Origin of the sequence: Streptomyces sp. NPDC006235 (genome assembly GCF_040613735.1) — a bacterium.
In the GTDB taxonomy this organism is placed as follows: Bacteria; Actinomycetota; Actinomycetes; order Streptomycetales; family Streptomycetaceae; genus Streptomyces.
Genome location: NZ_JBEXSR010000042.1, coordinates 1 through 55,946, shown reverse-complemented (window position 1 = coordinate 55,946; position 55,946 = coordinate 1). Strand labels below are relative to the sequence as shown.

Sequence of the window (55,946 nt, the reverse complement as noted above, 5' to 3'; positions counted from 1 at the left end):
CCGCGCGACGGCGACCTGGTCAACCACTACCTGGGCAAGCCGGAGCTGGGCCACTTCTTCCAGCCCGACTGGTTCGGTTACGACCAGCAGGGCCGTTCCATCTACGCCCGCGTCATCCACGGCACCCGCGCCTCGATCCTCGTCGGCGTGTGCGTCACCGCGGCCGTCACGCTGATCGGCGGTCTGCTCGGCATGCTGGCGGGCTACTTCGGCGGCTGGATCGACTCGGTGATCTCCCGGATCGTCGACATCTTCTTCGGCCTGCCGTTCCTGCTCGGCACCATGGTCGTCCTGAACGCCTTCACCGAGCGCAAGGTGTACGTGGTCATCCTGGCCCTGGCCTTCCTGGGCTGGACCTCGATCGCCCGCGTCACGCGCAGCTCCGTCATCACGGCCAAGCAGGCCGACTACGTGACGGCGGCCCGGGCGCTGGGCGCCGGCACCACGCGGATCCTGTTCCGCCACGTGATGCCGAACGCCGTCGCGCCGACCATCGTCGTGGCCACGATCGCCCTCGGCGGTTACATCTCGGCCGAGGCGACGCTGTCGTTCCTCGGCCTCGGCCTCAGCGACCCGACGATCTCGTGGGGCATCGACATCTCCGAGGGCAGCAAGGTGATCCGGGACAACCCGCACACGCTGCTGTTCCCGGCGGGCATGCTCAGCCTCACGGTCTTCGCGTTCATCATGCTCGGCGACGCGGTCCGCGACGCCCTTGACCCGAAGCTGCGCTGAGGAGGGCGTACGTGACCACCATCGACAAGACCAGGAACGTGCCCGAGCCGCGAGGCGCGGCCGAGGGCGATGTTCCCCTGCTCGAAGTGCGCGACCTGCACGTCGAGTTCCACACCCGTGACGGTGTGGCCAAGGCCGTCAACGGCGTCAACTACACCGTGAACTCCGGCGAGACGCTCGCCGTGCTCGGCGAGTCCGGCTCCGGCAAGTCCGTGACCGCCCAGGCGATCATGGGCATCCTCGACATGCCGCCCGGGCGGATCCCGCAGGGCCAGATCCTGTACCGGGGCGAGGACATGCTCACCATGTCGGGCGACGCCCGGCGCAAGATCCGGGGCAGGAAGATCGCCATGATCTTCCAGGACGCGCTGTCCGCGCTGAACCCGGTGCTGTCCGTCGGCTACCAGCTCGGCGAGATGTTCCGCGTCCACCAGGGCCTGAGCAAGAAGGACGCCAAGGCCAAGGCCATCGAGCTGATGGACCGCGTGAAGATCCCGGCCGCGAAGGAACGCGTCGGCGACTATCCGCACCAGTTCTCCGGCGGTATGCGCCAGCGCATCATGATCGCGATGGCGCTCGCCCTGGAGCCGGACCTGATCATCGCCGACGAGCCCACCACGGCCCTTGACGTGACGGTCCAGGCCCAGGTCATGGACCTGCTCTCGGACCTGCAGCGCGAGTACAACATGGGCCTGATCCTGATCACCCACGACCTCGGCGTGGTCGCCGACGTCGCGGACAAGATCGCGGTGATGTACGCGGGCCGGATCGTGGAGACCGCGCCCGTGCACGAGCTGTACAAGCGGCCCGCGCACCCCTACACCAAGGGTCTGCTCGAATCGATCCCGCGCCTGGACCAGAAGGGCCAGGACCTGTACGCCATCAAGGGTCTGCCGCCCAACCTGACGCGTATCCCGTCCGGTTGCGCCTTCAACCCGCGGTGCCCGCAGGCGCAGGACATCTGCCGTACGGACGTCCCGGCTCTGCACCCGGTCACCGAGCGGGACGGTGGCGAGCTGGTCGGCCGCGGCAGCGCGTGCCACTTCTGGAAGGAGACGATCCATGGCTGAGCAGGACAAGAAGGGCGAGTCCATGGACGCCACCCCCAACGTCACCGAGGTCGAGACGGTCGACGCGGCCACCGACGAGGAGGCCGTCGCGGCGATCGAGGCGCCGGTCGAGCGCGGCGAGCCGATCCTGCAGGTACGCAACCTGGTCAAGCACTTCCCGCTGACCCAGGGGATCCTGTTCAAGCGTCAGATCGGCGCGGTCAAGGCCGTGGACGGGGTCTCCTTCGACCTCTACCAGGGCGAGACGCTCGGCATCGTGGGCGAGTCCGGCTGTGGCAAGTCCACGGTCGCCAAGCTGCTGATGATGCTGGAGAAGGCGACCGCGGGCGAGATCTTCTACAAGGGCCAGGACATCACCAAGCTGTCCGGCCGCGCCCTGAAGGCCGTACGCCGCAACATCCAGATGGTCTTCCAGGACCCGTACACCTCGCTCAACCCCCGTATGACGGTGGGCGACATCATCGGGGAGACCTTCGAGATCCACTCGGAGGTGGCGCCGAAGGGCGACCGCCGCCGCAAGGTCCAGGACCTGCTGGACGTGGTCGGCCTCAACCCCGAGTACATCAACCGCTACCCGCACCAGTTCTCGGGCGGTCAGCGCCAGCGCATCGGCATCGCCCGCGGCCTGGCGCTCAACCCCGAGATCATCATCTGCGACGAGCCGGTCTCCGCGCTGGACGTGTCCGTCCAGGCGCAGGTCATCAACCTGATGGAGAAGCTCCAGGACGAGTTCAACCTGTCCTACCTCTTCATCGCGCACGACCTGTCGATCGTCCGGCACATCTCGGACCGGGTGGGTGTGATGTACCTGGGCAAGATGGCCGAGATCGGTACGGACACGGAGATCTACGAGCACCCGACCCACCCCTACACGCAGGCCCTGCTCTCAGCCGTCCCGGTCCCCGACCCGGAGTCCCGCGAGGGCCGCGAACGCATCATCCTCACCGGAGACGTCCCGTCCCCGGCCAACCCGCCCTCGGGCTGTCGCTTCCGCACCCGCTGCTGGAAGGCCCAGGACAAGTGCGCCCAGGAGACCCCCCTCCTGGCCATCCCCGAGCGTTTCAAGGGCGAGGACACTCCGGCGGCCCACGAGTCGGCCTGCCACTTCGCCGAGGAGAAGGACGTGGTCCACGCGGCCTGACGTCCCGATACGGCATCCCTTCCGGTTCCCGGCCCTGTCATCAGGGGCCGGGAATCGGCGCATTCGCCCGAGCTGCGGGCAGTCGTGCCTCCCCCAGTGCCTTAAGGGCCTGGGAGGTACCCCCAGGGCGGCACGGGTGGGCGCAGTGGCACCCCGCTACGCCGGGAGGTCGAGCCGGCGGTTGCCGGAGTGCGCACAAACCCCCGCGAACTGCGTTAACACGCAGGCAACTTCGCCGACCCGATTCCGATATACGGACGCGTCAGGCTGAACAGCGTACGGCCGTGCGGGTGCCGTAAACGGGCCGGGGCAGCGCCATGTCGCCCCGGCCCGTTGCCATGTTCAGGTGCCGGTGATGCCCAGGGACCGCTTCAGGAAGTCGACCTGGAGCAGGAGCAGGTTCTCCGCGACCTGTTCCTGTGGGGTGATGTGGGTGACCCCGGACAGCGGCAGCACCTCGTGCGGGCGGCCGGCGGCCAGGAGGGCCGAGGACAGGCGCAGGGCGTGGGCGACGACCACGTTGTCGTCGGCGAGGCCGTGCACGAGCATCAGCGGGCGGTGCGGCTCGGCGGGGGAGGACAGGCCGTCCGCCGTGACGAGGGAGCTCCGCGCGTACGCGTCCGGCTGGTCGGCCGGGTCTCCCAGGTAGCGCTCCGTGTAGTGCGTGTCGTACAGGCGCCAGTCCGTCACCGGGGCGCCCGCGATGCCCGCGTGGAAGACGTCCGGCCGGCGCAGCACCGCGAGGCCCGCCAGCCAGCCGCCGAAGGACCAGCCGCGGATCGCCACCCGGTTCAGATCCAGCGGAAACCTCTTCGCGAGGTCCTCCAGGGCCTCGACCTGGTCGTCCAGGGAGAGCGTGAAGTCGTGGTGGATCCCCTTCTCCCAGGCGGGGGAGCGGCCCGGGGTGCCCCGGCCGTCCGCGACGACCACCGCGAATCCCTGGTCCGCGAACCACTGAGAGGTGAGATGCGGGTTGTGGGCCGCGAGGACCCGCTGCCCGTGCGGCCCGCCGTACGGGTCCATGAGCACCGGAAGGGGGGTGTCACCGGCGTAGTCCCGAGGCATAAGCACGGCGCACGGGATGCGGCGTGCGCCCCCCTCGGTGAGCGTCACGCGGGGGGACATACCAGGATGTTCGGCGTATGAGGGGACAACAACCGTCGGTTTCCCGTCGCGCAGTACCTGCACCCGCGCACCCGGCCGATCCAGCGCCGCCGAGACCAGAACCGTCACGTCCCCGGCCCGCACCGCCGCGTGCACGCCCGGCTCCCGCGACACCCGCTCCACGCCCAGCTCGTTCACCCGGTACACATGCACCTGTCCGGTCTCCGCCTCGGCGGCCTCCTCGCCCGCCGACGCCGAGATCAGCACGTCGTCGTCGGAGACGTCCAGTACGGCCCGCACATGCAGCTGCGCCCCGGTGAGCGGCCGGTCCCCGACCGCCAGCAGCCGCGCACCGCCCTCGTCCGCGATCCGCACCAGCCGCCCGGCCGGACTCCAGCACGGCACCCCGGGGAAAAGATCAAGCCAAATCCGATCTTCGTCGGCGTGCACCATCCGGGTCGCGCCCGACTCCGGATCCACCGCGAGGATCAGCTGGCTGCGCTGATCGCGCGCCTGGACGAGCAGCAGCGGAGCGCCCGCCGCTGACCAGTGCACCCGCGCCAGATACGGGTACCGCGCCCGGTCCCAGGCGACCTCCGTGCGCGCCCCGTCCAGACCGACCACGAACAGCCGTACGTCCGCGTTGCCGGTTCCCGCCGCCGGATACGCCACCCGCTGCGGCTCGCGTTCCGGATGCGCCGGGTCGGAGATCCACCACCGGTCCACCGGCGTGTCGTCCGCGCGCGCCACGAGCAGCCGGTCCGACTCCGGCGCCCACCAGAAGCCGCGTGACCGCCCCATCTCCTCGGCCGCGATGAACTCGGCCAGCCCATATGAGACATTTTCCGAATCCGGCTCGGCGAGCGCCCGGTCGCCGTCCCCCTCCGCGCCCACGACGCGCAGCGCACCCTGCGCGACGTAGGCGACATAGCGCCCGTCGGGCGACGGACGCGGGTCGATCACCGGCCCGGGCGTGGGCAGTTCACGCGCCGTCCCGGCCCGCAGCTCGGCCGCGAAAAGCCGCCCTGACAAGGCGAAAGAGGCCAACTCGACGGCTGTGTCGGTGGCGTACCCGACGATGCCGGCGCCGCCCTCCCGGCTGCGCTCACGCCGCGCGCGCTCTTCGGGCGAGAGGTCCTCCGAGGCACCGCCCAGCAGGGCGCGCGGGTCGGCGGCCACGCGCTCCCCGCCCTCCTCCGTGTCGAGGACCCACAGAGAATTCGCCCGGTCCGTACCGGAACCGGAGCGCAGGAACACGACACGTGAACCGTCGGGCGCCACAGTGAACGAACGCGGCGCGCCGAGCGTGAAGCGCTGGGTACGGGCGTGCCGCCGGGGGAAGGAGTCAGGCTCGGTCGTCATGCCCTGACCATATTGGCCATGCGCCCCCTTGTGCGGCCGTGCGCCGATCGATGCGCACGGACGGATAGTTATGATCAATGTCGCATAGTGGGTATGAACCTGCTGGCTGCTGTACGGATTTGATGCCCCCATAGTCCGACCCCCCGCGCCCTCGTGGATCTTTGGAGGTGAGCCGCCGTGGCACTCTCGATTTCGGCGGTGGTGCTGCTGGCGATCATCGTCTTCCTGTTGATCAAGAAGTCGGGACTGAAGGCGGGGCATGCGATCGTCTGCATGCTGCTCGGCTTCTATCTCGCCTCCTCGACCGTGGCTCCCACGATCAACGAGCTGACGACCAACATCGCGGGCATGATCGGCAGCATCAAGTTCTGACCGCCGGACCTCGTAGTCTGGGTCCATGACGGAACTGCCCGACCGGCGTCTGCTGCTGGTGCACGCGCACCCGGACGACGAGTCGATCAACAACGGCGCGACCATGGCCAGGTACGCGGCCGAGGGTGCCCACGTCACCCTGGTCACCTGCACCCTCGGCGAACGCGGCGAGGTCATCCCGCCCGAGCTCGCGCACCTGAGCGGCCCGGCCCTGGGCCAGCACCGCCGCCGGGAGCTCAGCGTCGCCATGGCCGAGCTCGGCGTCGAGGACTTCCGCCTGCTCGGCGGCGCCGGACGCTACAGCGACTCCGGGATGATGGGCCTGCCCGACAACGACGACCCCGGCTGCTTCTGGCAGGCCGACGTCGACGAGGCCGCCGCACACCTCGTCGAGGTGATCCGCGAGGTACGCCCCCAGGTCCTCGTCACCTACGACGACAACGGCGGCTACGGCCACCCCGACCACATCCAGGCCCACCGCGTCGCCATGCGGGCCGTCGAGCTGGCCGCCGAGTCGGGCCGGCCGATCCCCAAGGTCTACTGGAACCGGGTTCCCCGGCCGGTTGTCGAGGAATCCTTCGCCCGGCTCCGCGAGGACCTGCCCGGCACGCCCTTCGCCAAGGCGGCCGACGTCGACGACGTCCCGGGTGTGGTGGCCGAGGAGCGGATCACCACCGTCGTCGACGGCACCGCGCACGCCGCCGCCAAAGCCGCCGCGATGCGCGCCCACGCCACCCAGATCAGCGTGTCCGGGCCGTACTTCGCACTGTCCAACGAACTCGCCCAGCCGATCCTCACGACCGAGTACTACGAGCTGGTGCGGGGCGAGCGGGCACCCGGCGAGCGGGAGACGGACCTGTTCGCCGGTGTCGAGGAGTCCTCATGAGCGACCGGAGTCCGATGCTCGCCCAGCCGTTGCGGCCGCCCTCCGCCGGACGGGCCGCCGCCTGTGCGGGGTTCTTCCTGCTCGGCGCCGTGATCGGCGCGGCCGGGGCGCTGGTGCAACCCGCGTGGTTCCCCGGCGGGCTGCTGCTCGCCCTCGCCGGTGAGGCCGGGCTCGTCCTCGGTGCCGCGCGGGTCACCCGCGGGCGGGCCGGGGGCGTCGCGGCCGCCGCCGGCTGGATGCTCTCCGTGGTCCTGCTCACCGCCAGCCGTCCGGAGGGCGACTTCCTCTTCGCAGCCGGCTCGGGCTCCTATCTCTTCCTGCTCGGCGGCATCGCTGTGGCTGTGATCTGCGCCACCCTCGCCCCGAGGCGGCAACCGGACGGCGACCCCGTCCGACTTGGGAAGTGACGTACCACTTCGCCAGGACGTGCCCGTGGGGGTCCGGTGTGAGTTTCCCCAGCGGTCCTGAGATACGGGTGAGAAGTGGCCAGTATGGTGGTGCGCGCCGCCGAGCTGCCCGCGTGAGGTTGTGTCGGGCGGCGGAGCCAACCGGGAGAACCTGCCTTGAGTCGTGAAACTGACACTCCGTCCTCCGGGCCCAACGGGCGCGGCGGAGCCGCCTACCCGTCGGGTACGCCGCCGTACGGGACCCCGACGGTGTCCGACGGCGGTACGGAAGCGGGCCGTTCGGCCACGCGGCCGGAGGAACGCAAGACCGAGACCACGCTGACGACCCGGATCCGGATCAACATCCCCGGGTCACGGCCCATTCCGCCGGTGGTGGTGCGCAAGCCCGTCGCGGACGCGGAGGCCTCCGGCGACACCAGTACCGGTTCCGGCGCGAGAGCGGGCAACGAAGCGAAGGCTCCGGGCGCCGCCACGCCCGGGGGTACCGGCACGGTCGAGCCCGCTGCCGAGTCCGGCCAGTCCGGTCCGTCGGGCCAGTCCGGCGAGGACAAGCCGACCAGTGACTGGTTCGCGCCGCGCAAGTCCGGCTCGGGCAAGCCCGGTCAGGGCGGCGGCTCCGCCAACGGGGCCGGTCTGCCGGGCGGTTCGGGTCCGGCCGCGGGCGGTTCCGGTGGCACCGGTTCGGGTGGCTCCGCAGCGGGCGGTTCCGGTGCGGGTGGTTCCGGTACCGGGCGGCCCGGTGGTGTGGTCGGTTCCATGAGCAGGCCGGGCGGCTCCCGGTCCGGCGGCACGAACGGCGCGGGGCTTCCCGGCGGGGCGACCGGCGGCCCCATCGCGCCCGGGCACGGCGGCGGCACGGGCTCCTTCGACGTCACCGAGGCACTGGCGGCGGGTCCCCTCGGCAACGGTTCACGTCCGGCCCCGGGCGGTGACGGCGGTGAGACGCGCCGCGACGACCTGCCGTACTTCTCGGAGAACGACCGCCTCGGCCAGAACGGCCAGGGCGGCTACGGCGGCCAGGGCACTCCCCACGGCTACGGCGACGCGGGCGGCCCCGGCACCCAGGGCCCGGCCGGCCCGACGGGCGGCCCGGTCACCGGCGACGGCCCGATGGCCCCACCGGCAGGCGGCCCCGGCGCCCAGGGCGGCTTCGACGAGCAGGGCGGCGGCCCCGGCGGGCCCGGCGCTTTCAACGAGCCGGGTCGCTCGGGTGGCCCTCGCGGCTTCAACGAGCCCGGTCGTTCGGGTGGCCCTGGCGGTTTCAACGAGCCGGGTGGCTCGGGTGGCCCTGGCGGCTTCACTGAGCCGGGTGGTCCAGGTGGTCCTGGTGGCTTCGACGATCCCGGCAGGCCTGGTGGTCCTGGCGGTTTCAACGAGCCTGGTCGCTCCGGTAGCCCCGGCGGCTTCGATGAGCCGGGCAGGCCCGGGGGCCCCGGCAGCTTCGGCGAGCCCGGCAGGCCCGGTGGCCCCGGCGCCTTCGACGAGCCCGGTCGCCCCGGCACGCACGGCGGCCCCGGCGCCCCCAGCGCCTTCAACGACCCCGGCCGACCGGGCGGCCCCGGCGCGCCTGCCGGTCCGGGCGCTCCTGCCGGTCGCGGCGCCATAGGCGGCCCCGCCGGCACGGGCGGACCCGGAGGACCTGCCGGTACGGCGGGGCCCGGAGGCCCTGGCCCCGGAAATCCCGGCGGCGCCCCCGGCCTCGCCGCTCCCACCGGCCACGGCCCCGGCGGCGGGATGAGCGACGACACCGCCATCCTCACCCCGCAGAAGCCGGCCCCCGAGCCGCCGGACGGCCAGGGCTACGGCCCCCGGCACGACAACGTCTCCGGGCACACCGTCACCAGCGGTATCCCGGTCGTACCGCCCGGCGCGGCCTCGTCGTTCGGTCCGGGCGCACCCGGTGACGGCCCGGTGCCCCACACGGCCCCGAAGCTGCCCGAGCCGGTCTCCCCGCCCCCGGCGAGCTCCACGAAGGCGCCGAAGAAGAAGGGGCGCAACAAGCTCGTGCTGCTCGCCGCAGGCCTGGTGGTCGTGGCCGGTGGCGTGTACGGCGCCGGACTGCTGATGAACCGCACCGACGTGCCCAAGGGCACCAGCGTGCTCGGCGTGGACATCGGCGGCACCACCCGCGACGGCGCGGTCAAGAAGCTCAACGACGCCTTCGACGGCCGGGTGGGCAAGCCGCTGAAGCTGTCGGTGGGCGGCAAGACCGTGTCCCTCGACCCGGACAAGGCGGGGCTCCAGTTCGACATGGACGCCACGGCCGACGCGGCGGCGAAGAGCGACTACAACCCGGTCTCCGTGATCGGCTCGCTCTTCGGCAACCACCGCGTCGTCAAGCCCGTCATGCCCGTCGACGAGGAGAAGCTGCACGCGTCCCTGGAGAACGCCGCGGGCGGCTCCGGCGCGTCGACCGACGGCACGATCAAGTTCGAGGGCGGCAAGGCCGTCCCGGTGTACGGCAAGACGGGCAAGGGCATCGACGTCGCCAAATCGACCGCCGCGGTCGAGGAGGCGTACCGCACCCAGGTGGAGACCGGCACCTCCGGCACGGTGAACCTCCCGACCACCACCCGGCAGCCGACGGTCTCGAACGCCGAGGTCGACCGGATGCTCAAGGAGTTCGCGCAGCCCGCGATGTCCGACCTCGCCACCGTTCGCACCGACGCGGCGCACAGCATCGACTTCGGCCGCGTGTCCCTGCCGAAGATCCTCAGCTTCAAGGCCGTCGACGGCAAGCTGGTGGACACGTACAACCTCAAGGCCCTCAAGGAGGCGTACGGCACGACCTTCGAGGGCGTGAAGATCGACGGCGCGAGCGGCAAGCGCGACGTGCTGCCGCAGGACGTCGTCACGGCCCTGCGCGAGGCCCTGCGGGGCAAGACGCCCGCGGAGCGCATCGGAGTCATCGACACCAAGCCGAACTGACCTCCTGCCGCCCGGCCGCATGAAGCCCCTGCCCACACCGGACAGGGGCTTCGTCGCTGTCACCCGCGAGGCATGACATCTGTCATACGCCACTCCGGACGCCCGGCACTGCCCCCGCCCCCACCTCCGCAGCCACGCTGTCCGTATGACAACGACAGCCCCGGTGGTCGCGTTCGACCAGGTGAGCAAGGCATACGACGCCGTCCGGGCGGTGGACGGACTGACCCTGGCCCTGCGCCCGGGGCAGACCGTGGCGCTGCTGGGCCCCAACGGCGCCGGCAAGTCCACCACCCTCGACCTGCTCCTCGGCCTCAAGAAGCCCGACAGCGGCACGGTCCGCCTCTTCAGCACCAGCCCCCGGGACGCCATCGTCGCCGGGCGCGTGGGCGCCATGCTGCAGAACGGCGGGCTGATGGACGAGGTCACGGTCGCCGAACTGGTGCGGCTCGCCTGCGACCTGCACCCGAAGCCGTACCGGCCCTCCGAGGTCCTGTCCCGCGCGGGCATCGAGCAGATCGCCGACCGCAAGGTCAACAAGCTCTCCGGCGGCCAGGCCCAGCGCGTCCGCTTCGCCCTCGCCACCGCCGGCGACAGCGACCTCATCGTCCTGGACGAGCCCACCACCGGCATGGACGTCACCACCCGCCAGGCCTTCTGGGCCACCATGCGCGAGCAGGCCGGCCAGGGCCGGACCGTCCTCTTCGCCACGCACTACCTGGAGGAGGCCGACGCGGTCGCCGACCGGGTCCTCGTCCTGCACCGCGGCCGGCTCCTCGCCGACGGCACGGCCGCCGAGATCAAGGCCAAGGCGGGCGCCCGCCGCATCTCCTTCGACCTCGCGGGCACCGTCGACGAGGCCGCCCTGCGCGGCCTGCCCTTCCTGACCTCCCTGACGGTCTCCGGCCGGACCGTCCGCATCCAGTCCACCGACGCCGACGCCACCGTCCACGCCCTGTACGGCCTCGGCGTCTACCCCCGCAACCTCGAAGTCGCCGGGCTCGGCCTGGAGCAGGCCTTCGTCGCGATCACGGCCGCCGAGGAGGCGAAGTCGAAGTGAACAGCCTGATCAAGCTGGAACTCACCCGCGCCCTGCGCAACCGCAAGTTCCTGTTCTTCTCCGTGATCTACCCCTCGGTCCTTTTCCTGATCATCGCGGGCAACGCCGACAGCACCACGACAGTGCCCGGCAGCGCCCTGACCCTCCCGACCTACATGATGGTCTCGATGGCCTCCTTCGGCGCCCTCACCGCCGTCCTCATGGGCAATAGCGAACGCATCGCCAAGGAGCGCGAGGGCGGCTGGGTACGGCAGTTGCGCCTGACGACGCTGCCGGGCCGCGGCTACGTCCTCGCCAAGACCGCGAGCGCCGCCGTCGTCAGCCTGCCGTCCATCGTCATCGTCTTCGCCGTCGCGGCGGCCGTGAAGGACGTACGCCTGGACGCCTGGCAGTGGCTCGCCCTGACCGGCGCGATCTGGGCCGGCAGCCTCGTCTTCGCCGCGCTCGGCGTCGCCCTCGGCTACCTCGCCAGCGGCGACGCGGTCCGCCCGATCACCATGATCACCTACTTCGGACTGTCGATGCTCGGCGGCCTGTGGATGCCGACGACGACGTTCCCGGGCTGGCTCCAGGACATCGCGAAGTGGCTCCCCACGCACGCGTACGCTGCCCTCGGGCAGGCCATCGAGCAGAGCCACGCCCCGCACGCCCAGGACCTCGTCATCCTCGTCGTGTCGTTCGTCCTGTTCGCGGGCGGCGCGGCCTGGCTGTACCGGAAGGACACCTTGAAGGCGTGAGCGGCGACGGGTTCGGTATGGGGCAGCGCCCCGTGAACCGCAGGCAGCGGGCGGTGAAGTCGCTGTGGACCGGCATCTGGCTGGTCTACCTGAGCGCACCCGTCACCGACCTGCTGCACGGCGGCCACAGCACGGGCGTCCGCGTCCTCGGCTGGATCGGCCTGGCCGCGTTCGTCACCTGGTACATGCTGCTGGTCTTCCGCACCGGTCGGGGCGAGCGCAACGGCGTGGTCCTCGGCTCGCTCGGGGTCCTCGCCGCCCAGTCCGCGCTCCTCGCCGTCACCCTGGGCCGCGAGTGGCTGGTGCTGTTCGTGTACGTGTCGATCGCGTCCGGCGCGGCCCTGCCCCTGCGCATGGCCCGCTGGACCATCCCGGCCGCGTGCGCGCTGCTGACCGCCGTCGCGCTCGCGGTGCCGGGCGGCGAGTCCTACCTGGCGAGCCTGCTCATCCCGGCCCTGCTGGGCGGCTTCGCGATGACCGGCGTACGCGAACTCGTCCGCACCACCATCGCGCTGCGCGAGGCCCGCGCCACCGTTGCCCAGCTCGCCGCCAACGAGGAGCGCCTGCGCCTCGCCAGGGACCTGCACGACCTGCTCGGCCACTCCCTCTCCCTGATCACGCTCAAGAGCGAACTGGCCGGCCGCATGCTGCCCGACCACCCCGGCAAGGCGGCCCAGCAGGTCGCCGACATCGAGCAGGTCAGCCGCCAGGCCCTGGTCGACGTACGCGAGGCCGTCACCGGCTACCGCCGTCCCCGTCTCGCCGCCGAACTCGCCGGTGCCCGGGTCGCCCTGACCACGGCCGGCGTCACCGCAGAGCTGCCCGCCGAACCCGACCTCACCGGTGTCCCCGAGGAGAGCGAGTCCGCCCTCGCCTGGGCGCTGCGCGAGGCCGTCACCAACGTCGTACGGCACAGCGGCGCCCGCCGCTGCGCGGTCGAGCTGCTGTACCGCCAGACCCTCGACGGCCCGGTGCTCGAACTCGCCGTCGAGGACGACGGCTCGGGCGGCCCGGGCGACGGCCACGGCAACGGCCTCACGGGCCTGACCGAACGCCTCACCAAGGCGGGCGGCACCCTGGAGGCGGGCCCGCTCAAGCACGGCTTCCGCCTGGTCGCACGCGTGCCCTCGGCCGGGCCGGCGGACGTAGGATCCCCGGCATGAGCCGCACGATCAAGGTCCTGCTCGCCGAGGACCAGTCGATGGTCCGCGAGGCCCTGGCCGCCCTGCTCGGCCTGGAGGAGGACATCGAGGTCGTCGCCCAGGTGGCCCGCGGCGACGAGGTCCTGGGCGCGGCCCGCGAGCACGCCGTCGACGTGGCCCTCCTGGACATCGAGATGCCCGGCGCCACGGGCATCGAGGCCGCGGCCCGCCTCCACGCCGAACTCCCGCACGTCAAGCTGGTGATCCTCACCACCTTCGGCCGCCCCGGCTACCTCCGCAGCGCGATGGAGTCCGGCGCCGACGCCTTCCTGGTCAAGGACGCCCCCGCCGCGCAACTGGCCGAGGCGATCCGCAAGGTCCTGACCGGCGAACGCGTCATCGACCCCACCCTCGCGGCAGCGGCCCTGGCGGAAGGCGCCAACCCCCTCACAGACCGAGAACGAGAAGTCCTCCGAGCAGCGTCGGACGGCTCCACCAACGCGGAACTGGCCCAGACCCTGCACCTCTCCCAGGGCACGGTCCGCAACTACCTCTCCACGGCCATCCAGAAACTGGCAGTGCGGAACCGAGCGGAGGCGGTCCGAGCAGCCCGCGAAAAGGGCTGGTTGTAGACCGACTCTCCTGGGGGCGCGGGGAACTGCGCGATCAACCACGAACAACCCGCACACGCCCACCTCAGAAAGCCCCCTACGGCGAGGAGGCGTCAGTTGAGCATCGCCCGGGCCGCCGCGGCTTCCCCCCGCATCCGCTCGGCAGCACTCTCATCCACCGCCCGCACAACCTCCGCATAGGCCTCCAACTCCACCGCCCCACCCAGAAAATCCCCCCGTCCCACCAGCAACTGCGCCCGCTCGTACCGCAACCGAGCCGGATGCGACGGCAACTGCAACGACAACTCGACCGCCCACAGCGCCACATCCGACCGCTCCGGCCGAGCCGCCGCCCACGCCCGCACGTTGTTCAGGATCCGCAACACCACATCCAGCGGATCGGCCGGCCGCAGCATCGACGGATCGAGGTGCGCCCCCGTCGCCCCGGCGACCAGCAACTCCGCGTCCGCCCCCGTCAGCACCCGCCCCCCGTCGAACGGATCGGCGAGCACCTGCCCCTCGTCGGGCCCGAACCCGACGACGAAATGCCCCGGCAGCGCCACCCCGTACACCGGCGCCCCGGCCCGCCGGGCCACCTCCATCCACACCACGGACAGCAGGATCGGCAGCCCACGACGCCGCACCAGCACCTCGTGCAGCAGTGAGGACTCCAGGCGCTGGTAGTCGGCCGGGGCGCCGTGAAACCCCAGCCGGTCCCCGAGCAGCTCCCGCAGGGCGACCGCCCACGCGTGCGGCCGGCCGGGCCGGAACGGCAGCAGCCCGGCCAGCCGGTCCAGCTCGACCTGCGCGGCGTCCATGCCCGCCTCGCCCAGCGCTCCGTCCGCCGCCGCGCCCACCAGCAGGCACAGCGTCGACAGATCGGGCCGCTCGGACCGGGCCTCTTCGGCGAACCGCCGCCGCAGCTCGGCGGAACGCTCGGGGGACGGGGGATATGGGGGACGCATGGCTGGCTCGTGCCCTCTCACGACGATCGGTTACCGGCCAAAGGCGCGGTCGTCCGGTTCCCGGTAGTGGTGGTAGGCGTGGTGCGCCGCGAAACCCATCCCGGCGTACAACGCCCGCGCTCCCTCATTGTCGGCCTCGACCTGGAGCCATGCCGCCGACGCACCCTCGTCCAGGGCCCGCCGGGCCAGCGCCGCCATCACGGCCGTGCCCAGCCCCTGCCGCCGCAGCTCCGGATCGACCTCGACGGCGGCGAACCCGGCCCACCGTCCGTCGACGACACACCGCCCGATGGCGGCCGGAGCCGCTGCCTCAGCCGCACCCGTCACGGTCGCGAACCACACCGAAGGCCCGGCCTCCAGCACCCGCAGCGCGACCTCGCTCACGCCCTTGCGCTGGTACCGGGCCAGCCACGCCTCGTCGGCCTCCCGGGACAGCACGACCCCCGACGGCTCGGCGAGGTCGGCGACCGGTGCCAGCGGCCCGACCCACACCTCGGCCGTCACCTCCCGCTCCCAGCCCCGCTTCTCCAGCTCCGCGCACAGCAGCTCCTGCGCGCCCTCGGCACCGGTCGCGGTCTGGACGTAGGCGGGCAGGCCGCGCTCGCCGTACCACCGCCGGACGGCGTCGAGAGCCTCGTCCAGGGACACGCCCGGGTCACCGAGCGGCAGGACGGAATTCGCCCGGCGCGTGAACCCGGACGCGGCCCGCAGCTCCCAGTCCCCGAGCCACTCGCTCTCCACGGGCGGCCAGGCCCGCGCGGCGACCCGGGCCAGTTCCTCGTAGGAGGCGGCCGGACCGCGGCGACGCGCCGGCGCGGCGGGCACGAGCTTGCCCGCGACCAGCGCCGATTCCGCGATACGGACGCTCTCGCCGCTCTTGCGTGTGATCAGCAACACACCTTTGTCCCATGATGTGAGAACTCCGACCGTGTCGGTGAACTTCTCACCCGGAGCCGCATGTTCGATCATGCTCCGTACGGAGACCCGTTTGCCCACGTCAGCAGCGGTGATACGGACCTCGAGTCGCCCGGCGGCAGAGATTTCCACTGGTCGGTTCACCCCTCCTGTTCGGATCATGCCCAGGAACGGAGATACTAGGGGCGGGCATCGACGACGCCGCGCTCCCGCGCGCCAGGCGGCGGAGCCTGAGGAGGCCCGCCAGCGCCCTATCGAGGAGGAACGACAGCGTGACCTACGTCATCGCGCAGCCTTGTGTCGACGTCAAGGACAAGGCGTGCATCGAGGAGTGCCCGGTCGACTGCATCTACGAGGGCTCCAGGTCCTTGTACATCCACCCGGACGAATGCGTCGACTGTGGTGCCTGTGAGCCGGTCTGCCCGGTCGAGGCGATCTTCTACGAGGACGACACTCCGGAGGAGTGGAAGGACTACTACAAGGCGAACGTCGAGTTCTTCGACGAGCTCGGCTCGCCCGGCGGCGCCAGCAAGCTGGGGCTGATCGAGCGCGACCACCCCTTCATCGCCGCGCTGCCGCCGCAGGCCTAGTCACCGCAAGCGGCCCGCACATCCGTGCCGCCTCGGTCCCGTACGGCCCGATCACGCCCTGATCGCCGTACGGGGCCGAGGCGTTTGCCGCGGCGGCTCGTCCGCACCAGAAAGTGAGCCAGAAACCGTGTCCGCAGTCTCCGACCGTCTCCCCACTTTCCCCTGGGACAAGCTGACGCCGTACAAGGCCACGGCCGCCGCCCATCCGGACGGCATCGTGGACCTGTCGGTCGGCACCCCGGTCGACCCGGTCCCCGAGCTGATCCAGAAGGCGCTGGTGGCCGCTGCCGACTCCCCGGGCTACCCGACCGTCTGGGGCACGCCCGAGCTGCGCGACGCGATCACCGGCTGGGTCGAGCGCCGCCTCGGCGCCCGGGACGTCACCCACCGCCACGTCCTGCCGGTCGTCGGCTCCAAGGAGCTCGTCGCCTGGCTCCCGACCCAGCTGGGCCTCGGCCCCGGCGACCGGGTGGCCTACCCGCGCCTGGCCTACCCGACGTACGAGGTGGGCGCCCGCCTGGCCCGCGCCGAGTACGAGGCCTACGACGACCCGACGGAGCTGGATCCCGAGGGCCTGAAGCTCCTCTGGCTGAACTCCCCGTCCAACCCGACGGGCAGAGTCCTGCCGAAGGAGGAGCTCACCCGGATCGTCGCCTGGGCCCGCGAGCACGGCATCCTGCTCTTCTCCGACGAGTGCTACCTGGAGCTTGGCTGGGAGGCCGACCCGGTCTCGGTGCTGCACCCGGACGTCAACGGCGGCTCGTACGAGGGCATCGTCGCCGTCCACAGCCTCTCCAAGCGCTCGAACCTGGCCGGCTACCGGGCGGCGTTCCTGGCCGGCGACCCCGCGGTCCTGGCTCCCCTGCTGGAGATCCGCAAGCACGGCGGCATGATGACGCCGGCACCGACCCAGGCGGCGGTGATCGCGGCCCTCGGCGACGACGAGCACGTCCGCGTCCAGCGCGAGCGCTACGCCGCCCGCCGCGCCCTCCTGCGTGAGGCGCTCCTCGCCCACGGCTTCCGCATCGAGCACAGCGAGGCCAGCCTGTACCTGTGGGCCACGAGGGGCGAGTCCTGCTGGGACACGGTGGCCCACCTCGCCGAGCGGGGCATCCTGGTCGCCCCCGGCGACTTCTACGGCCCGGCGGGCGCCCAGTTCGTCCGAGTGGCCCTGACGGCAACGGACGAGCGCGTGGCAGCGGCGGTCCAGCGGCTGTAACGGCCGGCCCGGCTGTGGGCAGTCGTTCCGCTGGGGCGGAACGGGTGGGCACAGCCACCAGTGCCGAGCACCGGCAAAGACGCTTCAGCGGTACCGACCCGCACACAGACCGAGGGGTCCAGGGAAACTCCCTGGACCCCTCGGCCGTCGAGACCCGGCGTCAGCCGACCGGCAGACCCTTCGCGGGCAGCGAGTCGGCCGACGGCACCCCGCCCTTCGTCAGGGAGTCGGTCGGCAGACCACCCTGCGCGGAACCGGCCGCGTCACCGACGAGCTGCCCGGCGGAGCCCGCCGCGTCACCGGCGGCCTCCTGCGCGACCGGCGTGGTCTTCTTGACCGCCTTGCCGTTGGTCTTGCCCGCGGCCGGCACCGCCTTCTTGACGGTCTTGCTGCCGGTGTCACCCGCGGACTCGGTGACGTTCTGCGCCGCGCCGTCGGCGGTGTTGCCGACGTTCGCCCCGTCCAGGGCGGTCAGCCCGCCGAGGTTCGGGGTGGCCGGCAGCTCGGGGGCCGCGCTGGCGGAGCCGGCCGCACCGACCCCGGCAGCCGCTCCCGCAGCGACGATCAACGCGGCACGGGCGATCCGGCGGGTCAGGGGGAGGGACATGGTGCTCCTTCGACGGGAGAGAACGGTGAGGTTGTGAAGTGTCCGGCCGGGTCCGGGAGTTGATCGACTGGCTGTTGATCTCCCCGGCTCGGACGCAGTGACTACCGCTCGAAGCCCGCGAAGGTTGCGGCGCCGCAACGTAAAGAGTTGGTAATGCGTCGCATTATCGCCTGCGGATAAAAACGGGCAAAGAGACTTCCACCGGAAAGCCCGCCGAATCCTTCCAGCCCCTTGTTCCCAAGGGTTCTCGCGGTTTCCGGGCGGAGGACACGAGAGCCCGCGCACACGGCCGCCGCCACGCCGCCCGGGTAGCCCCCAGGAGTGAAGCCCCGCACCCTTGCGCGATCTAGCCCATCGTCACGATACGGACGGCGTCCGCGTCCCGCTCCGCGCCCGCCGTGCCCTTCGTCCCGGCCTCCCGCCACTCGCTGGCGGTGTTCCCGGCGACCCACTCCCGCCCCGCGTACGTGACGCGTGCGATGTGCAGCTCGGAGGCGTTGGCCACGGCCCAGTGCGCCAGCTGCCAGCCGCGCTCCTCCACCCGCTGACCGCCTGCGGCCCCCGTGCCGGCGGTCACGGGCAGCGTCATGGTCCGCTCGTCGGACCCGCCCGTACCGCTCGGGGACGGCGTCGGCGTGGCCGCCGACGAGCTGCCCACCTCCGCACCGGCCGGCTCCAGCACATCGCGCCCGAAGTCCCGCACAAGCGCCGCACGCACCCCGTCTGGGCCCGTCGCCCGGGTCGCGGCCGGGCGGCCCTCGCAGGTCAGCGTGGCCGCGGAGTGCCCGGTGAGGGCCGCGGCGAGCAGCGCCGCGTCCGGCTCGTGCTTGGCGTAGGCCTGCGGGAAGCCGCTGCGCTGCACGCGCTGCGCGGCGTCGGTGAGGGGCAGCCGCGTGTAGCCGGGCACCTTGACCAGGTGGTCGTAGAACTCGCCGGCCGAGTACGTCGGGTCCAGGATCTCCTTGGGCGTGCCCCAGCCCTGCGAGGGCCGCTGCTGGAACAGGCCGAGCGAGTCCCGGTCGCCGTGGTTGATGTTGCGCAGGCTCGATTCCTGGAGCGCGGTCGCCAGCGCGATGGTCACGGCCCGCTCCGGCAGACCGCGTCCGTCACCCACGGCGGCGATCGTCGCCGCGTTCACCGCCTGCTCGGGCGTGAACTCGTACGACGCCCCGTCGCCCTTTCCGGAGACGACTTTGCAGCCCGGTCCGCCGGTGCCTCCGGTGACGTACTGCACCACGAGGTAACCGGCTATCGCGAGCAGGACCACGAACGCGGACCCGCATCGGAAGAGGCGGCCGCGACGCTTGGGAGAGGACGGCTCTGGCACGCCGTACAAGGTACTGGAGAGTACGGAGTGCCTTGTGCCAGGTGTGGACAGTGGGGCCAGGGCTGGCGCGTTAGGGTCGACGGCATGGCCGACACCTCTCTTGACCTCACGCTGGACGCCGCTGAGCTCACCGCCCGGCTCGTCGACTTCCGCTCCGAGAGCGGCACCGAGAAGCCGCTGGCGGACGCGATCGAGACCGCGCTGCGCGCGCTGCCCCATCTCACGGTCGAGCGGTTCGGCAACAACGTCGTGGCCCGGACGGACCTGGGCCGCCCGGAGCGGGTGATCCTGGCCGGTCACATCGACACCGTCCCGATCGCGGACAACGTCCCCTCCCGGCTCGACGAGGACGGCGTCCTGTGGGGCTGCGGCACGTGCGACATGAAGTCGGGCGTCGCGGTGCAGCTGCGCATCGCGGCCACGGTCCCCGCCCCCAACCGCGACCTGACCTTCGTCTTCTACGACAACGAGGAGGTCGCCGCGGAGCTGAACGGCCTCAAGCACGTCTCCGAGGCGCACCCCGAGTGGCTCCAGGGCGACTTCGCGGTCCTGCTGGAACCCTCGGACGGCCAGGTCGAGGGCGGCTGCCAGGGCACGCTGCGGGTGCTGCTGAAGACCAGGGGCGAGCGGGCCCACTCGGCGCGCGGCTGGATGGGCTCCAACGCGATCCACACGGCCGCTCCGATCCTCGCCCGCCTGGCCTCCTACGAGCCGCGCTGGCCGGTCATCGACGGCCTGGAGTACCGCGAGGGCCTCAACGCGGTCGGCATCAGCGGGGGAGTGGCCGGCAACGTCATCCCCGACGAGTGCGTGGTCACCGTCAACTTCCGCTACGCGCCCGACCGCACCCCCGAGGAGGCCGTGGCCCACGTCAAGGAGGTCTTCGCGGACTGTGGCGTGGACGAGTTCGAGGTGGTCGACCACAGCTCGGCCGCGATGCCGGGCCTGTCGCACCCGGCGGCGAAGGCGTTCATCGAGGCGGTGGGCGGCACCCCGATGCCGAAGTACGGCTGGACGGACGTGTCCCGCTTCTCGGCCCTGGGCGTCCCCGCGGTCAACTACGGCCCCGGCAACCCCCACTTGGCGCACAAGCGGGACGAGCGCGTGGAGATCGCGAAGATCCTCGCGGGCGAGGAGCGCCTGCGGACCTGGCTGACGGCCTGACCGACCGGAACGCCATCGTGTTTACGGCGCTCGATCGCGGACATGCTCACGTCCCTCGTTCGTAACCCGCGTAGATCTACGCTGAGGTGGAAAAACAGGCACGACGGAGGGAGCGCACATGGCGACCGGCAACCCCGAGGGGAAGAAGCAGCCGCCGGAGGAGAAGCGCCTGGGCCCGGTCCTCCGGCGGCGGGACCAGGTACAGGCCAGCACCACGGACCAGCGGCTGCTGGACGCGGGCGGGCCCTCCGACTGGGTGCACACCGACCCCTGGCGCGTGCTGCGCATCCAGTCGGAGTTCATCGAGGGCTTCGGCACGCTCGCCGAACTCCCGCCCGCGATCAGCGTCTTCGGCTCGGCCCGGACGCCGGCGGACTCGCCCGAGTACGAGGCGGGCGTCCGGCTGGGCCGGGGCCTGGTGGACGCGGGCTTCGCGGTCATCACGGGCGGCGGCCCGGGCGCGATGGAGGCGGCCAACAAGGGCGCCCTGGAGGCCAAGGGCATCTCGGTCGGCCTCGGCATCGAGCTGCCGTTCGAACAGGGCCTGAACCCGTACGTCGACATCGGCCTGAACTTCCGCTACTTCTTCGTGCGGAAGATGATGTTCGTCAAGTACGCCCAGGGCTTCGTGGTCCTGCCCGGCGGCCTCGGCACCCTCGACGAACTCTTCGAGGCCCTCACCCTCGTCCAGACCCAGAAGGTCACCCGCTTCCCCATCGTCCTGTTCGGCAGTGAGTACTGGGGCGGCCTGGTCGACTGGCTCCGCCACACGGTCATCGCCCAGGGCAAGGCCGCGGAGAAGGACCTCCTGCTGTTCCACGTCACGGACGACGTGGACGAGGCGGTGGCCCTGGTGTCGAAGGAGGCAGGCAGGTAGAGGCAAGCCGGGCTTCTCGTCCGACGGATTCGGCGGGCGGGCCGGGGGGCCAGGGGGCGAAGCCCCCTGGTACCTCGGCTAGGCCAACCCGCGCCGCGCAACGGCAGGACCCCGATGCCCCGCGATCGCCCCGACCATCTCAAGCACCTGCCGCGTCTCCGCAACCTCATGCACCCGGTACACCCGCGCCCCCAACCACGCGGACACCGCAGTCGTGGCCAACGTCCCCACCACCCGCTCCTTCACGGGCCGGTCCAACGTCTCCCCGACGAAGTCCTTGTTGGACAACGACACCAGCACCGGCCACCCCGTGGCGACCATCTCCCCCAGCCGCCGGGTCGCCTCCAGACTGTGCCGCGTGTTCTTCCCGAAGTCATGCCCGGGGTCGATCATGATCGACTCCCTCCGCACGCCCAGCGCCAGCGCCCGCTCCGCCAGCCCGACCGTCACGTCCAGGATGTCGGCCATGACGTCGTCGTACTCCACGCGGTGCGGCCGGGTCCGCGGCTCCGCACCACCCGCGTGCGTACACACCAGCCCCACCCCGTACCGCGCGGCGACCTCGGCAAGCCCAGGATCGACCCCGCCCCACGCGTCGTTCAGCAGGTCCGCCCCGGCCTCGCACACGGCCTCGCCGACCTCGGCCCGCCAGGTGTCCACGCTGATGACCACGTCCGGGAACCGTCGCCGCACCTCCGCGACGAAACCGACCGTCCGCCGGGTCTCCTCCGCGGCCGTGACCTCCTCGCCCGGCCCGGCCTTCACCCCGCCGATGTCGATGATCGCGGCTCCCTCGGCGACCGCCTGCTCCACGCGCGCGAGGGCCGGTTCGTCGCGGAAGGTCGCGCCCCGGTCGTAGAAGGAGTCCGGGGTCCGGTTCACGATCGCCATGATCACCGGCTCGTGCGGCCCGAATTCCCGCCTGCCCAGCCTGAGCATCCGCTGTGACCTTTCCTGGTACGTCCCCGTCTTCCGCCGCCTGCGACCCTAACCGTCGGGCTCGCATGGCACGATCGGAGCCTGACACCATCGGTGTCCGAAGACACCGACAGATCCGACCGTGGGGGCTCCGCGATGGTTATGTTCCTGTTCCTGGTCGTCGCGCTAGCCGTCGTGGTCGCCGCGGTGACCCTCGCCGTGGTGGGCGGCGGCGAGAACGGCCCGCTGCCCGAGGCCGTCCCCGAGCGGCTGCGGGACCCGCTGCCCCCGGACCGCCCGGTCGACCGTGCCGACGTCGAAGGCCTCCGTTTCCCGCTCGCCGCCCGCGGCTACCGTATGGCGGACGTGGACGACGCCCTCAGCCGCCTGGGTGCCGAGCTCGCCGAGCGTGACGCCCGCATCGCCGACCTGGAGTCGGCCCTGGCGGGCGCCAGAACAGCCGCCGGACACGGCCCGGTGTCCGGGGAGAACCACACCTCCGCGGAGAACCACGTGTCCATGGACAAGCCTGCCCCGGGGCGGGAGGACCGGCCATGAGCGACGGCACCGCCCTCGCCGGCCCGGACGGCGCGCTGCGCTGCCCCTGGGCCCTGTCCGCCCCGGAGTACGTGGCGTACCACGACGAGGAGTGGGGCCGCCCGGTCCACGGCGACGACGCGCTCTACGAGCGCCTCAGCCTGGAGGCCTTCCAGTCCGGCCTGTCCTGGATCACGATCCTGCGCCGCCGCCCCGGCTTCCGCGCCGCCTTCGCCGACTTCAAGATCGCCTCGGTGGCGGCCTTCACCGACGAGGACCGCGAGCGCCTCCTGGCCGACGCCGGCATCATCCGCAACCGCGCCAAGATCGACGCGACGCTCGCCAACGCGCGCGTGCTGGCCGAGTGGGCCCCGGGCGAACTGGACGAGCTGATCTGGTCGCACGCCCCCGAGCCCGGCACCCGCCCGGTCCCGAAGGCGCTCTCCGACGTCCCGGCCGTCACCCCCGGGTCGACGGCCCTGTCCAAGGCGCTGAAGAAGCGGGGCCTGCGCTTCGTCGGCCCGACGACGGCGTACGCGCTGATGCAGGCCTGCGGACTGGTCGACGACCACCTCCAGGCCTGCGTCGCGCGTCGCGCATGACGCCGCCGCGGCGGGTCAGCGGTCCGATCGGCGGCCCGGTCAGCGGCCCAGATACCGGGGCTTCTCCTTGTTGACGAAGGCCTGCACCGCGATCGCGTGGTCCTCGGAGGAGCCCGCCCGGGTCTGGAGCTCGTCCTCCTTCTCCAGGGTCTGTGCCAGGGAGTGCGTCAGGCCGTAGGCCATCGACTCCTTCAGCGCCGCGTACGCCACCGTCGGCCCCTCGGCCAGGGCCCGCGCCACCTTCTCGGCCTCCTCGCGCAGCTCCCCGGCCGGCACCAGCCGGTTGGCGATGCCGAGCTCGTAGGCCTCCTGCGCGCTGATGCTCCTGGGGAAGAGCAGCAGGTCAGCCGCCCGCCCGGGGCCGATCACCCGCGGCAGCGTCCACGAGATGCCCGAGTCGGCGGTCAGCGCCACCCCGGCGAACGAGGTGTTGAACGCGGCCGTGTCCGCCACGATCCGGTAGTCCGCCGCGAGCGCGAAGCCGAAGCCCGCCCCGGCCGCCACCCCGTTCACGGCGGCGACGACCGGCTTCGCGGCCTCGGTCAGCGCCCGCACGATCGGGTTGTAGTGCTCCCGCACCGTGCTCATGGTCTGACCCGAACCGGTCTCCCGGTCCTCGGCCAGCAGGCCGATGTGCTCCTTGAGGTCCTGTCCCACGCAGAACGCCCGGTCACCGGCGGCCGTCAGCAGCACCGCCCGTACGGCGGTGTCGTCCGCCGCGGCGCTGACCGCGTCCCGCAGGGCGACCTTGGCCGCCACGTTCAGCGCGTTCATCGCCTCCGGGCGGTTCAGCGTGATCGTCGCGAGTCCGTCGCTCACCTCGTAGAGCACGGTGTCGGCCATGGAGTATCCCCTCCGTGTCGCTGCTCGGGGACGTACCGGTCGGTACGTCCCTGGTCTGAGGACAGCATGACGGAGATCGCCGGGGGTCGACCGGACCGGACGTGTGACCTGCGTCAAAGAATTCTCGCCCGTTTTCGTTCGGCGGATGTGTGTGCGGTGGCGGAGTATCGCAGTCACATCGCCGAATTGAGTGGTTTTGCTCGCGTGCGTTGCCCAAGCGATGCCGACTGATGTTGGTCATCGGGTCCTGAGATGCGGGATAATGGCTTGGAAGCAATGTGTTCGATGCCGGTGTCGCGTGTCCTGCCTCAAGGACCGCACTGTGCCCTTCTTCAGGGGTCCGTCGGCCTTGACGATGAGCTGGGTTTCAGGAAGGGGAACGAGCATGGCGGCCATGAAGCCGCGGACGGGTGACGGCCCGCTCGAGGTGACCAAGGAGGGGCGGGGCATCGTCATGCGCGTTCCGCTCGAAGGCGGCGGTCGGCTCGTCGTCGAGCTGACCCCGGACGAGGCCGACGCCCTGGGCGACGCCCTCAAGAAGGTCGTCGGCTGACGCGCAAGCGACCATACCCTTTCAGCTGCCCCGGCATCACATGAGGTGCCGGGGCGGCTGTTTTCTCAACCGCGTCTCTCGCCTGCCCCGGGTTCGGTCCGGCTAACGTGCTGCCCGGCTACCGTTTCACCGCGCACAGCAGCCCGTCGCCGACCGGCAGCAGGGACGGCACCAGCTCCTGGCTCTCGCGCACCGCGCGCAGCAGCTCCCGCAGCCGCAGCACCTCGGTGGGCTGCGGACCGGAGTCCACCGTCCGGCCGTTCGCGAAGGCGCCCTCGAAGACGACGAGCCCGCCGGTGCGCAGCAGCCGCAACGATTCAGCGAGGTAGTCCATGACCTCCAGGCGATCACCGTCGCAGAAGACGAGGTCGTAGCCGGCGTCCGCGAGGCGGGGCAGCACGTCCAGGGCGCGGCCCGGGATGAAACGGGCCCGGTTGCTGGCGAAGCCGGAGGCGCGGAAGGCCTGGCGGGCGAACTGCTGGTGCTCCGGCTCGGGATCCACTGTGGTCAGAACACCGTCCGGGCGCATACCGTGCAGGAGGTGGATCCCGGAGACGCCGCAGCCGGTCCCGATCTCCGCGACGGCCTTGGCGTCGACGGAGGCGGCCAGCAACCGCAGCGCGGCGCCCGTGCCGGGCGACACCGAGCGCAGACCCGCCTCACGGGCCCGGTCGCGGGCCCAGTGCAGCGCGTCGTCCTCGGCGACATAGGCGTCGGCGAACGCCCAGCTCGTCTGCCGGTTGCCGGTAATGACCCTCTCCTGTCCCCGTGAATGCCTGGGCGTGACTGTATCCGTTGGGCCCGGGAACCCGCAGATGGGACCGGTCGTTTAAAGGGGGAAGCGACTGGCGCGGGGCGTGACGGGGGGCAGGCAGTGGATCGAGGCGCCGAGCAAGTGGCGACGCAGCAGTACGAGGCGTATCAGCCCAGATCAAATTCTCGTAAAACCGCTTATCCGGTCCTAACGGGCGAGGTGGCTATGGTAGGGGCTCCACTGGACACCACCAGAGCTGACAGGGGAGGTGCGGCCGCGCCTGTGGATAGGGGAGGAGTGCTCCGGCGCTTCTTCACATCGGCGGGCAGGCCGACATCCGTGAACGACACTGCTGACCACAGCCACGCCGCTGACTTCGCCCAGACCGCGACCTTCACCACCGACGCGGACGGGCAGGCGTGGACTCCGCCCACGTGGGAGGAGATCGTCAGCACGCACAGCGGCCGGGTCTACCGGCTCGCCTACCGCCTCACCGGCAACCAGCACGACGCCGAGGACCTCACGCAGGAGGTCTTCGTCCGTGTCTTCCGTTCCCTGTCGACGTACACGCCGGGCACCTTCGAGGGCTGGCTGCACCGCATCACGACGAACCTGTTCCTGGACATGGTCCGCCGCAAGCAGCGCATCCGTTTCGACGCGCTCGGAGAGGACGCGGCCGAGCGGCTGCCCAGCAAGGAGCCCTCGCCCCAGCAGGTCTTCAACGACGCGCACTTCGACGCGGACGTCCAGCAGGCCCTCGACACCCTCGCCCCCGAGTTCCGCGCCGCGGTCGTCCTGTGCGACATCGAAGGACTGTCGTACGAGGAGATCGCCGCGACCCTCGGCGTCAAGCTCGGCACGGTCCGGTCGCGGATCCACCGGGGCCGCTCGCAGCTGCGCAAGGCCCTCGCGCACCGCTCTCCGGAGGCGCGCGCCGAGCGCCGCTCCTTCATGCCGCGTGTACCCGCCCTGGGAGGAGGGGGCGCGAGCGCGTGAGCGGATCACGGCCGAAAGCTTCCGAGGGTCACCTCGCAGAGCAGCACCTTGGAGACCGACTCTCCGCCCTGGTCGACGGAGAGCTCGGTCATGACGCGCGCGAGCGCGTACTGGCGCATGTGGCCACCTGCCCGAAGTGCAAGGCGGAGGTGGACGCCCAGCGCCGGCTGAAGAACGTCTTCGCGGAGGCGGCCCCGCCGCCCCCTTCCGAGAGTTTCCTGGCCCGCCTGCAGGGACTACCCGCGGGCGGCGGCCCGGACGGTGATGCCACGCCGCCGGGCGGGGCAGCGCTGCCCGGCGGACTGTCCGGACGGTTCGGATCGTCCGGAGCCTTCGGAGCCAAGCGCGGCGACCGGTTCGAGTTCGGATACGTCCCGGCCCGGCAGCACGCCCCCGTGCTCCCGCCCTCCGCCGGGAACCAGGGCCTCCGCTCGGGCGGGCGGGGCCTGCCGCCCGACGACCGCGGCCTTCCCGCGGGCAGCCGGGGCTTCCGTATCCACGACGTCGGGCGGCAGGAGCCCGACAGATCCTCCTCGCGGCTGCGGTTCGCCTTCGCGGCAGCCGGGGCCGTGTCCCTGGCCGCGATCGCACTGGGCGGCGTCACGGCCGGCACCCCGACGGACACGGAGGCCCGCGGCGGCGCCGGCACGGGAAGCAACGTGACCCCGATGCGCACGCAGGGCACGGGCGCCGCGGCACAGCCCGAGAGCCAGCGACGCCGCAGTACGGGGCCGCTGCTCGGGCAGATGTACGGCCAGAGTGTCCTCGGCCGCACCCCGGCCGCCCCGACCGAGGTGTCCGCACCGCTGCTGCCGGGTGTGCCGCACTCCGCCGCCGGGCAGCACGCCGTACACGCGCTGGCCGCCCCGGTCATGGCCGGTGCCGCCGTCGTGTCCCCGCTGATACGTCCGCTCGAGGCGGCCCCGCCGGCCGCCCTGACCTCATGGTCGACGGTCCCCGAGATCGCGGCGCCCCTGTTCGCGGCGCCCCTCCCGGAGACGACCTCGTCCCCCTCTTCACCGGCCTCCTCCCGTACGGCCCGCTGACCGGCCGCTGCGCGGCGGCGAGCGAACCTGATTGAATCCGGGGGTGGCGCCCGCGGCCGAGGCGTGGCCCTGGCGCCGATTCGACGAACTGCGGCTACCGCCGTCGAGCCGTGCCGCGGCTGTGGGGAGAGCATGAACGAGGGGAAGCCCACGAAGGCCAAGTGGTGGAGCCGTCCTCGGCCGCAGGGCCTTTCGGGGGAGCCGGAGAGTACGGGGCAGGCGCCGGCGGACTCGGCCGACACCGACGGTGACTTCGAGCTGGCGCGGCCTGCCGCGCGGCAGGCCGAGGCCGACGGCGACTACGAGCTGAGGCGCCCCGAACAGCCGCCGGCCGACAGCGAGCCCGCCGTGCCCGCCAGGGGCGCCGAGAAGGGCGTTCCCACCACGTCCGCCGTACCGGCCCAGGGAGGACCGGCCGGGAGCGCGGTGGAGGCCGGGGGCGCCGTCTCCGCCGTGTCGGCCCCGGACAGAGCCGCCGGGAGCGCCGTGGAGCCCCGGAGTGGTGTGGAGGCCGGAGGCATCCCCTCCGCCGTGCCGACCCCCGACGGGCCCGCTGGCAGCGCGGTGGAGACCCGGGGCGCTGTGGACGACGCGGGTGCCTCCGCCGGGCCGACCTCGGGCGGATCTGTCGGGAGCGCGGTGGAGACTCGGAGTGCTGTGGAGGGCGGGGACGTCCTCTCCGCCGTGCCGGCCCCGGGCGGGCCCGCCGGGAGCGCTGTGGAGGACGCGGGTGCCGCCTCCGCCGGGTCGGTCGATGGGCGGCCCAGGCCCCTGCACGATCCCGACCCGTACAGCACGCCGCCCTACGGTGAACCCGGGCCCTGGGCGCCCGCGCCGCCCGTGCAGCATCCGGCGGCGACTCCGGCGCGCGGTGCGGTGACGGCGGACCAGCCGGCCGTGCCCGGCACGCCCGTCACGCCGCCGCAGGGGACGCCGGTGGCTCCTCCCGGCATCCCCGCGCCTTCCGTACCCCTCCCGCCCCCCAGCGCCCCCGTGCAGGTGCCCGCCGCGGCCGTCTACGCCGACGCTCAGCCCCCGGCGCCCGCCGCCGACCCCTGGCAGCGCTACGACCCCTGGGCAGCCCCCGCGGTCCTCGGCGGCCACGGCCCTCTCCAGCAGAACGGGGCCGGAGTGCTCAGCACGGAACAGCGGCGCCGACGGGGCAGGAAGGCGCTGTTCGCCGGTGCCGCGCTGCTCGCGCTCGTGTCCGGAGGCATCGGTGGCGGCATAGGGACGTATCTGGAGCGCAACGGCGGCATCGGGACCGTCGAACTGCCGCAGGCCGGGAAGGAGCCCGCAGGGCGGGACGCGGACAGTGTGGCCGGGATCGCCGGGCGGGCCCTGCCGAGCGTCGTCACACTGCATGTGAGCGGCTCCGGCGAGCAGGGCACGGGCACCGGCTTCGTGCTCGACACCCGAGGGCACATCCTCACCAACAACCACGTCGTGCGGGCCGCAGGGTCCACCGGCGAGATCACGGTGACCTTCAACGGCGGGGAGACCGCCGAGGCCGAACTCGTCGGCCGGGACAGCGGCTACGACCTCGCCGTCGTGCAGGTGAAGGGCGTGCGCGGACTCACCCCGCTGGCCCTCGGCAACTCGGACAACGTGCAGGTCGGCGACCCGGTCGTGGCCATCGGCGCGCCCTTCGACCTGGCCGGCACCGTCACCTCCGGCATCATCAGCGCCAAGCAGCGGCCCATCACGGCGGGCGGCGAGAAGGGCGACGGCAGCGACGTGTCGTACGTCGACGCGCTCCAGACCGACGCCCCCATCAACCCGGGCAACTCCGGCGGGCCCCTGCTCGACGCCAAGGCCCGGGTCATCGGCATCAACTCGGCCATCCGGTCGGCGGACAGCGGCTCCGAGCTGGACGGCGGCCAGGCCGGTTCGATAGGCCTCGGCTTCGCCATACCCATCAACCAGGGCAAGCGCGTCGCCGAGGAACTGATCAACACGGGGAAGGCGACCCACCCGGTCATCGGCATCACCCTCGACATGGACTACACGGGCGACGGCGCCCGCGTCGCCGCCGAGGGCAGTGCGGGCGGACCACCGGTGACCACGGGCGGTCCGGGCGCCAAGGCCGGCATCAAGGCGGGTGACGTCATCACTCAGGTCGACGGCCAGCGCGTCCACTCCGGCGAGGAACTGATCGTCAAGACCCGGGCCCGCCGCCCCGGCGACCGGCTGGAGCTGACCGTGGAGCGCGGCGGCAAGGAGCGGACGGTGTCGCTCGTCCTCGGGTCCTCCGGCGGCAGCTGAGCCGTGATGTCCGGCACATACAGGGACGAAGAAGGCAAACATTGGGGAAAGCGCTCCCACCGGCCGCACTCGGAGGTCTCGGGACGGTACCGGTCGGACAGGATCGCCGGGTACCGTGGATCCGGCCCGGACCACGGCAAGACCCCCATGACCACCGAGGGCCGAGGACCGAGGACATCGCTAGGAGCTTCAGGTGTTCAATGACATAGGACCACTCGAGCTGGTGACGCTCATCGTCCTCGCCGTGCTCGTCTTCGGTCCGGACAAGCTCCCGAAGGTCATCCAGGACGTGACGCGCACGATCCGGAAGATCCGTGAGTTCTCGGAGAGCGCCAAGAACGACATCCGGGAGGAGCTGGGCCCGGAGTTCAAGGACTTCGAGTTCGAGGATCTCAACCCCAAGACGTTCATCCGCAAGCAGCTGGACAACGAGGACCTGGGGCTCAAGGAGATCCGCAACGGCTTCGACCTGAAGAAGGAGATGGCCGAAGTCACCGACGCCGTCCACAGCCGGGACTCCGACTCGTCCTCCTCGTCGTCCACCGGCTCGTCCGGCGGCCGTATCGACATGACGAAGCAGCCCGAGACCCCGGCCCGGGACGACCGGCCGCCCTTCGACGCGGACGCCACCTGAGCGACACACCGGGGCGTACGCCAGGGCGTACGCCCCCAGACGCGCGTGACGCGTTTCATACTCCGGTCGGGCTGTGTAAGGCCTGAACCAGGCGCCCGTGCGGCTCACGCGCCGGGCGGTTTCCCTGCTGCTCGCAGCGGTGTGGCTATGCTGCCGAGTTGATGGGCGGGCCGTACTGGACCAGCAACGCCGCCCGAAGGGGGGCGGGCCGTTCCGGCCCGACGAGAGCGAGGAGGCGTCCGGGCATATGGAGACGACGAGTCGGGCAGTCGCACAGGCGCCGACCGCGGAGGGCGGACAACAGGTCCCCTCCGCCCGGCGCACGGTCGACGGCTACCTGCGCGCGCCCTTCCCGTGGTACGGCCTCGACGAGGCGTTCACGGGGCCGCGCTGGCTGATGCAGGTCGGTACGGCGGCCGACGGAGCCGTGGAACACGGGTCGATCGGGCACGGTGACGAGCCCACGGTGCGCAACGAGCATGTCGCCGGCGGCGATCCCGAGGCCAAGGAGAAGTTCGCGGTCGTGGTGACCGTGGCGGCGAGCCCCTCACGGCGCAGTGCGGACGGCACGGGGCTGCTGGAGGCGACGTCGGTGTCCTCGGCGGCATGGCTCGCAGGTGTGGGGCTGCTGTCCTTCACGTGGCCCGGGCAGATGGACCACTCCCTGCGGGACGACTGGCTGGAGCAGCAGACGGAGACGGCGTGGGTGCTGGCGGATGACCTGGACGGGGCCGACTGGTCGACGTTGTCGCTGCCGGTGGACGGTGTGCCGACGGAGTTCCACTACCGGGAGTCCGAGTTCGGGTGGGTGCTCGCCGGTTCCACCACGGCCGGGGTTCATGTCGGGGCGTACGGCAGGGGCATGAGCGCGTACGGGCTCGGCTTCGCCGTGGTCAAGGACATCGCCTCGTACGCCTGACGTGAGTGTGGGGCGCCGCGGGATTGCGGCGCCCCTTCGCGTAGGCGTACAGCATGCAGGGGCGGCTGCGGGTGCGATGTGGTCGCTCGCGCCCACGCGGCGGAGCCGCACATCGATACAGCCCCGCGCCCCTGGAGGCGCTGCCCCAAGGGCGTTCTGATCTAGAACTTGTTCCTCGGAGTGATCCCCAGGGACAGGCCCGACAGGCCCCGCTGCCGTCCTCCCAGCTTTCCGGCGATCGCCCGCAGGGCCGAGCCCGCCGCGGAGTCCGGGTCCGTCAGGACCACCGGCTTGCCCTCGTCGCCGCCCTCGCGCAGGCGGACGTCGATGGGGATGCTGCCCAGGACCGGGACGTTCGTTCCGGTCGTGCGGGTCAGGCCGTCGGCGACCGACTGGCCGCCGCCCGTGCCGAAGACGTCGACCATCTCGCCGCAGTGCGGGCAGGGCAGGCCGGACATGTTCTCGACCACGCCGACGATCTTCTGGTGGGTCTGGACGGCGATGGAGCCGGCGCGCTCGGCGACCTCGGCGGCGGCCTGCTGCGGGGTCGTGACGACCAGGATCTCGGCGTTCGGGACCAGCTGCGCGACGGAGATCGCGATGTCGCCGGTGCCGGGCGGCAGGTCCAGCAGGAGGACGTCCAGGTCGCCCCAGTACACGTCCGCCAGGAACTGCTGGAGGGCGCGGTGGAGCATCGGGCCGCGCCAGACGACCGGGGCGTTGCCCGAGATGAACATGCCGATGGAGATGACCTTCACGCCGTTCGCCGACGGCGGCATGATCATGTTCTCGACCTGGGTGGGACGGCCGTCGGCGCCCAGCATGCGCGGCACGCTGTGGCCGTAGATGTCGGCGTCGACGACACCGACCTTGAGGCCGTCGGCCGCCATCGCCGCCGCCAGGTTCACCGTCACCGAGGACTTGCCCACGCCGCCCTTGCCGGAGGCGACCGCGTAGACGCGGGTCAGGCTGCCCGGCTTGGCGAAGGGGACCTCGCGCTCGGTCTGGCCGCCGCGCAGGGCGGACGCCAGCTCGCGGCGCTGCTCGTCGCTCATCACGTCGAGCGTGACGTCGACGCGCGTGACGCCCTCCACGCCGGAGACCGCCTCGGTCACGCGCTGCGTGATCGTGTCCCGCATCGGGCAGCCCGAGACCGTCAGGTACACCGTGACCGCGACCGCCCCGTCCGCGCCGATCTCCACGGACTTGACCATCCCGAGTTCGGTGATGGGCTTGTGGATCTCGGGGTCGTTCACCGTCGCCAGTGCCTCGCGCACCGCGTCTTCCGTAGCCATAGGGACGATGGTACGGCGCCTTACCGTTGCGTAGGAAAGGCTGTCAGCGGTCGTCTGCGTCACGTCCCGGTGACCGTTCCGCCGGGAATACGACCGAGCCGTGACGGTGGCCGTTGTGCCGCTCCTCCAGTTCCTTGACCACGTCCTGGAGTTCCGAGCGGATCCAGTCGCGGGTGGCGACCTCGCCCAGGCCGATGCGCAGGGCCGCGACCTCGCGGGTCAGGTACTCGGTGTCCGCGATCGACCGCTCGTTCTGCTTGCGGTCCTGCTCCAGATTGACCCGGTCGCGGTCGTCCTGCCGGTTCTGCGCGAGCAGGATCAGCGGGGCGGCGTACGAGGCCTGGAGCGACAGCATCAGGGTCAGGAAGATGAACGGGTACTCGTCGAAGCGCAGGTCGCGCGGGGCGAGGCTGTTCCAGGCGACCCACAGGATGATGACGGCCGTCATCCAGACCAGGAACCGTCCGGTGCCCAGGAAGCGCGCGATGCGCTCCGACAGCCGTCCGAAGGCCTCCGGGTCGTACTCGGGCAGGATCCGGCGCTTGGGCACGCCCGGCTGGTCGAGGCGGGGGGTGCGCGGCCGGCCCGCGGCCGTCGAGCCGGACGGCGTGCGCTCGCGCAGGGTCTCGCGCTCAGGAACCATCGGTCGCCACCTCCTCCTCGTCCAGGTGGAACTCCGTCTCCCGCCAGTCCTCCGGGAGCATGTGGTCGAGTACGTCGTCCACGGTCACCGCGCCCAGCAGCGAGCCGGCCTCGTCGACCACGGGCGCCGCGACCATGTCGTACGTGGCGAAGAACCCGGCGATGGCGTGCAGGTCCGCGTCGGGGTCGAGCGGTTGCAGGTCGCTGTCCACGATCGAACTGACCAGGGAGGGCGGTGGCTCGCGCAGCAGGCGCTGGAAATGGACCGTGCCCAGGTACTTGCCGGTCGGCGTCTCGTCCGGTGGCCGGCAGACGTAGACCTGGGCGGCCAGGGCGGGGGAGAGGTCCGGGTTGCGGACGCGGGCGAGGGCGTCGGCGACGGTGGCGTCCGGGCGCAGCACGATCGGCTCGGTGGTCATCAGACCGCCCGCCGTGCGGTCCTCGTACGACATCAGGCGCCGCATGTCGGCCGCGTCGCCGGGCTGCATCAGGCTCAGCAGCCGCTCCTGCTCGTCCGTCGGCAGCTCGCCCAGCAGGTCGGCCGCGTCGTCGGGGTCCATGGCCTCCAGGACGTCGGCGGCGCGCTCCTCCTTCAGCTTGCCGAGGATCTCGATCTGGTCGTCCTCCGGGAGCTCCTCCAGCACGTCGGCCAGCCGGTCGTCGTCGAGGGCGGCGGCGACCTCGGCCCGGCGCTTGGGGGAGAGGTGGTGCAGGACGTTGGCCAGGTCGGCGGGGCGCAGCTGCTCGAACGTGGCGAGCAGGTTCTCGGCGCCCTGCCCCTGCTCCTCCAGCGAGAAGCCGGTGACGGCGGTCCACTCGACGGTCAGCGCCTCGCCCTTGGCGCGCCGGAAGGCACTGCCCTTGCGGCCCTTGCGGACGAAGACCCGGTCGATCTCCCACTCCCGGCGGGCCGGCAGCTGATGCACCGACAGATCGAGGACGGTGACCTCCTCGCCGGTCTCGGTGAGCGTGACGCGCCGGTCCAGCAGTTCACCGAAGACCAGCCGCTCGGTGGGCCGCTGCTCGAAACGCCGGACGTTGAGCACGCCGGTGGTGATGACCTGGCCGGACTGGATGGCGGTGACCCGGGTCATCGGCAGGAAGATGCGGCGGCGGGTGGCGAGTTCGACGACGAGGCCGAGCAGCCTCGGCGGTCGCTGTGCCATCCGCAGCATGACGACCAGATCGCGGACACGCCCCACCTGGTCGCCGGCGGGGTCGAAGACGGCGACACCGGAGAGGTGCGATACGAAGATCCGGGGGGCGCCCGCTGCCATGGCCGCGGCTCCTTTTCGTGCGGGGTGTTCCGTGCTGCCTGACTGTGTGCCTGTCTGTGTGCCTGTCTTTTCCGAATTGCCCGCTCGGGTGGGCTTCAGGCTAGCCCGTCCTGATCGGGGACGCGTCGGCGGGCCCACCGGACGGACTGGCTCCGACCTGCCCGCATGTCCCCGGTACCCTGCGGTACGCCGTTCAGGTCTCCCGTCAGAGAGGCAGCCCCACCTGTGACTCCGATTCGCCAGGGCCGCAACCACCGTGCCGCACTCGCGAGCGTGATGTGCGTACTGGCCGTGACCGGAACGGTGCTCACGGGCTGCGCGGAGGAGGATCCCAACGAGGGCACCAACGGGGTCGGCAGACTGCCCGCCGAGAAGATCCAGGCGAAGACCCGTACGGCCGCCGAGTCCGCCGGGGCGGTCCGGGTGCACGGGAACGTCGTCAGCGGCGGGCGCACGTACGCGCTCGACATGCGGCTGAAGACCGACGGTGGCGAGGGGTCGGTCACCACCAAGGGGACGACCTTCCGGCTGCTGCGCGTCGGCGAGCAGCTCTTCGTCATGGCCGACGCGGAGTTCTGGAGTCATGGCGCGGGCCAGGGCGGGGAGGGCGAGGCGGACGCCGCCGCGGCCGCCAAGCTCGGCGGCAAGTTCGTGAAGGTGCCGCAGGGCGACCCTTCGTACAAGAAGTTCAGCGGTTTCACGGACAAGGGTGTCCTCCTCGACGGTCTGCTGACCCTGCACGGCAAGCTCGCGACCGAGGGCCACGACGAGCAGGCGGGCATCCACACCATCCGCATCTCGGGCGACAAGGGCTCCGGCGGCACCCTGGAGGTGTCCCTGGAGGGCAAGCCGTATCCGCTGCGCCTGGAGCGGGCCGGTGGGGCGGGTACCCTCACGTTCTCCGCGTGGGGGCAGGACTTCTCCCTGAGGGAGCCGGATAAGAACGAGACGGTGGACTACGGCAGGCAGCTGCCGGCCTCGTAGGCCGTGCAGGCCGTCAGGTGCGTTTGCGCTTCTTCAGCAGCAGGCGGGGCAGACCCGCCGGAATCGGCCGGCGGGTGGTCGCCGGGGTCGGCAGCGGCGGCTCGGACAGGGAGTCGTCGGGCAGCGGTGCCCTCGTCCCGGTCGGCTCCAGGCGCAGTACCCGGCACTCGCGGGCCCAGCGCTCGGTCATGGCCTCGCCGTCGGGCGCGTTCAGCCGTTTGCCCTTGAGCTCGGCGACCGCCGCGTCCCACGCCTCCGAGCCCGGCGCGAGTTCGGTGACCCGCGCCGCCCAGGAGACCAGCCGGCCCCCCTTGTCCTTGCTGCGGACCGTCACCTGAGCCTCGGCCCCGTCGGCCAGATGCGGCAGCGGCTGCTCGCCGGGCCCGTCGCCGACCAGGCACGCGGCGCCCTCGTGCCACACGTGCCACAGCGCACGCGCCGGGCCGTCGGGGCCCTGGACCCAGACGAGGCCGGACTTCTTCGTGGCCTCCTCGACGAGGGCCTGGCCGAGCAGCTCGCTTGTCATGGCCCCCAGCCTATCCACGCCGTTCACAGCCAGCCGTTCCGCTTCAGCGTGCGGTGGATGCCCAGACAGATGACCACCGTGATGCCCATGATCACCGGGTAGCCGTACCGCCAGTGCAGCTCCGGCATGTGGTCGAAGTTCATGCCGTACACCCCGCACACCATCGTCGGCACGGCGATGATCGCGGCCCACGAGGTGATCTTGCGCATGTCCTCGTTCTGCGCCACGGACGCCTGCGCGAGGTTGGCCTGGAGGATGGAGTTGAGCAGCTCGTCGAAGCCGAGGACCTGCTCCTGGACCCGGGCCAGGTGGTCGGCGACGTCCCGGAAGTACTTCTGGATGTCCGGGTCGATCAGCCGCATCGGCCGCTCGCTCAGCAGCTGCATGGGCCGCAACAGCGGCGACACGGCCCGCTTGAACTCCAGCACCTCGCGCTTGAGTTGGTAGATCCGTCCGGCGTCCGAGCCGCGCGGCGAGCCCTTGCGCCCCGGGGAGAACACCTCGGTCTCGACCTCGTCGATGTCGTCCTGCACGGCGTCGGCGACCGCGATGTAGCCGTCGACGACGTGGTCGGCGATGGCGTGCAGCACCGCCGAAGGGCCCTTGGCCAGCAGCTCGGGGTCGTCCTGGAGCCGGTGCCTGAGGGCCCGCAGGGAGCCCTGTCCGCCGTGCCGGACGGTGATGAAGAAGTCCCGTCCGGTGAAGCACATGACCTCGCCGGTCTCGACGACCTCGCTGTTGGCGTCGAGCTGGTCGTGCTCCACGTAGTGGATGGTCTTGAAGACCGTGAAGAGGGAGTCGTCGTAGCGCTCCAGCTTGGGCCGCTGGTGGGCCTGGACGGCGTCCTCCACGGCCAGCGGGTGCAGCCCGAACTCACTGGCGATGCCCGAGAATTCGGCCTCGGTCGGCTCGTGCAGGCCGATCCACACGAAGCCGCCGTCGCGGCGCGCCAGGCGCACCGCCTCGTGCGGGGTCAGCGAGGTCTCGGTCTCGATGCGGCGGCCGTCCCGGTAGACGGCGCAGTCGACGACGGCGGAGGACGTCGCGGGGCTGCGGGTGGCGTCGTACGTCCCGCCCTCCTTGCGCAGCGACACGCGGGACGGACGGACGACGGCGCGCAGGTCGCGGATCATCGACATGGCGGGCTCCTTCGCGACAGGCAACGAAAAGGCGCCGGACCCGACAGGTGGAACTACCCGGAATGAGGACGTTGGGACTGATGATGTTTGGCACGTCCACAAAGCGGGGAGCACCGCACCGTCGCGGTGGCGAGTCTCGTTACTGATTCAGCTACTGAGGCAGATCAGGCAAAGCGAAACGAAGCGCTCTTCCGCGTGAAGCGAGTGCGAGAGGTGGCGACCAGCCAGAGCCAGAACAGCTACGTCAGCGGCGGGAAGAGCGTGGTGCTACTGCACGGTCGACTTCGGTCCATTGCAGTCCCACCTCCTCCGGCCGGTCCCTCGTAAGGGAGTTCCTTCGGCGTCGGGGCTTGATCGCGACGCTTCTGCGTGCTGCCCCGAACCACCGGGCAAGAGTATCAGTCGCCCGACGTGTCAAGGCGCTTGTTTGCCCGCTACTGACGAGTTCTATGCTCGCCGCATGGCACATGTTCTTCCTCTGGTCGAAGCCCGGTTGCGCAGCGCGCTGGGCGAACCGGACGGGCGCGCGGCGGTCACCTTCCTGGGCACGGACCGCATCGAGGTGCTCCGCTTCCAGGAGGGAGAGATCGTCCGCTACGCCACGCTCGGCATGTCCGCGCACCCCATGACCGAGCCCACGGCGGTGGTCGCCGACCCGGTCAGGGGCCCGCGCGCCGAGCTGGTCCTCTCGGTGCGTGCGGGGCTGGCCGACACCGACAAGGTGCTCCGCCCGCTCGCCGTACTCGCCGCGTCTCCGCAGGTGGAGGGCCTGGTCGTGGCCCCGGGAGCCTCGCTCGACGTCGGCGAACCGCTGTGGCCCGGCGCTCCCTTCACCTCGGTCCTTGTCGCCGAGCCGGGCGGCCTGGTCGAGGACCTGGAGCTCGACGAGCCCCTCGACCCCGTTCGCTTCCTGCCGTTGCTGCCGATGACCCCGAACGAGGCCGCCTGGAAGCGCGTGCACGGCGCGCAGGCGCTCCAGGAGCGGTGGCTGAACCAGGGGACGGACCTCCGGGATCCGTCCCGGAAGTCCGTCCCGCTGGAGTGAGGAAGCTCACCAACGCTTGGCCGTGAAGCGTCAGTTGGCGAAGACGGCGACACCGTCCTCGGTCGCGTGCTTGGGCTCCAGCTCCTCGGCTTCGTGCGTGAGGGCCTTCCGCCGTACGACGACCACGAGTGCGCCCACGACCGCGGTGACCGCCGCCACGACGAACGGGATGTGGAGGTCGGTCCACTCCTCGATCTTCGGCGCGAAGTAGGGGGCGGCCGCCGCGGCGAACCAGCGCACGAAGTTGTAGCCCGCGCTCGCCACCGGCCGGGGCGCGTCCGAGACGCCGAGGGCCAGCTCGGTGTAGACGGTGTTGTTCACGCCGATGAAGGCGCCGGACAGGATCGTGCAGACGACGGCCGTCGTGTGGGAGCCGTAGCCGAGCACGAGCACGTCGGCCGCTAGCAGCACCAGCGAACCGCCGAGCACCTTCAGCGAGCCGAACCGCTCCTGGAGCCGGGGCGCCACGATCACCGAGAAGACGGCGAGCAGCACACCCCAGGCGAAGAACACCGCACCCGACCGGTACGGGCTCATGTTCAGCACGAACGGCGTGAAGGCCAGCACGGTGAAGAACGTGTAGTTGTAGAAGAACGCCGAGACCGCCGCCGAGGCGAGGCCGCCGTGGCCGAGGGCCTTGACCGGGTCAAGGAGCGAGGTCTTGCGGGCCGGCTTCGGCTGCTCCTTCAGGAACACGGTGATGCACAGGAAGCCGATCGCCATCAGGAACGCCGTCCCGAAGAACGGGTAGCGCCAGCTGGCGTCGCCGAGCAGGGCGCCCAGCAGCGGACCGCACGCCATGCCGAGGCCGAGGGCCGACTCGTACAGCAGGATCGCCGCCGCGCTTCCGCCGGCCGCCGCGCCGACGATGACCGCGAGGGCCGTCGAGACGAACAGCGCGTTGCCGAGGCCCCAGCCGGCCCGGAAGCCCACCAGTTCGCCGACGGATCCGGAGGTGCCGGCGAGTCCGGCGAACACCACGACGAACGCGAGGCCGAGCAGCAGCGTCTTCCGGCCGCCGATCCGGCTGGAGACGAAGCCGGTCACCAGCATCGCGACGGCGGTGATGAGGAAGTACGAGGTGAAGAGCAGGGAGACCTGGCTGGCCGTGGCGTGCAGGCCCTGGGCGATGGACGGCAGGATCGGGTCGACGAGTCCGATGCCCATGAAGGCGACGACCGACGCCCCCGCGGTCGCCCACACGGACTTGGGCTGCTTCAGGAGGCCGCCCGCTCCGGCGTCGAAGGGGTCCATTGTGTGCTCCCTTTCCCGGACGAAAGTAGTTGGTATATACATATACTAAGTTAGAGAGGCTAATTAATGCAAGCTACAGCTAGTGCGGGAGTGAAGGGTTCCGTCCGGTTGGGTGATCGTCCTTGACGCGGCGGGGCGCGGGTAGGACCGTGGGGCCCTATGAGGGGCGAACCCAGTTGCCCGAAGTGTGGTGGCCGGGTCAGGGCTCCCGGCCTCTTCTCCGACTCGTGGCAGTGCGATGTGCACGGCACCGTCCATCCGGTGCAGCCCGTGATACCGCCCAGCGTCGACGCCCTCAACGTCGTGGTGCACCGCACCCAGGTGCCGGTGTGGATGCCCTGGCCGCTGCCGGTCGGCTGGCTGTTCACGGGCGTCGCCTGCGCGGGGGACGACCGCACGGGCGGCCGCGCCACGGCCGTGGCCTGCACGGGGCCCGGGCCGCTCGGCGGGGTGGGTGAGCTGATCCTGGTGGCGGAGGAACTCGGCGTCGGACTCGGTGCGCGGTACGCGGGCATGGAGGGTCCGGACCCGGGGCCGTACATCGACGTCGGGAAGCCGGCGCAGGCGAAGGTGCTCGCCGCCGGGCGTCCGACGCCGCTGTGGCATGTGTCCGGTGCGCCGGACGATCGTGCGGTTTTCGCCGGTGAGGCGCTCGGGATGTGGCTGTGGGCGGTCGTGTGGCCGGAGCAGTCGGGCTTGCTGATGTACGACGAGTTGGTGCTGGCGGATCTGCGGGAGGCCGGAGCGGAGGTGGAGCTGGTGCCGTGCGGGGCTCTGTCGCCCCGATTGCTCGAGCCGTAGCGCCCAGGGGGGATAGGGCTTCGGGTGTGCGGGCGGCTTCGGGTGGTCTCTGGCTTGTCGCGCAGTTCCCCGCGCCCCTCGGGGGTGTGTTGTTGTAGGGGGCGCTCGGGGGGTTCGGGTGTGACAGGGGTGGTCGAAAGTGTGGTTATCCTGGAGCAGCCCTGCTCGTCCCGTCAGTGTCTGGAGTCCGCGTCGTGCGTATCGATCTGCACACCCACTCCACCGCTTCCGACGGTACGGACGCTCCCGCCGAGTTGGTGCGGAAGGCCGCCGCGACCGGACTGGACGTCGTCGCGCTGACCGATCACGACACCACCCGCGGCCACGCCGAGGCGATCGCCTCGTTGCCCGAGGGGCTCACGCTGGTCACCGGAGCCGAGCTCTCCTGCCGGCTCGACGGCATCAGCATGCACATGCTGGCGTACCTCTTCGATGCCGAGGAGCCGGCGCTGCTCGCCGAGCGTGAGCTGGTCCGGGACGACCGGGTGCCCCGGGCGCAGGGCATGATCGCCAAGCTCCAGGAGCTGGGCGTGCCCGTGACCTGGGAGCAGGTGGCGCGGATCGCCGGTGACGGGTCCGTCGGGCGTCCGCACGTGGCGACCGCGCTCGTCGAGCTGGGCGTCGTGCCGACCGTCAGCGACGCCTTCACCCAGGACTGGCTGGCCGACGGCGGCCGGGCCTACGTGGAGAAGCACGAGAGCGACCCCTTCGAGGCCATCCGGCTGATCAAGGGCGCCGGCGGAGTCGCGGTGTTCGCGCACCCCGGGGCGAACAAGCGGGGGCGTACGGTTCCGGAGGCCGCGATCGCCGAGATGGCCGCGGCCGGGCTGGATGGTGTCGAGGTCGACCACATGGACCACGACACGGACACGCGTGCGCGGCTGCGGGGGCTGGCGAAGGAGCTGGGGCTCCTGGTGACCGGGTCCAGTGACTATCACGGCAGCCGGAAGACGTGTGTGCTCGGGGAGTACACGACGGATCCCGAGGTGTACGGGGAGATCACGCGGCGGGCCTTCGGGGCGTTTCCGGTGCCGGGGGCTGGCGGGGTCTGAGGTCTCTGTCCTGTAGGTCCGTTGTCAGGCACCCGGCGCTGCTGGCTGTGCCCACCCGTTCCGCCATGCGGAACGCCTGCCCACAACGGTCGCGGCAGCGATACGTGCTGCCCTGTCCGCCGCGTTCTGTCACCCACCCCGCAAGGCCATCGCTGTCATGTTCGACCTCGCCGTTTTCGGCTCCCTGTTCCTGACCCTCTTCGTCATCATGGATCCCCCCGGGATCACCCCGATCTTCCTCGCGCTCACCGCCGGACGGCCCGGCAAGGTGCAGAAGCGGATGGCCTTCCAGGCCGTCTGTGTTGCCGGTGGTGTGATCACCGTGTTCGGGCTGCTCGGGCATCAGATCCTGAACTACCTGCACGTGTCCGTGCCCGCGCTGATGATCGCGGGCGGGCTGCTGCTCCTGCTGATCGCCCTCGACCTGCTGACCGGCAAGACGGACGAGCCCAAGCAGACCAAGGACGTCAACGTCGCCCTCGTGCCGCTGGGCATGCCGCTGCTGGCCGGGCCGGGGGCGATCGTGTCGGTCATCCTCGCCGTGCAGAAGGCCCACAGCGTCGCCACGCAGGTCTCCGTGTGGACGGCGATCCTCGCCATCCACGTCGTGCTGTGGCTGGTCATGCGCTACTCGCTGGTGATCATCCGGATCATCAAGGACGGCGGTGTGGTCCTGGTGACGCGGCTCGCGGGCATGATGCTGTCCGCGATCGCCGTGCAGCAGATCATCAACGGGGTCACGCAGGTGATCCAGGGCGGCTGAGGGGTCGCCGGGTCACGCGGTGCGGGTGAGTACCGTGCCGATCTCCCTGGCCGGTTTCTCGTGGGCGAGGTACTCCTCGATCTTGTGCGCGCGGTCCCGGCCGTTCTGGACGGCCAGCTGCGTGAGCTTGCCCCACCGCTCGTCCTCCAGGGGGCAGCCGACGGCCACCGCGTCGGTGGGGCACCAGACGTTGACCCAGTCGCGGACCTTCGGCGGCCGGTGCGGGCCGCGGGCCAGGAGCCGCTCGTTGACGCCGTCCAGTCCGAGCGGGCTGCCCGCGGTGACCAGCAGTACGGGATCGAGGCCGTCCGGGAGCCGGGTCAGCAGGTCCACGCCGACGACCGTGCCCAGGCTGTGCGTGACCAGCACCAGTTCGCCCGTGGTGGGCATCGTCTCCAGCACGCTGTCCAGCACCGCCTGACGCACGGAGCCGTCGCCGAGGTACAGATCGACGTCCCGCAGGAACGTGGCGATGGTCCACTCGTCCAGATCGGACCGGGCGGCGAGCCAGCTCAGCGGCCGGTGCAGTGCGCCGACCAGCCCCGCTCCAAAACCCTCCGTGGCCGCCGGCCCGTTCTGGGGCATGCCGGCCCGGGCGGCCGCCTCGTAGAGCAGCTGCTCGTAGGAGCCGGTGGGTGATTCGGCGGCGAAGACCTCGGCGGCAGCGGCGGCGCTCACCTCGTCGAGTCCGACGGGCCGGACCGTGCTCTCCCGCCCGCTCACCAGGCCGGCCAGTCGCGTGCCGTAGAACGGGAACCACACGTCCTCCGGCTCGACCGTGGGCAGTGCCGCGAGCGTCAGGCCGCGGTTCAGGCCGGACGTCCACTCCCGGCGGAGGACGTCGGGATCCTTGCTCTGCTGGTCCCTGCCGTGCAGGAAGACCAGGTGCCGACGGCCGCCGAAGGCGGTGCTGCGGGCCGGGCGTCCCTTCTTGGGGCCCTGCGTCCGGGTCGTCCCGGCCTCCCTCCCGGGCATGGCCGCCGTCACGGGGACGTCCTGGCCCGCCGGGGTCGTGACGCCGGACAGCGGCGTGCCTCTGTCCGGCCGGGGTGCGAGGGCGGCCGTGCTCTGGACCAGGCCGGAGTCCGGGCCCATCTCGGCCAGCAGCGCGCGGCGCCCGGGGTCGAGGTCCAGCCGGGCCAGGTGCTTGAGGATCGAGCTGATGCGGACGCCCTCGTTGGCGACCCAGTCGATCGCGTCGTCGCCGTCGCCCTGGCTCCAGGGCCTGCCGTCCTTCCGCAGGACGCGGCCCTGGTCGTCCTTCTTCGGTACGCCGCTGTGATGCAGGGCCACGACCTCCCACTGGTCGTTGAAGACGGGGGAGCCCGAGTTTCCGGGGCGGGTGTCGGTCCGGTACTGGATGAAGTCGTCGAGCCGTACCAGCACCGCGTTGTCACGCAGGACGATCTCCTTGAGGCGCCCGTCCGGGTGACCGATGATGTTCACCCTCTCGCCGAGCACCAGCTTGCCGAGCTGCACGCTGAGCCGGTTCCAGCCGAAGATCTCGCCCGGCGGACGGCCGTCGAGGGCGGGCGTGACCGCCACGAGGGCGAAGTCCAGCCGCCTGTCCGCGGCGAAGAAGCTCCCCGGGTCGAGCTCCATGCGGACGGCGGTGTCGGGGACGTTGTCGACCGTCACCTGGGCGTTGAACTCCGCGAAGCACTGGCGGGCGAAGCCCTCGTCGGGCAGCACGTGGTGGTTGGTCATCAGCAGCCGCGGCGAGACCAGGAAGCCGGTGCCGTGCGGAAGCTCGCGCCCGTCGCGGCGCAGGGTGATCCGGGCCACCGTGGCTCCGGCCCTGACCCCGCGCGGCAGGAAGCTCCAGGCCTGGAGCTCGTTCGACAGGTCGATGATGCGTTCGTTGGCCTGGGGCAGGTCCATGGCCTCGCCGCGGATGTCCGCCACCACCGCCGAGGGCGACAGACCGCCCCGGTCGAGGATCCGGTCGGCGCGCACGGCGAGCGCGTCCGGGTTGTCCGGGAACCGCACACCGGCCGCGATCCGGCCCTCGACCCGCTCTCGCTCCGCGGCGGATTCCTCGTACCGCCGCGCTGCCTCGGCCGTGGCCCGCTCGTGCAGTTCCTCGTTCGACCGGCCCGTCACCGACATGCGGCCCACCGTCCTGTTCTCGCTCTCGCCGTCCCCCTCAGCCAGTACGCCCGCCACCACGGAGGCCCGCAACAGCAAAGCCCCCGCACGGCCGATGCCGTGCGGGGGCTTTGACGTGTGGGAGAGCGTCGCGCGTTATGAGGCCGTGGTCCCGGCCGGGCGGATCCAGAGGCGCTGCCCTGTGGCGGCGGCCTGCTGAACGATGCGGTTGACGGAGGCGGCGTCCACGACGGTCGTGTCCACGGGCGTGCCGTCGACGTCGTCGAGGTGCATGATTTCGAAGCGCAAGGGCTTCTCCCTTCGTCTGGTCATCCTCCTGAGGAGAACTACTCGGTGGTCGGCCCACGAGGCAGCGGTGCCCGGTGTTCCGTATGGGTCAACCGCACGGGGCGGCTGAAACATTCCCTACGCTAAGGAAATTTTTCGTCCGGCTAATTACTGAGCCGTAAGGCTGTCGTTACGGGACCGACCGGGACCGGTTGTGTTCGCAGCGTGACCGCCGGGACAATGGAGGTGATGAACGACGACCTCGCGGCCCTGAGCGCCCGCATCGACCGCACCAACGAGCTGCTCCAGCGCATGCTCGCCGAGGTGGCGAAGACACCCTCGACCCATGCGATCTTCGTCGATGCCGGGTACCTGTACGCGGCCGCGGGACGGCTCGTCGCCGGTACGGAGGACCGCCGGACCTTCGACCTCGACGCCGAGGGCCTGATCGACGCGCTCATCGACACGGCCCGCACGATCTTCGCGGACAGCCGGCTCCTGCGGGTCTACTGGTACGACGGCGCCCGTCGCCGCATCCACACGGCGGAGCAGCAGAGCATCGCCGAACTGCCGGATGTCAAGGTGCGGCTGGGCAACCTGAACTCCAGCAACCAGCAGAAGGGCGTCGACTCTCTCATCCGCAGCGACCTGGAGTCCCTCGCCCGGCACCGCGCCATCAGCGACGCGGCCCTGCTCGGCGGCGACGAGGACCTGGTGTCGGCGGTGGAGGCGGCCCAGGGGTACGGCGCCCGCGTCCACCTCTGGGGCATCGAGGCACCGGAGGGCCGCAACCAGGCGGAGCCCCTCCTGTGGGAGGTCGACAGCCAGCGCACCTTCGACCTGGACTTCTTCAAGCCCTACCTCTCCCGCCGCGCGGCACCCGCCTACGAGGCCACCACGGGCCGGCCCACCCGTGACGACGTGCGGTTCGTGGGCGCGCAGATCGCGGCGAAGTGGCTGGCGGCCCGCGGCCGGGACACGCTGGTCGAGCTGCTGCCCGGCCATCCCTACCTGCCCGGCTCGGTGGACCAGGACCTGCTCGTGGAGGCGGAGGGCCTGCTGCAGTACTCGCTGCGCGGCCAGGCGGAGCTACGGCGCGCACTGCGGGACGGCTTCTGGGAGCACCTCCAGACGCAGTACTAGGCCGTGTGGGTGTTGTCCTGGCGGACCCTGTCCCAGAAGTCGGCGAGGGCCTGGGCGGTCGGCAGGGGCTGGTCGGCGCCCGGGGAGTGCTCGGCGCCCGCGATGACCGTGCGGTGCGCGTTCAGCCGCACGGCCATGTCGTCGAGGATCGCCACCGGCCAGGTGTCGTCGTGCGCGCCCGACAGGACGTGGAACGGCAGCGGCACGGCGGCGAGTTCGTCGACCCGGTCCGGTTCGGTGCACAACTGGCGCCCGGTGGCGAGGAGTTGGGCGGGGCTGTGGCCCAGCCAGCGGCGGCGCAACTGCTCCGGATCGCCGGGGCCGCGAGCCGGCCCGCCGACCTCCTCCGGCGGCCCCATCGCCTGGATGGCCTCCCACACCTCCTCCATAGAAAGCACGGCGAGCGCGTCCCGCAGCAGCTTCACGCGCTGCTGCTGGGAGACGGAGATCTGCGCCGGGCCGGACGAGACCAGGGTGAGGGAGAGGAAGGGGGAGTGGTCCAGCAGTACGGCCGCCCGCGCGATCTGCCCGCCGAGCGAGTGCCCGACGAGGTGCACGGGCCCGCCGAGCGCCTCGGCCTGCGCGAGCACGTCCCGGGCCAGTTCCCGCTGGGCGTAGGCGGTTTCGTCGTCCACGGGGCCGTGCGACTCGTGCTGCCCCCGCCCGTCCACGGCGACGACCCGGTACCCGCGCTCCGCGAGCGGCTCGTGGAGCAGCCTGAAGTCCTCCTTGCTGCCGGTGAATCCCGGCAGCATCAGGGCGACGCCCTTGGGCTCCGACCCCGACTCGGACCCCGCCTTCGGCGACGAGTCGACGACGGCGAACTCGCCGCGAGTGGTGCGCAGGGGGTATGCGCGGGCGCCCGGGGGTGGGGTGAAGGTGGCTTGCCTGGTCACGGGGTGAGGGTAGCGGCTGGGGTGAGGTGGCGGGCTGGTAGCGGGCGCCCGGTGGGTGGCGGCCGGTGCAGACGCGGGCGGGCCGCGTTCGGGAATGCCGATGGCCCGGCCCCACACGCGGTGGGGCCGGGCCATCGAGGGAGTGTCAGCCCTCCGTGGGCTCCGCGGCGGCCGTGGCCTTGCGGGTGCGGCGGGCCTTCGGCTTCGCCTCGGCCGCGTCGTCCGCGACCTCGGTGGAGGCCGTGGCTGCCGCTGCCGACTTCCGCGTGCGACGCGGCTTGGCGGCCTCCGGCTCCTGCCCGGCCTGCGCCGGGATGTCGGCGGTTTCGACGGCCTTGCGGGTGCGGCGGCGCGGCTTGGCTTCCATGCCTTCGGCCGTGTCGGCGGCCGCTTCGGCCGCTGCCGCGGTCTTCCGCGTCCGGCGGGGCTTGGCCTCGGCGGTCTCGGCATCCGCAGCCGTGGCGGCCGCTGCCGTCTTCCGCGTACGGCGCGGCTTCGCCTCGGTCGCTTCGGCCGTGTCGACGCTCGCCACGGCCTTGGCCGTCGCCTTGCGCGTACGCCGCGGCTTGGCCTCGGCGGCCTCCGGCTCCTGAGCCGTCTGGGCCGGGATTCCGGCGGCGACGGACTCGGCGGGCTCGGCGGTTTCGACGGCCTTGCGGGTGCGGCGGCGCGGCTTGGCTTCCGTGCCTTCGGCCGTGTCGACGGCGGTCTCGGCCGCTGCGGCGGTCTTCCGCGTGCGGCGGGGCTTGGGCTCGGTGGCCTGTGCCTCGCCGGCGGCGTCCTCGGTCGCCGCCGTCGCCTTGCGCGTACGCCGGGGCTTGGCCTCGGCGGTCTCGGCCGTGTCGACGGCGTCCTGCGCTGCGGTTGCTGCCTTGCGCGTGCGGCGCGGCTTGACGTCGGCGGTTTCGGCGTCCGCAGCGGCGGTCGCCTTGCGCGTGCGGCGCGGCTTGGTCTCCGTGGCCTCGGCCGGAGCGGCAGGGGCCTCGGGCTCGGCGGCCGTCTTGCGGGTGCGGCGCGGCTTGGTCTCCGTCGGCTCCGGTGCGGGCTCGATGGTTCCCTCGGCCGTGTCGACCGCCTGCTCGGCCGCGGAGGCAGCCGCGGTCTTGCGGGTGCGGCGGCGCGGCGTGGCCGCAGGCGCCTCGGGCTGTTCGGCCACCGGGGCGGCCACGGCCGACGCGGCATCCGCGTCCGCCTGCGCCGGGGTGTCCACAGCAGCCGAAGGCGTCACCGCGGCCTCCGCCGCCGGCGTCTCGGACCTGCGCGTACGGCGCCGGCGCGGCTTCGCCGCCTCCGTGCTCGTGCCCTCCGCGGTCGCCACGGCGTTCTCCGCCGGTGCGGACGCGGCGGACTCGACCGCCGTGACCGGCGCCGACTCGGCGGCCGGGGAGCCGCCGCGGGTGCGGCGACGGCGACGCGGGGTGCGAGGAGCCGTCACGACCTCCGCCTCGGCGGAGCCGTCCGTGACCGTGGTGCCCACAGCCGCGGTGCCGGCGGACTCCGGCGTGCCGTCCAGCGGCGTTCCGCCGCGCATACGGCGGCGGCGTCGCGGCGTACGCTCCGAACGCTCGCGGTCGGCCGACGGGGACTCGTCCCGGCCGCCGCGGCCGCGGCCACCGCGTCCGCGCGGCCCCCGGCCGCCCGTCTCGCCCAGGTCCTCCAGCTCCTCCGCGGCCAGTCCGGCGCGCTTGCGCTCCGAGCGCGGCAGGACGCCCTTCGTGCCCTCGGGGATGCCGAGGTCGGCGTAGAGGTGCGGGGACGTGGAGTACGTCTCCGGCGGGTCGTTGAAACCGAGGTCCAGCGCCTTGTTGATGAGCTGCCAGCGCGGGATGTCGTCCCAGTCGACGAGCGTGATCGCGATGCCCTTGGCGCCCGCGCGGCCCGTACGGCCGATGCGGTGCAGGTACGTCTTCTCGTCTTCCGGCGACTGGTAGTTGATGACGTGCGTCACGCCCTCGACGTCGATGCCGCGGGCGGCTACGTCGGTGCAGACGAGGACGTCCACCTTGCCGTTGCGGAACGCCCGCAGGGCCTGCTCGCGGGCGCCCTGGCCGAGGTCGCCGTGGACCGCGCCGGAGGCGAAGCCGCGCTGCTGGAGCTGGTCGGCGAGGTCCGCGGCGGTGCGCTTCGTACGGCAGAAGACCATGACCAGTCCCCGGCCGTCGGCCTGCAGTATCCGCGCGACCATCTCCGGCTTGTCCATGTTGTGCGCGCGGTAGATGTACTGCTTGGTGTTCGCGACCGTCTTGCCCGCGTCGTCCGGCGACGTGGCGCTGATGTGCGTGGGCTGCGACATGTAGCGGCGGGCCAGTCCGATGACCGCGCCCGGCATGGTCGCCGAGAACAGCATGGTCTGGCGCCGCACCGGAAGCATGTTGATGATCTTCTCGACGTCGGGCAGGAAGCCCAGGTCGAGCATCTCGTCGGCCTCGTCGAGGACCAGGCACCTGACGTGCTTCAGGTTCAGCTTCTTCTGCCCGGCGAGGTCGAGCAGCCGGCCCGGGGTGCCGACGACCACGTCGACGCCCTTCTTCAAAGCGTCGACCTGGGGCTCGTAGGCCCGGCCGCCGTAGATCGCGAGGACACGCACGTTGCGCACCTTGCCCGCGGTCAGCAGGTCGTTGGTGACCTGCGTGCACAGCTCGCGCGTGGGGACGACGACGAGCGCCTGCGGGGCGTCGGTGAGGTCTTCGGGCTTGGCGCGTCCGGCCTCGACGTCGGCGGGGACGGTGACGCGCTCGAGGAGCGGGAGGCCGAAGCCCAGCGTCTTGCCGGTGCCGGTCTTGGCCTGGCCGATGACGTCCGCGCCCGAAAGGGCCACGGGAAGCGTCATCTCCTGGATGGGGAAGGCGGTGGTGATGCCGACGGCCTCCAGGGCCTCGGCTGTCTCGGGGAGGATTCCGAGCTCTCGGAACGTCGTAGTCAGGGTGCTGCCTCTTCTGTGTGGGCGGCGCGAGGCGAGCGCGGGGGTCTTGTCGGACCGTGCCGGGGACGTCGGCTGCCTACGGGCGGGCCGTAGAGCACGGGACCGCGCCGACGCTCTAGCGCTCATGCCGCTGAGGGTGTCCCTCCGGCATCCGTACGCAATCTGCCGTATGGACGGGAGGTCTGTCGGGTCGGAGCCGATCGGGCCACCGACCGGGCATCCTCATACGTGCGGCCTGTCGAGGTACGTCGACGTACCAGCAGGCGCATTACCACCATACCCCGGAATCCCGCACTCGCGACGGCCGATTTGGTCACGTAGTCGTCGTCACACTGATTGACCAGGGCCTTACGCCTCCCGGCGGGCGGGCTATTGTGCGCTTCATGACGAGCTCTGACAAGCCTGAGAACGCCTCGGACACCACCGCCACCCCGGCCGAACACACCGGAGTCGCCGCCCGGGACTGGGCGACGGCCTCCGCCGACCCTCAGTACCGCGCCGCGGTCGTGGACCTGCTCGGTGCGCTCGCGTACGGGGAGCTGGCGGCGTTCGAGCGGCTCGCGGAGGACGCCAAGCTGGCGCCGACGCTGGAGGACAAGGCGGAGCTGGCGAAGATGGCGTCGGCCGAGTTCCACCACTTCGAGAGGCTGCGCGACCGGCTCGCCGAGATCGGGGAGGAGCCGACGCGGGCGATGGAGCCGTTCGTCGCGGCCTACGACGGGTTCCACAAGCAGACGGCCCCCTCGGACTGGCTGGAGGGCCTCGTCAAGGCCTACGTCGGCGACTCCATCGCCAGTGACTTCTACCGGGAGGTCGCGGCCCGGCTGGACTCCGACTCCCGCGGCCTGGTGCTGGCCGTGCTCGACGACACCGGGCACGGCGGCTTCGCCGTGGAGAAGGTGCGTGCCGCGATCGACGCGGACCCGCGCGTAGGCGGGCGGCTCGCGCTGTGGGCGCGGCGGCTGATGGGCGAGGCCCTGTCGCAGTCCCAGCGGGTGGTCGCCGACCGGGACGCGCTGTCGACCATGCTGGTGGGCGGCGTCGCGGACGGCTTCGACCTCGCCGAGGTCGGCAAGATGTTCTCCCGCATCACCGAGGCGCACACGAAGCGGATGGCCGCACTGGGGTTGGCGGCGTAGCGCTCCGCGCAGGGGGCCGGTCGCGTGGGACGCCGGTCGTGCGGTGCGCCGGTCCTGTGGTGCGCGGTCGTGTGGCGCTCCGCGCAGGATCGTGGCTGCCGTGGGGCGCTACGCGCCGGGGTGGTTCCGGCCGGTTCGTGGCTGCGGGCCGGTGTCGGCCGGCGCGTGGGGTTCCGTGCGGCTGACGGCTACGCCGTCGCCGATCGTCGGCGCAGGCGACCCGCGGGGCGCAGCAGCAGCGACAGCGAGGCGACCGAGACGATCACCGCGCCGAGCAGCACCACCAGCAGGTGCCCGGCGTCCAGCGCGCTGTGCATGACGAAGGCCCCGAAGAGGGCGCCCGCGACGCCGGTCGACAGGACCAGGGGGCGGGCCGGGAGCCGGTGCGCCAGGCGATGCGTGGCCGCCCATGACAGAGCCAGGCCGAGAATCGCGGAACTCAGCGCTTCCAGGAGCATGTCGGGGTCCCTCCCACATGGCCGGCTGCCTAAATCGGTCGTAGCCCGTCTTACCCCTGACCTGCGGAATCCAACCTACTTCTGTGGGTGAACTGTGCTCCATCCGTGGAGGAACCCGTGTGCCGCACGGGGTGTCCGTACGGATGTGGGGCGGGTGTCGCGCGGGTGCCGCCCGGAGAGGGGACACGAACGGGGCGGGCCGGCCGACAGCCGTCCCGCCCCGTCCGCACCTGCGCCTACAGAGCGCCGAAGCCCACCTTGCGCGGGGCCGGCTCACCGATCTCGACGTACGCGAGACGGTCGGCCGGGACCAGGACCTTGCGGCCGTGCTCGTCCACGAGGGTCAGCAGCGGCGACTTCCCGGCCAGCGCCTCGGACACCGCCCGCTCGACCTCCTCGGCACTCTGACCGCTCTCCAGAACGATCTCGCGGGGCGCGTGCTGCACGCCGATCTTGACCTCCACGGCTATGTCCCTCCGACGGTCAGTGATGTGCGCGACCTTCCGCGCCGTACGCAGCACACATTAGCCCGGTGAGGGGACCGCGATGCTCCGCCCGAGAACGCCACGAGCGAACAGCGGGCGGGAACAAAGCGGCCCTCAGTGGTGCTGCTGGTCGGTTCCGTGCAGCGGGAAGCCCGCGATGCCGCGCCACGCCAGCGAGGCGAGCAGCTGTACGGCCTGGTCGCGCGGCACGCTGCGGTCACTGTTCAGCCAGGACCGGGCCACCACCTGGGCGAGGCCGCCCAGGCCCGAGGCGAGCAGCATCGACTCCGCGCGCGACAGGCCCGTGTCCTCGGCGATGACGTCGCGGATCGCCTCCGCGCACTCGGTGGTGACCTTGTCGACGCGCTCGCGCACGGCGGGCTCGTTCGTCAGGTCCGACTCGAAGACCAGGCGGAAGGCGCCGCCGTCGTCCTCGACGTACGCGAAGTAGGCGTCCATGGTCGCCCGGACGCGCTGCTTGTTGTCGGTCGTCGACGCCAGCGCGTTCCGCACGGCCTGGATGAGCGACTCGCAGTGCTGGTCCAGCAGCGCGAGGTACAGGTCGAGCTTGCCCGGGAAGTGCTGGTAGAGCACCGGCTTGCTGACGCCGGCGCGCTCGGCGATGTCGTCCATCGCGGCCGCGTGGTAGCCCTGGGCCACGAAGACCTCCTGGGCAGCGCCCAGAAGCTGGTTCCGTCGGGCACGGCGTGGCAGGCGTGTGCCCCGCGGGCGTACCGCCTCTGTCTGCTCGATGGCTGTCACGCCGCCTCCCAAAGTCGTCCAACTGCGGATCTGGCCGCGTCGCCATCGTACTTTTCGGTAACCGTGGTGTGCGCGGTGAGAGCGCAGAATTTCACGGACCGGACGGTTACGAAAGCGGTTGAGAACGTTTCAAACAGGGTCAGAGCGGGCAAAATGCGGCTCCTTTCCTGCTCGGTGCAGTTCCTCGTCGCCACCCGGCGGCATGCGTCACCGGTAGTCGTCCTCGTCGAGAGAGACGATCCGGGCCTGCTCCACCAGGTCGGCCTCATTGGCGCGGTCCGGGTCGACACCGGTCAGCGGGTCGTCGCGGTTCGGCGCGACGTCCGTGTGCTGCTCGGCCGCGTCGACCTCGGGCGCCTCGACGTCGTACTCCGGCGTCTCCGGCTCCTCCTCGGCCTCGAACGTCTCCGGGTCGGTCGGGTCTACGGCCATGCTGGGCTCCCTTCCTACGAACGTCCCTGGGAATGCAGGGGCCACACGCGGGTGCCCTCTCTACGAGCCTAGGAGACACCCGATCCGGACGCTATGCGATCCGCGTCCGGGACGTGACGCAGTGCGCATCCCGTTGACTGCTTCTGCTGTGCCCTGTCCTTCCCAGGTGCCTCCCTGCCTTCTGGGTGCCTTTCCTTCCCCGCGCCTTCCCCGTGTTCACCTCGTGTGCCCCTCCCGCATGGCCGATTCTTGTGACGGCGAACACATGAGTCACTACGTGATCGTCTCGTAACATTGCCGCATGTCTTCGACCGAGCTGCCGTTCGTGCCGCCCGCCAACGTGCTGCCGAAGGTGGCGGCCGTCAGGGTCGCCGAGGGCGAGCGGCTCAGCTCGGTCGAGCTGCCCGGGTTCACGCTGGCGGTGCGGTCGAGGCCCCCGGCGCGCAAGGGGCTGGCGCCGGCGCTGTACGTGCACGGACTCGGCGGCTCCTCGCAGAACTGGTCGGCGCTGATGCCGCTGCTGGACGACGTCGTCGACAACGAGGCCCTCGACCTGCCGGGCTTCGGCGACTCGCCGCCGCCGGACGACGGCGACTACTCGGTCATGGGCCACGCGCGCGCGGTCATCCGCTACCTCGACACCACGGGGCGCGGCCCCGTGCACCTGTTCGGGAACTCGCTCGGTGGCGCCATCACCACCCGTGTCGCCGCGGTACGGCCCGATCTGGTCCGTACGCTCACGCTCGTGTCACCTGCCCTGCCCGAAATCCGCGTGCAGCGCACCGCCGTGCCCACAGCGCTGCTGGCGGTGCCCGGGGTCGCCCCGCTCTTCACCCGGCTGACCCGGGAGTGGACGGTGGAGCAGCGCGTCCGCGGCGTGATGGCGCTGTGTTACGGGGATCCTGGACGGGTGACGCCGGAAGGATTCAGCAACGCCGTTCACGAGATGGAGCGGCGGCTTCGGCTGCCGTACTTCTGGGACGCCATGGCGCGTTCCGCCCGCGGGATCGTCAACGCGTACACGCTGGGTGGCCAGCACGGACTGTGGCGCCAGGCCGAACGCGTTCTCGCGCCGACCCTCCTCGTCTACGGTGGTCGTGACCAACTCGTAGGCTTCCGGATGGCACAGAAGGCGGCCCGGGCCTTTCGCGACTCGCGGCTGGTGACATTGCCGGACGCGGGACACGTGGCCATGATGGAGTACCCGGAGACGGTGGCCATGGCGTTTCGTGAACTCATCGCAGAAGCCGGGGAGTTGGGCGAACGGCGAGCGAAGCGGGCTCGCGCGGACGAGGCCGTGGACGAAGTGGGCACCGACGAGAGCATGGGGGGCTGAGGCGCGACGTGGGACGCCACAGCCGCCGTGGGCCGGTCGCCAAGGGCGACACCGCGGACACAACCGAAGTACGGGACGGCCGGACCGGGCCGGGACAGGGGCCGGGCCAGACAGCGGACATGAGCCGGGGAGGCCGGACGGCTCCGCCCCGGGCCGCGTCGCAGGGCGGCTGGCCGCCGCCGGGTGCGGGACCGCGCCGGACACCGGGGCCTCGGCCCGCGACGGTGGACGGGACGCCTGCGCACGGGACGCCTGCGCATGGAACTCCTTCGTATCCGTCCTCTGCGCACGGAACGGCTTCGTCTGGGCCTTCGTACGGGACGCCTGCGCACGGGATGCCGCGGCTTCCGGACGGCTGGCTGCCGGACGGCACGCCCGTGCACGGCGCTCCGCGCCTGCCCGACGGGACGCCGGCGCGTGGGCTGCCGCGTTTTCCTGACGGCACGCCGGCGCGGGGCGTTCCGAGGCTTCCGGATGGGACGACGGCGCACGGCGTTCCGAGGCTTCCGGATGGAACTCCGGCGCACGGCACCCCCGCGCACGGCTTCCCCCAAGCCCGGGGAGACCACCCCGAGCAGCGCGAAGCCGGGGGTGGCTGGGGTGAGTTGAGGGGCAGTGGTGCTCCCATACCGCGGCAGCGACGGGCCCCCGGGCCCGGGCCGCGGCAGGAGTATCTCAATGCCTTCGACGAGGAGGACGACGTCTTCGCACCCCGTACGCCCGCCTCCGCACACGCGGCGGACGCCTACGCCTCCATGTCGGACTGGAAGGCCGGCGCCCCGGCCGGCATCCGCTCCGACGACGGCGCCGGCGATGACGACGACACGGCGCCCACGGGCGCGCCCGCCCCGGTCAAGGGCGGCAAGGGCCGTGCCTTCCCCGGCATCGCGGCCGCCGCCGTCACCACCGTGCTGGCCGTGATCGTCGCCGGTCAGGTCACCGACGACTCCGGCGGCTCCGACGTGCAGTCGCAGTCCGCCACCGACCAGGCCCGCGACCTCCGGGACTCCCCGTCCCGCGCGGACGGGCGGGCACCCGTACCGGCCCCCGGCGCCAAGACGCTGACGTACGACGAGAAGATGGGCAGGACGTACCCGCTCGGCGCCAAGCTCAAGGGCTCGGGGAAGTTCGACGCCGTGCCCGGCATCGCCGCGGCGCCGGGGACGGGGCAGAAGTTCACCTATCGCGTGGACGTGGAGCAGGGGCTCGGGCTCGACGCCGAACTGTTCGCCGAGGCCGTGCAGAAGACGCTCAACGACCAGCGCAGCTGGGCCCACAACGGCGCGCGTACCTTCGAGCGGATCTACTCCGGCAAGCCCGACTTCGTGATCACGCTCGCCAGCCCCGGCACGACCGCCGACTGGTGCGCCAAGTCCGGTCTGGACACCACCGTGGACAACGTCTCCTGCGACTCGGCCGCCACCGAGCGCGTGATGATCAACGCCTACCGGTGGGCGCAGGGCTCGGAGACGTACGGTGACAAGATCCACGCCTACCGGCAGATGCTGATCAACCACGAGGTCGGCCACCGCCTCGGCTACGGCCACGTCACCTGCGACAAGGACGGCGGCCTCGCCCCGGTCATGCAGCAGCAGACCAAGTTCCTCGACCACGACGGCATCCGCTGCCGCGCCAACCCCTGGCCTTACCCCGGGAGCTGACAAGCGCCCCAGGGGTCGGCCCAGGTACCGCGTTGACGTACGACCTGGCCGTCGTACGCCAGGTCAGCGACCGGGTCGCGGTGATGCGGCAGGGCAGGATCGTCGAGGAAGGGCCCGTCGGCGAGGTGTACGGGGCGCCGCAGGATCCCTACACCAGGCGGCTGCTGGCCGCCGTACCGGCGCAGCTCCTGGATCCGCAGGAGTCGTGCAAGGAGCAGGAACAGCAGGACCATGGCGGTGCCGCCCGCAGCGAGGGACAGGGCGGGCGTCCATG

Annotated in this window: 54 protein-coding genes and 1 pseudogene (1 of these 55 running past the window's edge); 33 read left to right on the top strand and 22 right to left on the bottom strand. The window is 71.8% G+C overall.

Annotated features, from left to right (window positions below):
• The 3 genes in view from ABZ192_RS34745 to ABZ192_RS34735 are tightly spaced (at most 11 nt apart) and all read left to right on the top strand, a layout consistent with a single transcriptional unit that may run on beyond the window.
• A protein-coding gene (locus ABZ192_RS34745; RefSeq protein WP_356928465.1) for an ABC transporter permease crosses the window boundary here: on the top strand, positions 1-735 show its 3' portion. 234 nt of this gene lie to the left of the window's left edge; the window shows 735 of its 969 coding nt (coding positions 235-969); the start codon falls outside the window, past its left edge; it ends in the stop codon at positions 733-735.
• 11 nt (positions 736-746) lie between these two features.
• On the top strand, positions 747-1,805 hold the full coding sequence (locus ABZ192_RS34740) for an ABC transporter ATP-binding protein (protein WP_356928464.1): 1,059 nt from the start codon (positions 747-749) through the stop codon (positions 1,803-1,805).
• Positions 1,798-2,946, top strand: coding sequence for a dipeptide ABC transporter ATP-binding protein (locus ABZ192_RS34735; RefSeq protein WP_356928463.1), 1,149 nt, complete (start codon positions 1,798-1,800; stop codon positions 2,944-2,946). Before ABZ192_RS34740 ends, ABZ192_RS34735 begins: the two co-directional genes overlap by 8 nt.
• Positions 2,947-3,288: 342 nt before the next feature.
• On the opposite strand, the gene ABZ192_RS34730 is transcribed toward ABZ192_RS34735, so the two are convergent.
• The gene (locus ABZ192_RS34730; protein ID WP_356928462.1) at positions 3,289-5,412 is read right to left on the bottom strand and encodes a prolyl oligopeptidase family serine peptidase; all 2,124 of its coding nucleotides are present in this window, start codon (positions 5,410-5,412) and stop codon (positions 3,289-3,291) included.
• Between the two features lie 177 nt (positions 5,413-5,589).
• Here ABZ192_RS34730 and ABZ192_RS34725 point away from each other — a divergent pair, with 177 nt between their 5' ends.
• The 8 genes from ABZ192_RS34725 (at position 5,590) to ABZ192_RS34690 (ending at position 13,573) form a co-directional block, all read left to right on the top strand.
• On the top strand, positions 5,590-5,784 hold the full coding sequence (locus ABZ192_RS34725; protein ID WP_030842840.1) for a hypothetical protein: 195 nt from the start codon (positions 5,590-5,592) through the stop codon (positions 5,782-5,784).
• Positions 5,785-5,809: 25 nt separating this feature from the next.
• A complete protein-coding gene (gene mshB, locus ABZ192_RS34720; protein WP_356928461.1) occupies positions 5,810-6,670 on the top strand; it encodes an N-acetyl-1-D-myo-inositol-2-amino-2-deoxy-alpha-D-glucopyranoside deacetylase in 861 nt (286 codons plus the stop codon).
• The gene (locus ABZ192_RS34715; RefSeq protein ID WP_356928460.1) at positions 6,667-7,077 is read left to right on the top strand and encodes a DUF6113 family protein; all 411 of its coding nucleotides are present in this window, start codon (positions 6,667-6,669) and stop codon (positions 7,075-7,077) included. The genes mshB and ABZ192_RS34715 overlap by 4 nt, the downstream gene beginning before the upstream one ends.
• Before the next feature lie 156 nt (positions 7,078-7,233).
• Positions 7,234-10,005 carry a hypothetical protein gene (locus ABZ192_RS34710; protein WP_356928459.1) on the top strand — a complete coding sequence of 924 codons (2,772 nt, stop codon included), beginning with the start codon at positions 7,234-7,236 and terminating at the stop codon, positions 10,003-10,005.
• Positions 10,006-10,150: 145 nt separating this feature from the next.
• Positions 10,151-11,062 (top strand): ABC transporter ATP-binding protein, encoded by a 912-nt coding sequence (locus ABZ192_RS34705; RefSeq protein ID WP_356928458.1) that lies wholly within the window; start codon positions 10,151-10,153, stop codon positions 11,060-11,062.
• On the top strand, positions 11,059-11,799 hold the full coding sequence (locus ABZ192_RS34700) for an ABC transporter permease (protein WP_356928457.1): 741 nt from the start codon (positions 11,059-11,061) through the stop codon (positions 11,797-11,799). The genes ABZ192_RS34705 and ABZ192_RS34700 overlap by 4 nt, the downstream gene beginning before the upstream one ends.
• The gene (locus tag ABZ192_RS34695) at positions 11,796-12,962 is read left to right on the top strand and encodes a histidine kinase (protein ID WP_356928456.1); all 1,167 of its coding nucleotides are present in this window, start codon (positions 11,796-11,798) and stop codon (positions 12,960-12,962) included. Before ABZ192_RS34700 ends, ABZ192_RS34695 begins: the two co-directional genes overlap by 4 nt.
• Positions 12,959-13,573, top strand: a complete 615-nt coding sequence (locus ABZ192_RS34690) for a response regulator transcription factor (RefSeq protein WP_356928455.1) — start codon at positions 12,959-12,961, stop codon at positions 13,571-13,573. The genes ABZ192_RS34695 and ABZ192_RS34690 overlap by 4 nt, the downstream gene beginning before the upstream one ends.
• A gap of 92 nt (positions 13,574-13,665) precedes the next feature.
• On the opposite strand, the gene ABZ192_RS34685 is transcribed toward ABZ192_RS34690, so the two are convergent.
• Both ABZ192_RS34685 and ABZ192_RS34680 read right to left on the bottom strand, forming a co-directional pair.
• Complete coding sequence (locus tag ABZ192_RS34685; RefSeq protein ID WP_356928454.1) at positions 13,666-14,517, bottom strand: transglutaminase-like domain-containing protein; 852 nt, start codon at positions 14,515-14,517, stop codon at positions 13,666-13,668.
• A gap of 30 nt (positions 14,518-14,547) precedes the next feature.
• Positions 14,548-15,564 (bottom strand): GNAT family N-acetyltransferase, encoded by a 1,017-nt coding sequence (locus ABZ192_RS34680; protein WP_356928453.1) that lies wholly within the window; start codon positions 15,562-15,564, stop codon positions 14,548-14,550.
• 140 nt (positions 15,565-15,704) lie between these two features.
• Here ABZ192_RS34680 and fdxA point away from each other — a divergent pair, with 140 nt between their 5' ends.
• Positions 15,705-16,022, top strand: a complete 318-nt coding sequence (gene fdxA, locus ABZ192_RS34675) for a ferredoxin (protein ID WP_010047804.1) — start codon at positions 15,705-15,707, stop codon at positions 16,020-16,022.
• 127 nt (positions 16,023-16,149) lie between these two features.
• Positions 16,150-17,241 carry a bifunctional succinyldiaminopimelate transaminase/glutamate-prephenate aminotransferase gene (locus ABZ192_RS34670; protein ID WP_356928452.1) on the top strand — a complete coding sequence of 364 codons (1,092 nt, stop codon included), beginning with the start codon at positions 16,150-16,152 and terminating at the stop codon, positions 17,239-17,241.
• Positions 17,242-17,401: 160 nt separating this feature from the next.
• On the opposite strand, the gene ABZ192_RS34665 is transcribed toward ABZ192_RS34670, so the two are convergent.
• Positions 17,402-17,848: an ATP-binding protein gene (locus tag ABZ192_RS34665; RefSeq protein WP_356928451.1), complete on the bottom strand. Its 447-nt coding sequence runs from the start codon at positions 17,846-17,848 to the stop codon at positions 17,402-17,404.
• A gap of 346 nt (positions 17,849-18,194) precedes the next feature.
• Complete coding sequence (locus tag ABZ192_RS34660) at positions 18,195-19,175, bottom strand: heavy metal transporter (protein WP_356928450.1); 981 nt, start codon at positions 19,173-19,175, stop codon at positions 18,195-18,197.
• An 84-nt stretch (positions 19,176-19,259) separates the two neighbouring features.
• On the opposite strand from ABZ192_RS34660, the gene dapE reads away from it, so the two are divergent.
• Together dapE and ABZ192_RS34650 are read left to right on the top strand one after the other, a co-directional pair.
• Entirely contained in the window at positions 19,260-20,339 is a 1,080-nt protein-coding gene (dapE, locus tag ABZ192_RS34655) for a succinyl-diaminopimelate desuccinylase (RefSeq protein ID WP_356928449.1), read from the top strand.
• Positions 20,340-20,457: 118 nt separating this feature from the next.
• Positions 20,458-21,216, top strand: a complete 759-nt coding sequence (locus tag ABZ192_RS34650) for a TIGR00730 family Rossman fold protein (protein WP_356928448.1) — start codon at positions 20,458-20,460, stop codon at positions 21,214-21,216.
• A 78-nt stretch (positions 21,217-21,294) separates the two neighbouring features.
• Here the strand turns inward: ABZ192_RS34650 and folP are convergent, their stop codons facing one another.
• Positions 21,295-22,155, bottom strand: a complete 861-nt coding sequence (folP, locus tag ABZ192_RS34645; protein ID WP_356928447.1) for a dihydropteroate synthase — start codon at positions 22,153-22,155, stop codon at positions 21,295-21,297.
• A gap of 135 nt (positions 22,156-22,290) precedes the next feature.
• Here folP and ABZ192_RS34640 point away from each other — a divergent pair, with 135 nt between their 5' ends.
• Both ABZ192_RS34640 and ABZ192_RS34635 read left to right on the top strand, forming a co-directional pair.
• Positions 22,291-22,692, top strand: coding sequence for a DivIVA domain-containing protein (locus tag ABZ192_RS34640; RefSeq protein ID WP_356928446.1), 402 nt, complete (start codon positions 22,291-22,293; stop codon positions 22,690-22,692).
• On the top strand, positions 22,689-23,273 hold the full coding sequence (locus ABZ192_RS34635) for a DNA-3-methyladenine glycosylase I (protein WP_356928445.1): 585 nt from the start codon (positions 22,689-22,691) through the stop codon (positions 23,271-23,273). Before ABZ192_RS34640 ends, ABZ192_RS34635 begins: the two co-directional genes overlap by 4 nt.
• Positions 23,274-23,312: 39 nt before the next feature.
• Here the strand turns inward: ABZ192_RS34635 and ABZ192_RS34630 are convergent, their stop codons facing one another.
• The gene (locus ABZ192_RS34630; RefSeq protein ID WP_356928444.1) at positions 23,313-24,116 is read right to left on the bottom strand and encodes an enoyl-CoA hydratase-related protein; all 804 of its coding nucleotides are present in this window, start codon (positions 24,114-24,116) and stop codon (positions 23,313-23,315) included.
• A gap of 385 nt (positions 24,117-24,501) precedes the next feature.
• On the opposite strand from ABZ192_RS34630, the gene ABZ192_RS34625 reads away from it, so the two are divergent.
• Positions 24,502-24,669 carry a DUF3117 domain-containing protein gene (locus ABZ192_RS34625; protein ID WP_003966491.1) on the top strand — a complete coding sequence of 56 codons (168 nt, stop codon included), beginning with the start codon at positions 24,502-24,504 and terminating at the stop codon, positions 24,667-24,669.
• A 118-nt stretch (positions 24,670-24,787) separates the two neighbouring features.
• On the opposite strand, the gene ABZ192_RS34620 is transcribed toward ABZ192_RS34625, so the two are convergent.
• Positions 24,788-25,486, bottom strand: coding sequence for an O-methyltransferase (locus tag ABZ192_RS34620; protein WP_356928492.1), 699 nt, complete (start codon positions 25,484-25,486; stop codon positions 24,788-24,790).
• 162 nt (positions 25,487-25,648) lie between these two features.
• Here ABZ192_RS34620 and sigE point away from each other — a divergent pair, with 162 nt between their 5' ends.
• The 5 genes from sigE (at position 25,649) to ABZ192_RS34595 (ending at position 31,283) form a co-directional block, all read left to right on the top strand.
• Positions 25,649-26,419, top strand: coding sequence for an RNA polymerase sigma factor SigE (gene sigE / locus ABZ192_RS34615; RefSeq protein ID WP_356928443.1), 771 nt, complete (start codon positions 25,649-25,651; stop codon positions 26,417-26,419).
• Positions 26,420-26,487: 68 nt separating this feature from the next.
• Positions 26,488-27,465, top strand: coding sequence for a zf-HC2 domain-containing protein (locus tag ABZ192_RS34610; protein ID WP_356928491.1), 978 nt, complete (start codon positions 26,488-26,490; stop codon positions 27,463-27,465).
• Between the two features lie 132 nt (positions 27,466-27,597).
• Positions 27,598-29,730 carry a trypsin-like peptidase domain-containing protein gene (locus ABZ192_RS34605; protein WP_356928442.1) on the top strand — a complete coding sequence of 711 codons (2,133 nt, stop codon included), beginning with the start codon at positions 27,598-27,600 and terminating at the stop codon, positions 29,728-29,730.
• A 193-nt stretch (positions 29,731-29,923) separates the two neighbouring features.
• Positions 29,924-30,364 carry a sec-independent translocase gene (locus tag ABZ192_RS34600; RefSeq protein WP_356928441.1) on the top strand — a complete coding sequence of 147 codons (441 nt, stop codon included), beginning with the start codon at positions 29,924-29,926 and terminating at the stop codon, positions 30,362-30,364.
• A gap of 247 nt (positions 30,365-30,611) precedes the next feature.
• Entirely contained in the window at positions 30,612-31,283 is a 672-nt protein-coding gene (locus tag ABZ192_RS34595; RefSeq protein ID WP_356928440.1) for a hypothetical protein, read from the top strand.
• Between the two features lie 161 nt (positions 31,284-31,444).
• Here ABZ192_RS34595 and ABZ192_RS34590 read toward each other — a convergent pair whose 3' ends face one another.
• Genes ABZ192_RS34590 through ABZ192_RS34580 form a run of 3 tightly spaced genes read right to left on the bottom strand, consistent with a single transcriptional unit; the run spans position 31,445 to position 34,497 of the window.
• Positions 31,445-32,578, bottom strand: a complete 1,134-nt coding sequence (locus ABZ192_RS34590; protein ID WP_356928439.1) for an Mrp/NBP35 family ATP-binding protein — start codon at positions 32,576-32,578, stop codon at positions 31,445-31,447.
• Positions 32,579-32,621: 43 nt separating this feature from the next.
• Complete coding sequence (locus ABZ192_RS34585) at positions 32,622-33,221, bottom strand: DUF1003 domain-containing protein (RefSeq protein ID WP_356928438.1); 600 nt, start codon at positions 33,219-33,221, stop codon at positions 32,622-32,624.
• Positions 33,211-34,497, bottom strand: a complete 1,287-nt coding sequence (locus ABZ192_RS34580) for a CBS domain-containing protein (RefSeq protein WP_356928437.1) — start codon at positions 34,495-34,497, stop codon at positions 33,211-33,213. Before ABZ192_RS34580 ends, ABZ192_RS34585 begins: the two co-directional genes overlap by 11 nt.
• A gap of 225 nt (positions 34,498-34,722) precedes the next feature.
• Between ABZ192_RS34580 and ABZ192_RS34575 the strand changes: the two genes are divergently transcribed.
• Positions 34,723-35,481, top strand: coding sequence for a hypothetical protein (locus ABZ192_RS34575; protein WP_356928436.1), 759 nt, complete (start codon positions 34,723-34,725; stop codon positions 35,479-35,481).
• 13 nt (positions 35,482-35,494) lie between these two features.
• Here the strand turns inward: ABZ192_RS34575 and ABZ192_RS34570 are convergent, their stop codons facing one another.
• On the bottom strand, positions 35,495-36,007 hold the full coding sequence (locus ABZ192_RS34570; protein ID WP_356928435.1) for a hypothetical protein: 513 nt from the start codon (positions 36,005-36,007) through the stop codon (positions 35,495-35,497).
• Positions 36,008-36,030: 23 nt separating this feature from the next.
• Positions 36,031-37,146, bottom strand: a complete 1,116-nt coding sequence (locus ABZ192_RS34565; RefSeq protein ID WP_356928434.1) for a magnesium and cobalt transport protein CorA — start codon at positions 37,144-37,146, stop codon at positions 36,031-36,033.
• Between the two features lie 460 nt (positions 37,147-37,606).
• Here ABZ192_RS34565 and ABZ192_RS34560 point away from each other — a divergent pair, with 460 nt between their 5' ends.
• On the top strand, positions 37,607-38,191 hold the full coding sequence (locus ABZ192_RS34560) for a suppressor of fused domain protein (RefSeq protein WP_356928433.1): 585 nt from the start codon (positions 37,607-37,609) through the stop codon (positions 38,189-38,191).
• A 30-nt stretch (positions 38,192-38,221) separates the two neighbouring features.
• On the opposite strand, the gene ABZ192_RS34555 is transcribed toward ABZ192_RS34560, so the two are convergent.
• A complete protein-coding gene (locus tag ABZ192_RS34555) occupies positions 38,222-39,445 on the bottom strand; it encodes an MFS transporter (protein ID WP_356928432.1) in 1,224 nt (407 codons plus the stop codon).
• A gap of 159 nt (positions 39,446-39,604) precedes the next feature.
• On the opposite strand from ABZ192_RS34555, the gene ABZ192_RS34550 reads away from it, so the two are divergent.
• From ABZ192_RS34550 to ABZ192_RS34540, 3 genes are all read left to right on the top strand, one after another.
• On the top strand, positions 39,605-40,246 hold the full coding sequence (locus ABZ192_RS34550) for a DUF6758 family protein (protein WP_356928431.1): 642 nt from the start codon (positions 39,605-39,607) through the stop codon (positions 40,244-40,246).
• A gap of 194 nt (positions 40,247-40,440) precedes the next feature.
• Entirely contained in the window at positions 40,441-41,298 is an 858-nt protein-coding gene (locus tag ABZ192_RS34545; RefSeq protein WP_356928430.1) for a PHP domain-containing protein, read from the top strand.
• Positions 41,299-41,455: 157 nt separating this feature from the next.
• Positions 41,456-42,061 carry a MarC family protein gene (locus ABZ192_RS34540; protein WP_356928429.1) on the top strand — a complete coding sequence of 202 codons (606 nt, stop codon included), beginning with the start codon at positions 41,456-41,458 and terminating at the stop codon, positions 42,059-42,061.
• A 12-nt stretch (positions 42,062-42,073) separates the two neighbouring features.
• Here ABZ192_RS34540 and ABZ192_RS34535 read toward each other — a convergent pair whose 3' ends face one another.
• Positions 42,074-44,170: a serine protease gene (locus ABZ192_RS34535; RefSeq protein WP_356928428.1), complete on the bottom strand. Its 2,097-nt coding sequence runs from the start codon at positions 44,168-44,170 to the stop codon at positions 42,074-42,076.
• A 135-nt stretch (positions 44,171-44,305) separates the two neighbouring features.
• Complete coding sequence (locus tag ABZ192_RS34530; RefSeq protein WP_167337993.1) at positions 44,306-44,482, bottom strand: hypothetical protein; 177 nt, start codon at positions 44,480-44,482, stop codon at positions 44,306-44,308.
• A gap of 204 nt (positions 44,483-44,686) precedes the next feature.
• Here ABZ192_RS34530 and ABZ192_RS34525 point away from each other — a divergent pair, with 204 nt between their 5' ends.
• Positions 44,687-45,580 (top strand): NYN domain-containing protein, encoded by an 894-nt coding sequence (locus tag ABZ192_RS34525; RefSeq protein WP_356928427.1) that lies wholly within the window; start codon positions 44,687-44,689, stop codon positions 45,578-45,580.
• On the opposite strand, the gene ABZ192_RS34520 is transcribed toward ABZ192_RS34525, so the two are convergent.
• A complete protein-coding gene (locus ABZ192_RS34520) occupies positions 45,577-46,476 on the bottom strand; it encodes an alpha/beta hydrolase (protein WP_356928426.1) in 900 nt (299 codons plus the stop codon). The genes ABZ192_RS34525 and ABZ192_RS34520 overlap by 4 nt on opposite strands.
• A 145-nt stretch (positions 46,477-46,621) precedes the next feature.
• On the bottom strand, positions 46,622-49,306 hold the full coding sequence (locus ABZ192_RS34515; RefSeq protein ID WP_356928490.1) for a DEAD/DEAH box helicase: 2,685 nt from the start codon (positions 49,304-49,306) through the stop codon (positions 46,622-46,624).
• Positions 49,307-49,782: 476 nt separating this feature from the next.
• On the opposite strand from ABZ192_RS34515, the gene ABZ192_RS34510 reads away from it, so the two are divergent.
• Entirely contained in the window at positions 49,783-50,538 is a 756-nt protein-coding gene (locus tag ABZ192_RS34510; protein WP_208641468.1) for a ferritin-like fold-containing protein, read from the top strand.
• Between the two features lie 188 nt (positions 50,539-50,726).
• Here the strand turns inward: ABZ192_RS34510 and ABZ192_RS34505 are convergent, their stop codons facing one another.
• The 4 genes from ABZ192_RS34505 to ABZ192_RS34490 form a co-directional block, all read right to left on the bottom strand.
• Positions 50,727-50,996 (bottom strand): hypothetical protein, encoded by a 270-nt coding sequence (locus ABZ192_RS34505; RefSeq protein WP_356928425.1) that lies wholly within the window; start codon positions 50,994-50,996, stop codon positions 50,727-50,729.
• Between the two features lie 236 nt (positions 50,997-51,232).
• Positions 51,233-51,460 carry a DUF3107 domain-containing protein gene (locus ABZ192_RS34500; RefSeq protein ID WP_031114311.1) on the bottom strand — a complete coding sequence of 76 codons (228 nt, stop codon included), beginning with the start codon at positions 51,458-51,460 and terminating at the stop codon, positions 51,233-51,235.
• Between the two features lie 135 nt (positions 51,461-51,595).
• On the bottom strand, positions 51,596-52,243 hold the full coding sequence (locus ABZ192_RS34495; RefSeq protein ID WP_356928424.1) for a TetR/AcrR family transcriptional regulator: 648 nt from the start codon (positions 52,241-52,243) through the stop codon (positions 51,596-51,598).
• A 207-nt stretch (positions 52,244-52,450) separates the two neighbouring features.
• Positions 52,451-52,675 (bottom strand): hypothetical protein, encoded by a 225-nt coding sequence (locus ABZ192_RS34490; protein WP_356928423.1) that lies wholly within the window; start codon positions 52,673-52,675, stop codon positions 52,451-52,453.
• Between the two features lie 301 nt (positions 52,676-52,976).
• Here ABZ192_RS34490 and ABZ192_RS34485 point away from each other — a divergent pair, with 301 nt between their 5' ends.
• From ABZ192_RS34485 to ABZ192_RS34475, 3 genes and pseudogenes are all read left to right on the top strand, one after another.
• The gene (locus tag ABZ192_RS34485) at positions 52,977-54,011 is read left to right on the top strand and encodes an alpha/beta hydrolase (RefSeq protein WP_356928422.1); all 1,035 of its coding nucleotides are present in this window, start codon (positions 52,977-52,979) and stop codon (positions 54,009-54,011) included.
• A gap of 8 nt (positions 54,012-54,019) precedes the next feature.
• Complete coding sequence (locus ABZ192_RS34480; RefSeq protein ID WP_356928421.1) at positions 54,020-55,672, top strand: DUF3152 domain-containing protein; 1,653 nt, start codon at positions 54,020-54,022, stop codon at positions 55,670-55,672.
• A 38-nt stretch (positions 55,673-55,710) separates the two neighbouring features.
• Positions 55,711-55,946: pseudogene (locus ABZ192_RS34475) on the top strand (hypothetical protein); the annotation flags it as partial.

Bases quoted from the DNA above. Each gene is read 5' to 3' on its own strand.
- ABZ192_RS34715 (WP_356928460.1), top strand. From the start codon at position 6,667: ATGAGCGACCGGAGTCCGATGCTCGCCCAGCCGTTGCGGCCGCCCTCC.
- ABZ192_RS34490 (WP_356928423.1), bottom strand. From the start codon at position 52,675: ATGGCCGTAGACCCGACCGACCCGGAGACGTTCGAGGCCGAGGAGGAG.
- ABZ192_RS34590 (WP_356928439.1), bottom strand. From the start codon at position 32,578: ATGGCTACGGAAGACGCGGTGCGCGAGGCACTGGCGACGGTGAACGAC.
- ABZ192_RS34505 (WP_356928425.1), bottom strand. From the start codon at position 50,996: ATGCTCCTGGAAGCGCTGAGTTCCGCGATTCTCGGCCTGGCTCTGTCA.
- ABZ192_RS34705 (WP_356928458.1), top strand. From the start codon at position 10,151: ATGACAACGACAGCCCCGGTGGTCGCGTTCGACCAGGTGAGCAAGGCA.
- ABZ192_RS34630 (WP_356928444.1), bottom strand. From the start codon at position 24,116: ATGGCCGACACCGTGCTCTACGAGGTGAGCGACGGACTCGCGACGATC.
- ABZ192_RS34730 (WP_356928462.1), bottom strand. From the start codon at position 5,412: ATGACGACCGAGCCTGACTCCTTCCCCCGGCGGCACGCCCGTACCCAG.
- ABZ192_RS34640 (WP_356928446.1), top strand. From the start codon at position 22,291: ATGGTTATGTTCCTGTTCCTGGTCGTCGCGCTAGCCGTCGTGGTCGCC.
- ABZ192_RS34650 (WP_356928448.1), top strand. From the start codon at position 20,458: ATGGCGACCGGCAACCCCGAGGGGAAGAAGCAGCCGCCGGAGGAGAAG.
- ABZ192_RS34635 (WP_356928445.1), top strand. From the start codon at position 22,689: ATGAGCGACGGCACCGCCCTCGCCGGCCCGGACGGCGCGCTGCGCTGC.
- ABZ192_RS34605 (WP_356928442.1), top strand. From the start codon at position 27,598: ATGAACGAGGGGAAGCCCACGAAGGCCAAGTGGTGGAGCCGTCCTCGG.
- ABZ192_RS34595 (WP_356928440.1), top strand. From the start codon at position 30,612: ATGGAGACGACGAGTCGGGCAGTCGCACAGGCGCCGACCGCGGAGGGC.
- ABZ192_RS34580 (WP_356928437.1), bottom strand. From the start codon at position 34,497: ATGGCAGCGGGCGCCCCCCGGATCTTCGTATCGCACCTCTCCGGTGTC.
- ABZ192_RS34585 (WP_356928438.1), bottom strand. From the start codon at position 33,221: ATGGTTCCTGAGCGCGAGACCCTGCGCGAGCGCACGCCGTCCGGCTCG.
- ABZ192_RS34565 (WP_356928434.1), bottom strand. From the start codon at position 37,146: ATGTCGATGATCCGCGACCTGCGCGCCGTCGTCCGTCCGTCCCGCGTG.
- ABZ192_RS34510 (WP_208641468.1), top strand. From the start codon at position 49,783: ATGACGAGCTCTGACAAGCCTGAGAACGCCTCGGACACCACCGCCACC.
- mshB (WP_356928461.1), top strand. From the start codon at position 5,810: ATGACGGAACTGCCCGACCGGCGTCTGCTGCTGGTGCACGCGCACCCG.
- ABZ192_RS34550 (WP_356928431.1), top strand. From the start codon at position 39,605: ATGAGGGGCGAACCCAGTTGCCCGAAGTGTGGTGGCCGGGTCAGGGCT.
- sigE (WP_356928443.1), top strand. From the start codon at position 25,649: ATGGTAGGGGCTCCACTGGACACCACCAGAGCTGACAGGGGAGGTGCG.
- ABZ192_RS34560 (WP_356928433.1), top strand. From the start codon at position 37,607: ATGGCACATGTTCTTCCTCTGGTCGAAGCCCGGTTGCGCAGCGCGCTG.
- ABZ192_RS34665 (WP_356928451.1), bottom strand. From the start codon at position 17,848: ATGTCCCTCCCCCTGACCCGCCGGATCGCCCGTGCCGCGTTGATCGTC.
- ABZ192_RS34525 (WP_356928427.1), top strand. From the start codon at position 44,687: ATGAACGACGACCTCGCGGCCCTGAGCGCCCGCATCGACCGCACCAAC.
- ABZ192_RS34555 (WP_356928432.1), bottom strand. From the start codon at position 39,445: ATGGACCCCTTCGACGCCGGAGCGGGCGGCCTCCTGAAGCAGCCCAAG.
- ABZ192_RS34540 (WP_356928429.1), top strand. From the start codon at position 41,456: ATGTTCGACCTCGCCGTTTTCGGCTCCCTGTTCCTGACCCTCTTCGTC.
- ABZ192_RS34485 (WP_356928422.1), top strand. From the start codon at position 52,977: ATGTCTTCGACCGAGCTGCCGTTCGTGCCGCCCGCCAACGTGCTGCCG.
- ABZ192_RS34735 (WP_356928463.1), top strand. From the start codon at position 1,798: ATGGCTGAGCAGGACAAGAAGGGCGAGTCCATGGACGCCACCCCCAAC.
- ABZ192_RS34530 (WP_167337993.1), bottom strand. From the start codon at position 44,482: ATGACCAGACGAAGGGAGAAGCCCTTGCGCTTCGAAATCATGCACCTC.
- ABZ192_RS34515 (WP_356928490.1), bottom strand. From the start codon at position 49,306: ATGACGCTTCCCGTGGCCCTTTCGGGCGCGGACGTCATCGGCCAGGCC.
- ABZ192_RS34535 (WP_356928428.1), bottom strand. From the start codon at position 44,170: ATGTCGGTGACGGGCCGGTCGAACGAGGAACTGCACGAGCGGGCCACG.
- ABZ192_RS34685 (WP_356928454.1), bottom strand. From the start codon at position 14,517: ATGCGTCCCCCATATCCCCCGTCCCCCGAGCGTTCCGCCGAGCTGCGG.
- folP (WP_356928447.1), bottom strand. From the start codon at position 22,155: ATGCTCAGGCTGGGCAGGCGGGAATTCGGGCCGCACGAGCCGGTGATC.
- ABZ192_RS34690 (WP_356928455.1), top strand. From the start codon at position 12,959: ATGAGCCGCACGATCAAGGTCCTGCTCGCCGAGGACCAGTCGATGGTC.
- dapE (WP_356928449.1), top strand. From the start codon at position 19,260: ATGGCCGACACCTCTCTTGACCTCACGCTGGACGCCGCTGAGCTCACC.
- ABZ192_RS34625 (WP_003966491.1), top strand. From the start codon at position 24,502: ATGGCGGCCATGAAGCCGCGGACGGGTGACGGCCCGCTCGAGGTGACC.
- ABZ192_RS34570 (WP_356928435.1), bottom strand. From the start codon at position 36,007: ATGACAAGCGAGCTGCTCGGCCAGGCCCTCGTCGAGGAGGCCACGAAG.